We start from the raw sequence: 55,860 nt of genomic DNA, 5'->3' as shown, positions 1-55,860 counted from the left end.
AAGACGCTCGATGCCATGGGCGATCTGGCGCTGGCCGGCGCGCGCTTCATCGGCTGCTTCCGTTCCTACCGCGGCGGCCACCGGATGAATGCCTCGGCGTTGCGCCGGCTGCTTTCCGACCGGACGGCCTTCGAGATCGTCGAGACGAGGCGGCGCGAGCGCGGCCGCGTCGCCGAGATGATCGCCGTCAGCGGGCCGGTCTACGCGCCCTGGGTTATCTGAAGCGGTTTCGCCTCAGGTCCTGCGCCTGATCTCGTCGTCGGCATGCTCGGCGCCGGACTCCAAGCCTTGCAACATGTAACGGTTCCTTTGCCACCTTGTGGCAGGGTTCCGCACGATGTCGAAAGGCGCAGCCGCCGGGTTTGATGTGGGGCGGGGCTCTGTGGTAATAATACATCACCGGGGCACCAAATCGCGCCCAGATCGCGGCGTCCGGCAGCCGCCACAAAAATGTGCGATTGGCCGGACATAGCGTTGCCGGGCAAGGGGATAATGGTTTATGGCTTCGGCCCGGACCGAAACGACGCCGAAGGGGCGGAATCCAAACATGTTTTTTTCGCGAGTTGGTCAATCGGTAGCGCCGCGTCGGGGTATTCTGCTGGCGCTGTCGGTGGTTGCTCCCGCACTCGTTCTGTCGGCCTGCATGTCCTCCGAGAAGGACGTCAACCTGTCGACCTACGTCGATCAGACCGAACCGGCCGACGTTCTCTACAACCAGGGTCTGGCCAACATGAATGCCGGCCGTCTCGATGAGGCGAGCAAGAAGTTCGACGCTGTCGACCGCCAGCATCCCTATTCGGAATTCGCCCGCAAATCGATGGTGATGGGCGCTTTCGCCGATTATCGCGCCGGCAATTATGACGAGGCGATCGGCACCGCGAAGCGCTATCTGACGCTTTATCCGTCGACCGACGAGGCCGCCTACGCGCAATACATCATCGGCCTGAGCTATTACCGCCAGATCAAGGACGTCACCCAGGACCAGAAGGAAGCGCGCCAGACCATCCAGACCATGCAGGATCTGGTGACGCGCTGGCCGACCTCCGAATATGTCGGCGACGCCAAGGACAAGATCCGCTTTGCCAACGACCAGCTCGCCGGCAAGGAAATGCAGATCGGCCGCTACTATCTCGAGCGCCGCGACTACATCGCCGCCGTGAAGCGCTTCCGCACCGTGGTGGAAAACTATTCCAACACCCGCCATGTCGAGGAGGCGCTCGCGCGCCTGACCGAGTCCTATTATGCCATGGGCCTGACCTCGGAAGCGCAGACGGCCGCCGCGGTGCTCGGCAACAATTATCCCGACAGCCAGTGGTACAAGGATTCCTACAAGCTCCTGCAGAGCAATGGGCTTGCGCCGCGCGAGAATGCCGGATCGTGGATCTCCAAGGCCGGGAAGCTGATCACCGGCGCTTGAAGCTCCCATGCTGTCCAGACTGTCGATCCGCGATATCGTCCTGATCGAGAAGCTGGACATCGACTTCCTGCTTGGGCTTTCGGTGCTGACCGGCGAGACCGGCGCCGGCAAATCCATCCTGCTCGACGCGCTGTCTCTGGCGCTCGGCGCGCGCGGCGATGCCTCGCTGGTTCGCCACGGCGCTGCGCAAGGCCAGGTTATCGCGGTTTTCGACGTGCCGCGAAACCATCCTGCACGCGCGCTGCTCGCCGGAAACGACATCGAGGATGATGGCGATATCATCCTGCGGCGCGTGCAGACGGCCGACGGCCGCACGCGCGTCTTCGTCAACGACCAGCCCTCCAGCGTCACCCTGATGCGCGACGTCGGTCGCGCGCTGGTCGAAATCCATGGCCAGCATGACGAGCGCGCGCTGGTCGATCCGGGCGCGCATCGTGAGTTGCTGGACAGTTTCGGCGGGCATCTGGGCGCGGTGCGCGGCACGGGCGAGGCCTGGCGCTACTGGCGAAACTGCGAGCACGAGCTTTCCCGACATCGCGCCAAGGTCGAGGCGGCGGCGCGCGAGGCCGACTATCTGCGCGCTTCCGTCGCCGAGCTCACAAAACTCGATCCGCAGCCGGGTGAGGAAACGGAACTTGCGGAATTGCGTGCGCAGATGATGCGTGTCGAAAAGATCGCCGCCGAAATCCATGATGCACAGGATGTGCTGTCGGGGCCGTCCTCGCCCTTGCCGCAGCTCGCCAGCCTGTTGCGCCGGCTGCAGCGCAAGGCGGGCGAAGCGCCGGGCCTGCTCGACGAGGTGGTGAAGTCGCTGGACGAGGCGATGATCTCGCTCGACGCGGTGCAGTCCGGCGTCGAAGCAGCCCTTCGGGCCACCGAATATGATCCGCAGCGCCTGGAAAAGGCGGAGGAGCGGCTGTTTGCGCTGCGCGCTGCTTCGCGCAAGCACAATGTCGCCGTCGACGATCTGGCCCAGCTGCGCGACACGATGGTGGCCGACCTTGCCGATCTCGATGCCGGCGAGGAGCGGCTGCATACGCTGGAGAAGCAGGCCGGCGCCGGGCGCGAGGCCTATGATATTTCCGCGGCGCAGCTTTCGTCGCTGCGCCACGCGGCGGCGGCGGGACTGACCAAGGCAGTAATGGCGGAACTGCCGGCGCTCAAGCTCGAACGGGCCGAGTTCATTGTCGAGATGACAAGCAATGCCGAAAGCCGCATGGAAGAAGGCATCGACGAGGTAGAATTCTGGGTGCGGACCAATCCCGGCACCAGGCCGGGGCCGATGATGAAGGTCGCCTCAGGCGGCGAGCTCTCGCGCTTTCTCCTGGCATTGAAGGTGGCGCTTGCCGATCGCGGCTCGGCGCCGACCCTTGTGTTCGATGAAATCGATACCGGCGTCGGCGGCGCGGTGGCCGACGCCATCGGCCAGCGGCTGGCGCGGCTGTCGAAACGGGTGCAAGTGCTTTCCGTCACGCACGCACCGCAAGTGGCTGCGCGCGCCGCAACGCATTTCCTGATTTCCAAATCCGGCGGCAGTGACCGTGTCGCCACCGGCATTGCCGAAATGGACCGCGCCGCGCGCCAGGAAGAAATCGCCCGCATGCTGGCCGGCGCCACCATCACCGACGAGGCCCGCGCGGCAGCGGACCGGCTGTTGCGCGAGAATACGGCCGCAGCGTAGCAACCAGCTTCAGCGCTCCGGGGGTGAGTCAGGATATGGCTCCATGCTGCTGTTCAGGAATGATTTTCCCAAAATCATGATCTATGGTGGCGCGCCAGTTTTCAGGGAAGCGCTGCATGTCGGAAAAACCCGTCGATTCGTTGAGTGAAAGCGAAGCCACGGAGGAACTGAAGCGGTTGGCAATGGAGATTGCCGAGCACGACCGCCGCTACCACGCCGAGGACGCGCCGACGATCACCGATGCCGAGTACGACGCGCTGCGCCGGCGCAACCTCGCCATCGAAGAGCATTTCCCCGATCTCGTGCGAGACGATTCGCCGTCGCGGCGGGTCGGCGCGCCGCTTGCCGAAGGCTTTACCAAGATACGGCACGCGGTGCCGATGCTCAGCCTCGCCAAGGCTTATACCGACCAGGACGTCGCCGATTTCATCGAGCGCGGCCGGCGTTTCTTCGACCGCGACAAGGACCTCGACATCGCCTTCACCGCCGAGCCGAAGATCGACGGGCTGTCGGCTTCGCTGCGCTATGAGAACGGCGTGTTCGTGCAGGGCGCGACGCGCGGCGACGGCGCCGTCGGCGAGGACATCACCGCGAATCTCAAGACCATTGCCGATATCCCGAAGACGCTGAATGGCTCGGGTTGGCCGCAGACGATCGAAATCCGCGGCGAGGTCTATATGACTTATGCCGAATTCGAGGCGCTGAAGCAGCGCTCGGCCGCCGCCGGCGGCCAGGATTATGTCAATCCGCGCAACACCGCGGCCGGGTCGCTCCGCCAGAAGGATCCGTCGGTCACCGCCAGCCGCAATCTGAAATTCTTCGCCTATGCCTGGGGTTACACGACAGCGGACCCGGCGCCGACGCAGTACGATTGCGTGCGGAAGTTCAAGGAGTGGGGATTCAAGGTCAGTCCGCTGATGGTGCGGGCGAAGTCGATCCACGAGCTCATCGAGCACTACCATCGGATCGAGGAGCAGCGCTCGTCGCTTGGCTACGATATCGACGGTGTCGTCTACAAGGTCGACCAGCTCGAGCTGCAGCGCCGCTGGGGTTTTGTCACCGGCGAGCCGCGCTGGGCGGTCGCCCATAAATTCCCAGCCGAGCAGGCAATGACGACGGTCGAGAAGATCGACATCCAGGTCGGCCGCACCGGCACGCTGGCGCCGGTTGCGCGGCTGGCGCCGGTCACGGTCGGCGGCGTGGTGGTCGAGAACGTCACGCTGCACAACGAAGACTATATCAAGGGCTTCGACAGCAATGGCCTGCCGATCCGCGACGGCATCGACGTGCGCATCGGCGACACCGTGGTCATCCAGCGGGCGGGGGATGTCATCCCGCAGATCGTCAGCGTCGTCATCGACAAGCGACCGGCCGGCGCGGTGCCTTACGAATTCCCGCATACCTGCCCGGTTTGCGGCTCGCCGGCGACGCGCGAGATCAACGAGAAGACGGGCAAGGAGGATTCGCGGCGCCGCTGCACCGGCGAGCTGATTTGCGCTGCCCAGGCCGTGGAAAGGCTGCGCCATTTCGTGTCGCGCGGCGCGCTCGATATCGAAGGGCTGGGCGCGGAGAACATCGACCTGTTCTTCAACTCCGGGCTGGTGAAGACCACCGCCGATATCTTCACCCTGAAGGATCGGCGCCCGGCCGTCACCAAGGCGCTGGCCGAGCGGCGCGAGGAGCAGGCAAGGCTGCGCGAGGAAGCATCGGGCAAGACGCGCAAGAATGTGCGCAGCGTCGAGGAGCGCAACTACGAAGGCCTCGACAAGCTGTTTTCGGCCATCGACGCGCGCCGCGAGCCAGAGCTCGACCGTTTCATCTTCGCGCTCGGCATCCGCCATATCGGCGAGACGACGGCCGCCGTGCTTGCCCGCCAGTTCTCGACGATCGAGGAACTGATCCGCATCGGCAAGGAAACGGCAAAGGCCGAAGATCCGCACACGGTGTTCCCGTCGATCAACGGCATCGGCGACACGGTGATCAACGCGTTGCGTGACTTCTTCGGCAATGAGCGCAACGACGACGTGCTCGACGCGCTGCTCGCACAGGTCCATCCAAAGCCCTATGTCGTCGAAATCTCGGCCGGCAGCGAGGTCTCCGGCAAGACAGTGGTGTTCACCGGCACGCTAGAGAAGATGACGCGGTCGGAGGCCAAGGCTATGGCCGAACGTCTCGGCGCCAAGGTCGCGGGCTCGGTTTCGGCCAAGACCGACCTGGTGGTGGCGGGTCCGGGCGCTGGCTCCAAGCTCAAGACCGCAAGCGACCTCGGCATCGAGGTGATCGACGAGGATACCTGGCTGCAGCGCATCGGCAGGGGCGGCTGATGGCCGGCGCGTTCAAGGGTTTTGGGCAGAAGGCCATTCCTTTCTTCAAGGCGCTCGACTTCCACCAGAGCCGCGAGTGGTTCCAGCAGAACCGCGACCTCTTCGACAGCGAGTTGCATGAACCGTTCTGCGATCTGGTCGAGACGCTCAGCGAGCGTTTCGACGCGGCCAAGCTCGGCTTGCGCGGCGACCGCAAGAAATCGCTGTTCCGCATCAACCGCGACGTGCGCTTCGCAAAGGACAAGCGACCCTACAACCGGCATCTCTCGGCAATCCTGTCGCCGGACGGCAGCAAGATGTCGCAGGGCGTCTTCTATGTGCATATCGGGCTGGAGCGCTGCTTCGCCGGTGTCGCCTGGTGGCAGCCGGCGCCCCAACTGCTGCAGGCGATGCGCAAGGCGATCGTGGCCAAGCCGGCCGCGTTTCGTGCCATGGTCTCGTCGCTCAAGAAGGCTGGCCTGGAACTCGATCCGGAAGACCGCTTGAAGCGCGCGCCGCGCGGCTTCGAGGATATCGGCGAAGACGATCTCGCCCAGGCTGTGCGCAACCGGCATTTCGTGGTCCGGCACGACATCGACCCGGCGACGATCCATTCGCCGACGCTGGTCGACGACCTCGTCGGCTTCACCTTGCATGCCAAGCCGCTGCTCGACTGGGGCAGGGCGATCCAGGGCACGGCCGTCGCGGCCTGACGCCGTCGTCGCGGGTCAGGCCGGCAGCCTTACATCCGCATCAGCAGGCCGCCGTCGACGGCGAGTTCGATGCCGGTGATGTAACTTGCGGCATCCGAGAGCAGGAACAGTGCGGCATTGGCCATGTCCTGCGGCGTGCCGATGCGGCCGAGCGGTGTGTAATTCGCCACGGCGGCACGCTTCTCCTCGGTGTCCCAGCGGGCCTGCAGCGGCGTGAGCGCCATGCCGGGGCAGATGGCATTCGAGCGGATGCGCTCGCCGGCAAGCTGCATGGCCAGCGACTTGGACAGCGCGCAAACGCCGGCCTTCGACGCCTGGTAGGCGTCCTGCGGTTTCGGGTCGCCGCGATACCACTGGATGGTCGAGAAATGCACCATGGCGCCGCCGCGGCCGCCGGCGCGCATTCGGGGGACGACCGCGCGTGCGGTATGCACGAAGGATTTCAAATTGATGTTGAAGACCTGGTCCCAGACGTCGAGATCCATCTCCAGAGCCGACTTGTCGCGGCCGAACCAGAGCACACCGGCGACGTTGGCGAGGTAATCGATGCCGCCACGTTCGCGGCCGGCGGCGCCGATGGTTTGCTCGACGAAAGCGGCATCAGTCAGATCACCTTGCGCGAAGGTCAGCCTGTCGTCATAGGCGGCAAGCGAGGCCGGGCGGGGCTTCACGTCGATGGCGGTGACCGAGGCACCGGCCTCGAGCAGCGCCAGCGCGATCGCTTCGCCCATGCCGCCGCCGGCTCCGGTGACGACCGCATGCCTACCGGTAAAATCAAAGACGACCATTTGTCCCTCTCTCGTTGGCGCCAGAGTCGCGTTTTGCGCCAAGGCGCGATGGCGGGACAATAGGGGTGCACGGAAAATCCAGCAAACGCTTCCATCGAAGCCTTCGCCGAGTCCGACTTCTGCGCTGAAGCGTACGGCGAAGCATTCCGCGACAAATATGACGAAAGCCTCCGCACCGCACTTCCGACGCTTCACAAGCCTCCGATCAGTTCCACTGATCGTCGGGTCAAGCGAATTCGTGTGACAAGCAAGGCGACGCTCCCTAAATGAGGCCGCTCAAGGAGCGGCTTGATGGCGGCGGAAGCAATCTCTGAGGGCAGGACCGGCGGCGATTTCTGGGATGGCGTGCGGCTGTCGATGCCGGTCGTCGTCGCCTCGGCGCCGTTTGCGGTGCTGTTCGGCGCACTTGCGGTCGACAATGGGTTTTCCGTTCTCGAAGCCTTCCTGATGAGCGCCATGATCTATGGCGGCGCCAGCCAGATGGTCGGCATCGAACTGTTCGGCCAGCATGTCGCGCCGTGGCTGGTCGTGCTGTCGATCTTCGCGGTGAATTTCCGCCATGTGCTCTATTCGGCCGGCATCGGCAGGCGGATCGCGCACTGGCCGGTGCTGCAGCAGGCGCTCGGCTACTTCATCCTGACCGATCCGCAATATGCCATCGCCGAGGCAAGGGCGGAGTCCGGCCGTCCCGTCGGTTTCGTCTGGTATCTGGGGCTCGGCCTGCCAGTCTATGTGTTCTGGGTGATTGAAAGCGGGCTTGGCGCGGTGTTCGGCAAGATGATCCCGGATACGCATGCGCTGGGCATCGATTTCCTGCTGCCTATCTACTTTCTCGGCCTGGTGCTTGGCTTCCGCAAGCGGCCGCTTTGGGCGCCCGTCGTCGTCGCCAGCGCCGTCGCCTCGATCATTGCCTATAGAACCGTCGGCTCGCCCTGGCATATTTCGATCGGCGCGGTCGCCGGTATTCTCCTGGCGGTGATACTGCCGCCGCATCACAGCGGCGTGGGCAAGCGGCCATGAGCACAACCCTCTGGATCATCCTTGCAGGCGCTATCGCCACCTATCTGACCCGCGTCGGCGGCCACCTCGTCATCTCGCGCTTCGAGACCATCCATCCGCGCGTCGAGGCCGGCCTCAACGCCGTGCCGGCCGCTGTGCTGACGACGCTGGTCGCGCCGGAGCTGCTGCATGCCGGACCGGCCGAATGGGCGGCGCTGGTCGTCACCGTGCTGGTATCGCTGCGCGGTGGGTTGATGGCGATGTTTTTGGCCGGAGCTGCGGTGCTGATAATCGCGCGCCAGTTTATGGGGTAGAGACCCTGCCGGCGCGATCGTTTGGGATTGTCGGCGCTGCCCTCATTGCCCTGCCGGGCATTTCTCCCCGTAAACGGGGAGAAAGAAGCTCACCTCAAATCTTGGCGTCGTGCGGCAGCGGCGCGGTCGCTTTTTCCAGCCAGGCCAGCGTCTCGCCGTCGACCATCGGGCCGATCTCGGCCAGCACCCGGGCGTGGTAGCGGTCGAGCCACTGCAGCTCATCGCGATGCAGCAGGTCGGTGCGGATAAGCCGCTTGTCGATAGGCGCCAGCGTCAGCGTCTCGAGACCATGCATGGCGATGTCGCCGCCTTCGATCTGTTCGGCGGGTGTGACCAGGATCAGGTTCTCGATGCGGATGCCGTAGGCGCCTTCCTTGTAGTAGCCCGGTTCATTCGACAGCATCATCCCGGCAAGCAGTTTTTCGGTGCCGGTGCGGGCGATGCGCTGCGGCCCTTCATGCACGGCAAGGTAAGAGCCGACGCCGTGGCCGGTGCCGTGGGCGAAGTCGCAGCCATGCTTCCACAGTGCGGTGCGGGCAATGGCATCGATTTCCGACCCCCGGGTGCCGGCGGGAAAACGCAGCGTCGAGATGCCGATCATGCCCTTCAGCACCAGCGTGAAGCGCTCGCGCATCTCTTCGGTCGGTTGGCCGATCGGCACGGTGCGGGTGATGTCGGTGGTGCCATCCTGGTACTGGCCGCCGGAATCGAGCAGGAACAGCTCGCCGCTCTGCAGCTTGCGGCTGGTGGCGCGCGAGACGCGATAGTGCATGATGGCGCCGTTCGGGCCGGCGCCGGAAATCGTGTCGAAGGAGACGTCGCGCAGCGGCATCTGCGTTTCCTCGCCGGTCTGCCGGCGCACGTCTTCGAGCTTGGTGACGACCGCAATCTCGTCAAGCGAGCCGGGCTCCTGGCGGTCGAGCCAGCAAAGCAGCTTGGCGATTGCGGCGCCGTCGCGGCGATGGGCGGCCCGGCTGCCGGCGATCTCGGCCTGGTTCTTGGTCGCGCGGGGGATACGCGCCGGGTCAGCCGCCAAGACGACGGTGCCGCCATTGTCCTCGGCCAGCATTCGAAGTTTTTCCGCCGCCAGCACCGGATCGAGCGCGATCTTGGCGCCGGTCCTGGCTAGCGCGACAATGGCGGCTTCGAATTCGTCAGGATCATGCAGATCGGCAAGCTGCGTGAGATAGGCCGCAACCTGGCGCGGGAATTTGCGCTGGTCCATGAACAGCTGATGCTTGCCGTCGGCGGCGAGGATGGCGAAGCCGAGCGCCAGCGGCGTGTGCGGCACGTCGCCGCCACGGATGTTGAAGGCCCAGGCAATCGAGGAGGGATCGGTCAGCACCGCGTGGGTGGCGCCGTCCTTCTCGATCGCGCCCGCCAGCCGCGCCAGCTTGTCCTTGGCGAGTTCGCCGGCAAGGTTGAGCGGGTGGATCTCGACGGGCGCGCGCGGCGGTTCCGGCTGGTCCTTCCAGATGATGTCGATGGGGTTCTTGTCGAGCGGCACCAATGTCGCGCCGGACTGCTCGGCCGAGGCCCTCAGCGCCTTGACCTCGCCGACCGTATGCAGCCAGGGGTCGAAGCCGAGCCTTGCGCCCTTGCCGAGATTGTCCTTGATCCAACTGGCCGGCGGATTGTCGATGAGGCTTTCGACAGTGAAGATCGACAGGTCGACCTCGGCCCGCACCTGCAGCGTGTAGCGTCCGTCGACAAAGATGAAGGCGCGGTCGCGCAGGATGATGGCGACGCCGGCCGAACCGGAAAAGCCGGTCAGCCATTTCAGCCGCGCCGAGCGGTCGGCGACATATTCGCCCTGGTGCTCGTCCGCGCGGGGGACAAAGAAGCCATCCAAGCCGTTCTCCGCCAGCCATTGCCGCAACAGCGCCACGCGCGGCTTGCCGACGGCCGGATCACCAGCGGAATCAAAGGTCTGGAACATTTCTGGCTCCCTCGAAAATGGCTCGCCGCGACCGTAGCGTATCCCCTTGGAAACCGGAATCGATTTCGGCAGGGCCAGACCGGCCGGATTTTGCCGGTCTCAGCGCTTGAGGTGGATGGTCACCCAGCCCTCGCGATGCAGCGTGCGGACGTGGCGGAAGCTCTGGCCGACATAGGCCGAGATCACCGCGTCGCGCTGCCGGTCGAGAATACCGGAAAGCACCAGCGAACCGCCGAGCCTGATGTGCTTGGCCATTTCGGGCGCCAGCCGCATCAAGGGCCGCGCCAGGATGTTGGCGACGATGAGGTCGAAGGGAGCGCGCCTGCCGAAGATCGGGTTATGGAAGCCGGGCGCCGTCACCGTCTCGACCAGCGCCTTCACATGGTTGAGGCGGGCATTGGCGGCCGCGACACGGACGGCGACCGGATCGATGTCGGTCGCCAGCACCGGGATATGCGCAAGCTTGGCGAGCGCGATCGCGAGCACGGCACTGCCGGTGCCGAGATCGAGCGCGTTACGCGGCCGCTCGCGCAGCACCACCTGCTCCAGCATTTCGAGGCAGCCGGCGGTGGTGCCGTGATGGCCGGTGCCGAAGGCAAGGCCCGCCTCGATCTCGATGGCGAGATCGCCGGCGTGGCGCTTGGCCCGGTCGTGCGAACCATGGACCAGGAAGCGGCCGGCGCGGACCGGCTTCAAACCTTCCAGCGATCGCGACACCCAATCCACGTCGGGAACGACCTCGCGCTCGACGGGTTTGGGAAGGCCGAGACCAGCGAGGATATCCTTGACCCGCGCTTCGATGGGATCGATGTCGCCGTCGGCATAGAGCGAGACCTCGTGGATATCTTTTTCCTCGTCGACCTCCAGCACGGCGATCGGTAGGCCGTCGTCCTCGAAGGCGGCATCGAGCGCCGCAAAGATGCGGTCGGCTTCAATTTTGCCCGCGGTGAGATGGAACCTGGTCTGCGCCATCAGCGCAATCTTTGTTCAAACATGATTTTTTCCGAACCGAAGGTCAGCGAAGCAAAAACCGGTTTCCACTTTTCGGGATCATGTTTGGCCGCCGCCAGCCAGGCGCTTCAGCTTGGCAACGGCGGTGTCGGCACTCTCGCCATAAGCGATGGTGCCGGCGAAATCGCCGTTGGCATTGAGCAACAGCACCGAAGCCGTATGGTCCATCGTGTAGTCGCCGTCGCCGGTGTCGACTTTCTTCCAGTAGATGCCGAAGGCCTTGGCCATGGCGTGCACCTTGTCCGGATCGCCTGTAATGCCGGTGATGCGGTCGGAGAAGTTGCTGACATAGGTGTTCATCGTCTGCGGCGTGTCGCGTTCCGGATCGACGGTGACGAAATAGGCATTGAGATTCTTGCCGCTGTCACCCATCGTCTTCAGCCAGCCGGCCAGCTCGAACAGGGTCGTCGGGCAGACCTCCGGGCAATGGGTGAAGCCGAAGAAGACGACACTCGGGTGCCCTCTGAAGGCCGCCTCGGTGATCGGCGCGCCTTTCTGGTCGACCAGGGTGAAGGGTGCGCCGAAGGGCTCGCCGCCATAGTGGCCGCGGTACCAGTCGAATGTCAGCCAACCGATGCCCGCCGCCATCAGGACCAGAATGCCGACCAGAATTGAACGCATCATCAGAAAATGTCCGTCGCGATTGCTTTGGCGCAAGCCAGGTTCGGCGACAGTCTTAGCGGGTTGAAGCCGGACGCGCAAAGATGTCGCGTTGCCGCAAGTCACGGTCCGCTCAGCCGCGTGGCGAGACCGCCATCGATCGGCTTGCAAAAGCCACGGTTCTGTCCCACCTGACATCGCAAACGCGAACCGAGGAGGCTTCCTTGCGAAAACTGACCGGCTTATTCGCCGCATGTCTTGCCCTCAGCGCCGGCGCGGCCATGGCCGACGAGGTGGGCAAAGTGGGTGTCGACTGGGTCGGCAACGACATCATGATCGATGCCATCAAGGACCCGAAAGTCGATGGCGTCACCTGCCATGTCGCCTATTTCGACCGCAGCGTCGTCGACCGGTTGCACAAGGGCAACTGGTTCGAGGATCCGTCCGATTCCTCGATCTCCTGCCGCCAGACCGGGCCGATCACCATCGGCGACATCGACATGAGCGAGGGCGGCGAGGAGGTGTTCAAGCAGGGTCTCAGCCTGATCTGGAAGAATCAAGTGGTGAACCGCATCTACGATAAGAAGAACGAGACGCTGATCTATCTGTCGCATTCGCGCCAGGTGCAGAACGGCTCGGCGAAGATGTCGGTCACGACGGTGTCGCTCTACGGCCAGAGCGTGGTGTGGACGAAGAGCAAGCCGCAATAGGCTTAAGCGCGTCGCGATCTTTCAGGTTCGCTCCATGCGCTTTAGGTTTTTGACTTTGAGCATGTCTTTGTCCCGAAACCGGTTCCCACTTTCGGGAGACGTGCTTTGAGCGGACGACCGGGTCCCGCTTGCGGGACCGATCGCTCGGGCGTAATGCCGCGCCATGGACCGCCCTGAAAACCTCGTTCTCAAGGACCCCGAGCCGCGCATCCATCCGACAGCGGAGCTGAAGGCATGCAAGCTCGGCCGCTATGCCTCGATCGGCGAGCGGGTGGTCCTGCGCGAGGTGACGGTCGGCGACTTCTCCTATTTCGAGCGCCATTCGGAGGCGATCTACACGACGATCGGCAAGTTCTGCTCGATCGCCGCCAACAGCCGCATCAACGCGCTCGAGCATCCGATCGAGCGGCTGACGCAGCACAAGGTCAGCTACCGGCCGAACGAGTATTTCCGCTGGCTGAAAGTCGACACGGAATTCCGCGCGCGGCGGCAGGCAAAATCGGTCAGTGTCGGCCACGATGTCTGGATCGGCCATGGCGCGGTCATCATGCCGGGTGTCGTGATCGGCAACGGTGCCGTTATCGGCGCCAATGCCGTGGTCACGCATGACATTGCGCCCTACACGATCGTCGCCGGCGTTCCGGCAAAGCCGTTGCGCCAACGGTTCTCCGCCGCCGTGGCAGTGCGCATCGAGGCTCTTTCGTGGTGGGACTGGGCGCCCGAGAAGCTGGCCAGGGCTATCCCCGACATGCAGGCCATGCCGATCGAAGCCTTCCTCGATCGCTGGGAAGACGATACCCGCTGATTGGTCGATCTTCGGATGGAACGCTGTCGGCTCCGCTGGCTCGGCCGCCGCCGGGCGGGAAGTGCCCCTTCCGCCATACGGGGGTGGCGCGGCGGAAGGGGCTGGAGGTAAACCGTCGTGAAGCGGAAGGAACAGGTTTTCTGGCCTGCATCGGCACTATGGCAACAAACAGATAAGGTCGTTTTTCAAATCCTTGCGCCTATCGCGTGTATCGGATTGCGGACGCGCGCGAGCATGAAAATCCAATCGCTTGGAACCGGAGGCGGCGGCAGCTTGTTTCTTCGCAAATGCCCGCGCATCCACGGTTTTCGAGGATTTGCATGATCGAGAGGGTTTTTACCGGGATAGCCAATCGGGTGGCGCATCTGGCGGGCCTGCCGCCGACCTTTGCCATCTGCTTGCTGATCGTGGTTGCATGGGCAGCAAGCGGTCCGATTTTCGGCTTCTCGGACACCTGGCAGTTGGTCATCAACACCGGCACGACCGTCATCACCTTCCTGATGGTGTTCCTGATCCAGAACACGCAGAATCGCGATGGCGCGGCGATCCAGGCCAAGCTGGACGAACTGATCAGGGTCAGCCGAGCCCACAATCATTTCATCGGCATCGAGCACCTGACGGAATCCGAGGTCGAGGAAATCCGTGCCAAATGCGAGGCGGCGGCGAAACGGCATGACCGCAAGATCGCCGAAGCGGCCAAGAAGGCCGTGGCGGGCAAGGGCAGTTCCAAGAAGAAGGCAGCTGCTTAAGCGAGGCGTCAGCGGTCCATGAAGGCCGCGAATGCGTCCTTGTGATCGGGATGCCAGCGCGACAGGGCAGGGCGGTTTTCGATGATGTCGCCGATCGCCCAGGCCATGCGCTTTTCGTCCATCGGTCGCGCGACGTCGTTGTCGGGGCACAGGATGTAGAAATCGTCGTCCATCAGCGATGCCAGCATGAATTCGATCACCTGTTCGCCGGTCCAGGCGCCGGCGGGCTTTTGCGTCGCGCCTTCGGTCAGGCCGGTATAGGTGAAGCCTGGGATCAGCAAATGCGCCGACACCTTCGCTCCAGGCTCGTTGCGCAACGCATGCGCCAAGCCCTCGGTAAACGTCTTCACGCCGGCCTTGGAGACGTTGTAGGCGAGATTGCCGGGCGGCGTCGTGATGCCCTGCTTGGAGCCGGTGTTGACGATCAGGCCCGGCTTTCCGGCGGCGAGCATGCGCGGCGCGAAGGCCTCGACGCCATGCACGACGCCCCAGAAATTGATGTCCAGCAGCCGCTTCCACGCATCGCGATTCTCCCAGGGCTTGCCCGGATTATTGCCGATGCCGGCATTGTTCATCAGCACCGAGACCGCGCCGAAAGCATCGTAGGCGAGGTCCGCCAACCGGTCGACCTCTTCCGCCTTGGAGACGTCGGTCGGGATCGGGAGGACGGCATCCTCGCCGGCGATCGCCGCGACGGCCTGCTTTGCCTGGTCGAGGCGCACGCCGCCAATATCGGCCAGCACCGTCTTCATGCCCATCGCCGCGAACCGTTTTGCAGCGGCAAGGCCGATACCGCTGGCGCCGCCTGTGATGACGGCGACATTGCCGGAGGCGAAAGCGGGCAGGGCGGTCTGGATTTCGGCGTCGCTGGTCATGATTTCCATCCTTGTTCGGGCCGGGCCGAACTTAACGCCGGGCGCCGCCGAAGCAAGGCCGGGTCGCCGCAACGGGTTGACCGCAAGAGCGGCAATGGGTTGACCGCGGGAGCGCCCGCCGCGCATGTTGTCCTGAAAAAGGAGTTCGACATTTGACCGACTGGATCGGAATCCTGAAGGAGCAGACCGCCAACGGCGACCAGATGGGTCGCGAGGTGCCGAAGATGCTCGCCAATCCCGACATCGACGAAGCGCAGGTGAAAACGCTGTTTGCGGCGCTGGAAGAGCAGGCCGATTTCGCCGAGAAGCTGCGGCTTGCGCTGGAGAAGTTTGGCCACGACTTTCCGGTCATCAAGGAGGCCGAGCGGCTGGAAGAGCGCTACGCCGACCTCGCCGCCTCGGCAGCCGAGAAGCTGAAGGGGATGCGCAGCTAGTTAGTTCTCTCGATCATCCGCTCGAAGCGCTTGTCCGGCACGAACCAGATGGCCGCCACCAGGACATAGATAGCGACGCTGATCCACTGGCTGAGCAACGTCAGCAGGACGGCGACAATGTAGAGAGCCAGAGAAATCTTGCCTTTTTTGTCGTGGCCGACAGCCTTGGCAAACGTCGTGTCCGCGCCGTGCAGATGGCGCAGCTTGATGACCAGGATGGTATAGGCGACGGCGCACAGCGCGAGGTCGATGCCATAGACGGCGACCGGCACGGGCGCGAAATGGTTCTCTCCCATGAACGCCGTCGTCACCGGCATCAGCGACAGCCAGAACAGCAGGTTTAGGTTGGCCCACAGCACGCGCCCGTCGACGCGTTGCACGGTGTGGAACATATCGTGCAGATTGTTCCAGTAGATGCCGACATTGATGAAGGACAGCACATAGCAGAAGAAGATCGGCCACAGCGGCACAAGAGCTGAGAAATCCTCGCCATGCGGCACTTTCAGCTCCAACACCATGATGGTGATGATGATGGCGACAACGCCATCGGTGAATGCCTCGACCCGTCCCTTGCCCATGGTTCCTCTCTTGTCGGTCGACAGACGTTACGGGAGGATTTCGCGCAAGACCATACTGCCAGAATTGTCAGGAGGGCGTTCGGCGAGCGGAACAGCGCCATTATGTAGGCGTTGGGCTTGCAACCAGCGGAGGTCGCCATGACCAGCTACGCTCAAACCATAACGCGTGACAATGAACTTGGCGGCGGCGCCGCGATGGCTGCCGCTGCCGCCCTGATCGCCGTGCTTTTTGCCGGCAGCACCGCCCTGACGCCGCTTTACGTGATCTACAAACAGGCCTTCGGCTTCTCGCAGATCACGCTGACGCTGGTCTATGCCGTCTACGTGGTCGGCAATCTGGCGGCGCTATTGTTTTTCGGCCGGGTGTCGGATGTTGTCGGCCGCCGTCCCACCGCACTCGCCGCGATGGCGGTTGCCGTGGTCAGCGCGCTGTTTTTCCTCTTCGCCGAAAACCTCGCCTGGCTCGATATTGCCCGCATTCTCAGCGGTCTTGGCATCGGTGTCGGCGTGGGGGCAGGCACCGCCTGGCTTGCCGAACTGATCGAAGGCAAGGACAAGTCGCGCGCCGCCGTCATCGCCACCAGCACCAACTTCATCGGTCTTGGAGCCGGTGCGCTCATATCGGGTTTGCTCGCCCAATATGCGCCCTGGCCGCTCAGGCTGACATTTGGCGTCTATCTCGTCCTGCTGGTGCTGGTCACCCTGTTGATCTGGCGCACGCAGGAAACTGTCTCCAGTCCTGGACGGTTCTCGGATGTCTCGCTGCGACCGCGGCTTTCGGTGCCCGATAATATCCGCGCGCAATTCGTGGCGCCGGCGGTGACCGGCTTCGGCGCAATGGCGCTGGTCGGTTTCTACGCGGCGCTGGCGCCGAGCATCCTGGCGCAGCAGCTCCATGCAACCAATCACGCCGAGGCCGGCGGGCTGTTCTTCGAATTGTCGATCGTGGCGGCGGCGACCATTGTCGGCACCATCTGGCTCTCCAGCCGCTCCACCATGCTCGCGGCACTGGTCCTGATGATCCCGGCCGTGGCGCTGGTCGTCGCTGCACAGGTCTATGCTTCGATGGCACTCATGATCGCGGCAACGGCGGTCTGCGGCGCGGCGGCGGCGCTCGGTTATCGCGGCGGCCTGCAAGTGGTCAACCAGATCGCCCCGGCCGACCGCCGCGCCGAGGTGGTGTCGGCCTTCTTCATCTGCTGCTTCTGCGGCAACGCTTTGCCGGTGATCGGCATCGGCATCCTGTCGAGCCTGGCGAACCCAATCATGGCAAGCATGGCCTTTGCCGGCATGATCATCGTCTTCTCGCTGGTTGCGCTTGGCTTCGGCGCCAAATACGCGCGCTGACGCAACTTCAGCCATTCGGCGTCTCCGGCAGGAGCTGCGCGCGCTGGCGTGGCACGCCGAGGCCGGTGTCCGGCGGCTCGCCAGCGGCCGGCCGGTTCTCGATCATGTGCATGGTGCGCCAATGGCCGAAGCGATAATAGGCGGCGGCCAGCATCAGCGAGGTGATCGAGCCGGCCGGAAAGCTCCACCACAACGCTTCCTGGCCGATCCAGCTCCTGAAGAAATAGGCAAAGCCGGTGCGCACAATCAGCACCGAGATGATCAGGATGATCAGCGGCGGCATGACGGCGCCGGTGGCGCGCACCGTGGCGAACAAGACGATGGTGATGCCGAACAGGATGAACGACCAGGACGCCACCTTGTTGATGTGGGCGGCGATGTCGATCGCGGTGCTGTCGCCGATGAGGAAAAGGCTGAGCACGGCGCGGTCAAAGACGAACAGCAGCGCCACCAGCGCGCCGGTCAGCACCAGGTTGAAGCCGACGCCTGAGGCCGCGACCCTGCCGATGCGGTCCCAGCGCCCGGCGCCGACATTCTGCGCCGCCATCGAGGAGACGGCGGCGCCGATCGCAAGAGCCGGCATCTGGATATAGGTCCAGAGCTGCGCGGCGATGCCGTAGGCGGCCGCGACCTGCGAGCCGTAGGAATTGACGATACCCATCACGGTGAGCGCGGCGGCCGAGATGACGATCATCTGCAGGCCCATCGGAATGCCCTTGAAGACGACGATGCGCAGCAGCGCCGGGTGAGGCTTGAGCAAAGCGAGATCGGTGCCTGCCAGTCTCAGCGGGTGCTTGCGGACGTAAAGCACGATCAGGATGGCGATCACGCTCACCGTCTGGCCTATAAGCGTCGAGGTGGCCGAGCCGGCGATGCCGAGCGCGGGGAAGGGGCCGATGCCGCGGATCAGCAGTGGATTGAGCACAACGTCGAGAACGACTGCCAGCGCCATGAAGAAGAACGGGGTGCGCGAGTCGCCGGCGCCGCGCAGCACGGTCATGACGAAGGACAGGAGGTTCATCATCGGCACGGCGACGAAGATGATGCGCAGGTAAGCGCGCGCCAGCGGCAGGGCGTCCGCCGGCGTGCCGAGCCCGGTGAGGATGGCATCGACCCAGATCCAGCCGCAGACCGCGAACACCACCGAGACGAGGAAGAAGAAGGTGGCGCTGGTGCCGACGATACGCTTCGCCTCGGGCAGGTCGCGGGCGCCGACCGATTGCGCCACCAGGATGGTCGCCGCCATGCCGATGCCGAAGACGGTGCCGAGGATGAGGAACAGCACGAGGTTGGCGTTGGAGGTGGCAGTCAGCGCCGCTTCGCCGAGGAAGCGACCGACCCAGACGGCATTGATGGAGCCATTGAGCGACTGCAGCACGTTCGAACCCAGCACCGGCAACGCAAACAAAAGCAGAGTGCGCGGGATAGGGCCGCTGGTCAGATCGCCGACGCGCCGGCGAGTGGGCTTGCTGTCTTCCATGGCGGGCACCGAAAATGAATCAGGCCCGCGATGCTATCGCAGGCCTGACGCTCATGCATCCCATTACGGTTGGGACGGCTGCCGCAGCGGCCGCCCGCATTCCATTACTGGGTGGTGGTTCCGGAAAGGCCGGGCAGGGTGACCTGGTAGACCAGGAAGGTGGTATCGACGTCGGCGCCATCCTCGGCCTTGTAGGGCGCGCCGACCTGGAAGCCGTCCTGGGTGAGAAAGTCGTTGTCGTTGGCGACGAACAGGAAATAGTCGTCGGGCAGCGTCGGATCGAGCACCGAAGCCAGCGACATCGCCTCCCACTTTTCCGAAAGGTTGTTCTTGTCGTTCGGCGCGCCATTGTGCAGGCCGAAGCGGCCGAGTTCGCCCTTGTCGTTGATGTCGATGAACGGCGTCAGCTTGGCAGCGGTCACCGACGGGTCGAGCACGCCCTTCGGCGCGACCGGCTTGTCGGCGGCGTCGAACGGGCCGTTGGCGATATCGGTAGCAGCGGAGAGGTCGACGATCTCGATCTTGCGGTAAACTGACTCGTCGCCCTTCACGCCCTGGCCGTTGCCGCTGTCGCGCGCGATCATCAGGAAGCTCTTGTCGGTGAGCGCCAAAATCTCGCTCTGCGCGGCGACCTTGGTCTTGCCCTTGGCATCCTTGAACACCGGCAGCGGCACGACATATTCGTGCGCCAGCTTGAGATGGGCGAGATCGGAAGCGTCATAGACGAGCGCGCGCGTATTCTGACGCGTCGCGCCGGAATCGCCGCCATCCTGGCGAGGCGCCGATTGCAGCACGGCGATCAGGTACTTTCCGTCCGGGGTCATCGACATGCCTTCGAGACCCTGGTTGTTCTGACGACCGGTCTCGGGATCCTTCGGATCGGGCTCGGCCGCACCCGGGCCCGGATTGTCGGAAGCGAAGTTCGGCTTGCCGTGGCGCATCGGCACCAGAGCCGCAGCCGGCTGCGTCGCCGACATCAGGCGGCCGTCGGCCGAGAAGCGGTAGATGTTGGGGCCATACTCGTCGGAGATGAACATGGTGCCGTCGGGCAGGCGCACGATCGCCTCGTCGTCCAGCGCCAGCTTGCCGTTGTCGGCCTGCGGCAGCATCGGCATGTCGCCGGCGGCCGGTCGCACGCCGTTCAGCGGATCGAGGCCGGTGGTGTCGGCGCCCTTGTCGTCGGTCAGAAGTATGGTGTCGGCAAGCGTCGCTTTGACGCCCGTCTGTTCCTGACCGGCGGCGGGCGCGGCGCCCGGCGCGGTCGGGGTCAGCTCGATGGCGATCGTGTTGACGCGCGCGCGATAATCGGTGGTGCCGACGACGTTGTAGCCGCGATCCGGCAGCAGCCAGAGCGAACCCTTGTAGCCGGCGCCGTCGCGTGACCAGCCCCTGGTATCGATCGCCATGCCGGAACCCGAACCGAAAGTCTCGCCGAATTTGTCCTTCTGGCTGGCCGGAATGCGGCCGACGCCGACGAGCCCCTTGTTGACATAGGCAACGCCATCGGCGAGCGCCGGGGTCAGGGCGGTGAACAGGGCAAGTGCCGCGCCGAGCGCGACGGTTCGGTTGAGATGCTTCATGGATATCCCCTTCTTGACGAGCAAAGCGGCCATTGGCTGAAAGGGCGCGGCATCGACGATGCGGCCAGCCCTTGCCGTTGAGCGGTCTAGGACTTGAACGTGATGGTTGCGTGACAGGAGGGGTGCACTCTCCCTTCTCCCCTTGTGGGAGAGGCGCTCAATCGCTCTCCCGCGCGATCAACTCGAGCGGCCAGACTTCGCGCGTGATTCGTGTGCCTTCGGGGCCGGCGAAGGCGGGAAGGGAGGCCAGAAGCATCTCGGCCAGCCGCCGGCCCATAGCCTCGAGTGCTGGACGGAAGGCAGTCAGCGTCGGCGAGAAGTAGCGGCAGAGTGGCGTGTCGACGATGACGATCACGGCCATGTCATGGCCCGGCTTGATACCCATCTCGGCCAGCGCCTTGCAGCCGCCAAGCGCCATCGCGTCATTGTTGAAGATGATCGCCGTCGGGGGGTCCTTGGAGCGCATGACTTGCGGCGTCACCTGGTAGCCGCCGGTCTCGTTGATGAAGCCATCGGCGATCAGGTCGGGGTCGACCTCGATGCCGTGCCGCTTCAGCGCCTTGCGGTAGCCGTCGAGGAACAGGTAGCCGAAGTTGAGATCAAGCGAAGGGCGGATGGCGGCAATGCGGCGGTGGCCGCGCGCGACCAGCCGCTCGACGGCTTCATCACCCGCCCTCTCGAAATCGATATCGAGTGAAGGATACGTGTCGCCGCCGGACTGACTTCGGCCAAGCGTGGCGAAGGGAAAGCCGGCCTTGCTAAGATAGTCGATCCGATCGTCTTCCCTTCGCGTATTGGCCAACACGACCGCGTCGGCCCGGCGAGTCTCGACCACGCGGCGCAACCGCTCCTGCTGATATTGGCCTGGCTCACCCATGACGACCATCAGATCCAGGTCATGCTCGGCAAGCCGCGCCTGCAACCCGGTCAGGAACGGAATGAAGAAAGGCTCGCCATATTGCTGGTCGCCCGGATGCGGCTGCAGCATGAAGGCGATGGAATGGGTGGCGCCCTGCCTGAGGCTGCGGCCGGACTGGTTCGGCGAATAGTTCAGCTCCCTGGCCGCCTCCAGCACGCGCCGGCGCGTGTCGGCATTCACGTCGGCACGGCCGTTCAGCGCGCGCGATACGGTGCCGATCGAGATGTTCAGGTGACGCGCAAGATCGTGGATGCTGGACGCCAAGGACGGTTCTCCCCCTGCCTTGGCTAGCACTGGCTGCCGCTCAGGCCAAGGCTTGAGGACGATTTTCGAGAAGCAGCCGGTTGACATTCTATGCCATCGGGTGTGTTCTCGTAAACGTTTACGGAAAACGTTCGCGGTGATGCCGTCAATGCCGTGACACTCGGCCTGGAGGGGCCGAAGGGAGGAGCGCTGGATGATGAAGGTCGTCCTGGTCGGGTGCGGAGCGATGAGCAAACGCTGGCTCGACGCCGCAAGGCAGATCGACGGGCTGGCCGTTGTCGGCCTCGTCGATCTCGATGTCGAACGGGCGCAGGCAAGGGCACGCGAATACGGGCTTGCCAGCGCCGTCATCGGCACCAGCCTCGATGCCGTTCTCGATCAGACCAAGCCCGACGCCGTGTTCGATGTCGTGGTCCCCGCCGCCCGGCGCGAAGTCGCGCTTTCGGCCTTTGCCCATCACTGCCACCTGCTCACCGAAAAGCCGCTGGCCGACAGCCCCGACAATGCTCGGGTCATTATCGCGGCGGCGCGCCGCGCCGGTCGCATCCATGCCGTGGTCCAGAACCGGCGATATGTGGGCAATGTCAGGCGGATCAGGCGCTTCCTCGACTCCGGTGCCATCGGCAAGCCGACCAGCATCCACGCCGACTTCTTCGTCGCGCCGCATTTCGGCGGCTTTCGCGAGGAGATGGCGCATGTACTGCTGCTCGACATGGCGATCCACACTTTCGATGCCGCCCGCTATATGGTCGCCGGCGAGCCGGTCAGCGTCTATTGCCAGGAATGGGAGCCGGCCAATTCCTGGTACCGGCAGGGATCGTCGGCCAGCGCTGTCTTCGATCTCGGTGGCGGCAAGGTCTTCACCTATGCCGGCTCCTGGTGCGCCGACGGTTTCCGCACGAGCTGGGAGGGAAGCTGGCGCATTGTCGCCGAGCGCGGCAGCGTGTTGTGGGACGGCCATGACGGGTTGAAGGCGGAGGTGGTTGCGTCCGGCCGCGACGGTATAGTCGACAAGACCGCGCCGATCGACGTGCCGCTGCTCGATCCCGCCGACCGCGTCGACGGCCATCTCGGCATCATCCAGGATTTCATGCACGCGATCGAGACCGGCACCGAGCCGGAGACGCGCGGCACCGACAACATCAACAGCCTGGCCATGGTCTTCGGCGCGATCGAAAGCGCCGAGACCGGACGGCGCGTGGCGATCGCACAGGAAACGCAATGATGCCGAACCCGCTTCTCGACATCAGGATCGGCACCATGGTGCGGGCCAATCTCGACGATCCGGCCGCCTATGTCAGGCAGATCCTGCCGCTCGGCTTCGAGAGCATCCAGCCCTTCTTCTGGCAGACGCTGGGCGGCAAGGATCTAAAGCGCCTGGCGGGCGAAATCCGCGAAGCGATCGGCGACGCCGACGTGGTCGTGTCGTCGATCGGGGTATTCGGCAATCCGCTGGAGAGCGGCGAGGTCGACCGAGGCGTGCTCGCGGCCTGGGAGACCGTCATCGACCACGCGCATCTGTTCGGCACTTCCATGGTCTGCGGCTTCACCGGCCGCATCCGCGGCAAGAAGCTGACCGATAGCCTGCCGCGTTTCCGCGAGGTCTGGGGGCCGCTGGCCAAACGCGCCGCCGACAAAGGCGTGCGGATCGCCTTCGAGAATTGCGCCATGGACGGCAACTGGGCGAGTGGTGACTGGAACATCGCCCACAATCCCGATGCCTGGGAGCTGATGTTCAACGAACTGCCCAACGACAATCTCGGGCTGGAATGGGAGCCCTGCCACCAGCTCGTCTACCTCATCGATCCGATGCCGCAGATCCGCAAATGGGCGCCGCGCATCTTCCACGTCCACGGCAAGGACGCGACGGTGCGCTGGGACGTGATCCGTGAGCATGGCGTGTTCGGGCGCCTGCCATTCGTGCAAATGCGCACGCCCGGCTTCGGCGACAGCGACTGGACGCGGGTGATCAGCGAGTTGCGGCTCGCCGGTTACAAGGGCGCCATCGACATCGAGGGCTGGCACGACCCGGTCTATCGCGGCGACCTCGAGATCACCGGCCAGGCGCGCGCGCTCGACTATCTGAAGCAATGCAGGGGAGGGGCCAGCTACCTGCCCAATCCGACTTGAGTACCGGCCGGCGGGAGGAGCCGGCCAGGAACTGCGGCGCTACGCCGATCCATGTCGAAAACCCTCCGTTTGGGGGGATCAAAAAGGGAGGAACGTGCATGAGCATGACGACCAGAAGGACTGTTCTGCGCTCGACCGTCGTGGCGGCTGCCGCGGCGCTCTGCGCCTCGATCTCGACCTTGCAGGCGCAGGCGCTCGACGCGCAATGGTGCAAGGACGTCCACATCCGCTTTTTCGTCGGCGGCGCCGAGGGCGATGCCTTCGGCACCATCGTCTACAACGGCGCCAAGCAGGCGGCGGCCGATCTCGGGCCGAAGGTCGACTACATCTTCTCCCAATGGGACGCGGAGAAGATGGTGCAGCAATTGCGCGAAGCGGTCGCGGTCAAGCCCCAGGGTATCGCCATGATGGGCCATCCAGGCGACGCCGCGATCATGCCTTTAGCCGAAGAGGCGCATAAGGACGGCATCAAGATGATGTACCAGAACGTCCCGGTGCCAAAGGTGACTGCCGCGTTCGGTGGCGGCTATGTCGGCGCGCAGCAGGAACAGCAGGGCCGCGCGCTCGGCGCCGAAGCGTTCAAGCTCGGCAAGCTCAAGGCCGGCGACAAGGCAATCATGATCGGCCCGTTCGAGAACGAGAACCGCGGCGCGCGCGAGCGCGGCACGGTGGCGGCGTTGAAGGAAGCGGGGGTCGAGGTCATCCAGCTGTCCTCGCCGCCGAGCGGCGAATGGGCTTCCGACCCCAACCTCGCCATTCCGGTGATCACGGCGGCGCTCCTCAATCACCCGGATATCAAGGCGGTCGGCTATCCCGGCGGCCAGATGCTCGGCAATGTCGCAACCTACATGCAGGCGGCGGGACGCAAGCCCGGCGATATCTTCAATTTCGGCTTCGACACCAGTCCGCAGATCGTCGAGGGCTTCAAGGGCGGCTGGGTGCAGCTGACGGCCGACCAGCAGCCGTTCCTGCAGGGCTATCTGCCGATCCTCAGCCTCTGCCAGCAAGTGGTGCTGGGCCTTGCGCCGATGAACGTCGACACCGGCGCCGGCTTCGTCACGCCGCAGAATTACGAGATCGTCGCCGAGCTGGCAAAGCAGGCGCTGCGCTGACCTCCCAAGCCGCCGGCCGGGATTATTGCCCGGCCGGCGAGACGACCGCCAGACAGACAATGCAAGCGAGGATCGCATGAGCGAACGCATCATCGAACTGCGCGACATCAAGAAATCCTATGGCCAGGTCTATGCGCTGGGCGGGGTCAACCTCAGCGTCGATCGCGGCGAGGTGGTCGGCCTGATCGGCGACAACGGCGCCGGCAAGTCGACGCTGATCAAGATCCTGTCCGGCGTGGTCAAGCCGACCAGCGGCGATATTCTTGTGCGCGGCAGGCCGGTCACCGGATGGAGCGCGGCACGCTCGCGCGACGCCGGCATCGAGACGGTGTTCCAGGACCGGGCTCTGGCTGTGCAGCAGACCATCGTGCGCAACATCTTCATGGGCCGCGAGCTCACCGGCTTCCTCGGCTGGCTGAAGGTCAACAAGGAGATCGAGGAGGCGAGCCGGCTGATGCGCGAGATCGGCTTCACGTCGAAAGTGTTCACGCCGCACTCGATCGTCGGCCAGCTCTCGGGCGGCGAGCGCCAGGGCGTGGCGATCGCGCGGGCCATCTACAAGCAGGCCGAGCTGATCATCCTCGACGAGCCGACGACGGCGCTGTCGCTGACCGAGACCGCCAAGGTCTTCCATTTCGTGCGCCAGGTCCGGGCGAGCGGCCGGTCGATCCTGTTCATCGGCCACAATATCCACCACGTTTTCGACATCGCCGACCGTTTCCTCGTGCTCGACCGCGGCAAGATGGCGCTGACGGCCGACCGCAGCGAGATCAAGTCGGCCGAGGACCTGATCAACTTCATGGAAGACGTGGCGCATCCGGGCGGGTTGCCGGGCCTGCACGAAGGCGGAGAAGCGGAGCAGAGAGCGTGATGAGCAAGGCCATGGAACCCGATCTGCAAACTCCTCTGGGAAGAACAAGCGGCCAGGCAGGCAAGGAATGGAGCCATCCCTCCGAGCACTGGCTGCGCGGCTTCGTCCTCGACAACCGCGCGTCGCTTGGCACGCTCGCCGTGTTCATCATCATGATGGCGGTCTTCATGATCGCCAACCCGACGGTCTTCACAACCTGGTATCTCTACAGCGCCGTGCTCACCACGCTTCCCGTGGCGCTGTTCGTGGTCGTGCCGCTGGTCTTCGTCGTTACCTGCGGCGAGATCGACCTGTCGTTTCCCGCGACGATGGGTTTTGCCTCCTGGGTCTTCGCGCTGGTGGTGCAGGCCGGCTACGATCCGTTCCTCGGCATTGCGGCGGCGCTGGTCACCGGCACGCTGCTCGGCTTCCTCGTCGGGTCGCTGGTGGTCTATGGCGGGCTGTCGTCGCTGATCGCTACGCTCGGCATGAATTTCCTGCTGCGCGGCCTGATCCAGATCATCAATGAGGGCAGATCGACTTCGCTGACCAGCCTTGCCGACAGCTGGGCCTACACGATCCTCTCCAGCCAGATCTGGGGCATTCCGGTGCAGATTTTCTGGGCGATCGCCTTCGTCGTCTTTTCGGCGCTGCTCTACAACCGCCACCGCTTCGGCGCGCAGGTCAAGGTCGTCGGCGACAATCCCGACAGCGCCAAGCAGATGGGCATCGACGTCAAGCTTGTGCGGGTGAAGGTGTTCGTCTTCACCGGCATCGGCGCGGCGATCGCCGGCACCTTCTCGGTGATGATCAACTTCACCTGGTGGCCGACGGCGGGCGACGGCTATCTCTTGCCGGTGCTGGCCTCGGTGTTCGTCGGCGGCACGCCGACCTGGGGCGGTATCGGCACGGTGGCCGGCGGCGCCATCGGCGCTGTCACGGTGTCGTTCATCCAGACCGGCGTGGTGGCGGCGGGCCTGAGCGGCTTCTACGTACAGTTCTTCAACGGGCTGATCATCATCCTGTCGCTGCTCGGCCACAAATGGAACCAGGCGCGATATCGATAGGACGGGAGATTTCGGCCTCGGTCCGTCGTGACCGTCAGACCCCGACCACAAACCCGTCCAGCACGCGTTTCTGGCCGGCCTTGTCGAAGTCGATGGTGAGCTTGTTGCCGTCGATGGCCGCGATGTTGCCGTTGCCGAATTTCTGGTGGAAGACGCGGTCGCCGACGTTGAAGGCCGACGGCGTGTCGGCGACGGATTTGGCGACCAGCTCGCCATCTATGGTGCGGCCCTTCACCGAGGTGCGGCCGGCGCCGTAGCCCGAGTCGGTCTCGCCATAGCCGATGCGCTCGACCTGGTGTCCGGAGCGCGTGCCCCAGTTGCGGTCGGTCGCCTCGGTGCGGTTGGCCTGCGCGCGCTGCCAGCCGGGCGTCGCATAGGTGTTGGAAAAGCTGCCCTGATCCTTGGCGCCGATATTGTCGAAGCGCGAGGCGCCATAGGGATTTTGCCGGCCGCCACCGCGCCCTGAAGCGAAGGCGCCGCCGCCATAGGGATTGCCGTAGCCGCCATAGCTATTGCCGCCCTCGGCGACATCGACATGGGTTTCCGGCAATTCGTTGACGAAGCGCGACGGGATCGTCGATTGCCACAGGCCGTGAATCTGGCGGTTGGAGACGAACCAGATATGCAGGTTCTTCTTGGCGCGCGTCAGCCCGACATAGGCGAGCCGGCGCTCTTCCTCCAGGCCGGAGCGGCCGCCTTCGTCCAGCGCGCGCTGGTGCGGAAACAGGCCTTCCTCCCAGCCGGGGAGAAAGACGGTCTCGAATTCGAGACCCTTGGCCGAATGCAGCGTCATGATGCTGACGGCATCCTGCGACTCACCCTGCTCAGCCTCCATGACCAGCGCCACATGCTCGAGGAAGGCGCGCAGCGACTCGTACTCCTCCATGGAGCGGATCAATTCCTTGAGGTTTTCCAACCGCCCGGGCGCTTCCGCCGAGCGGTCGTTCTTCCACATGTCGGTGTAGCCGCTCTCTTCCAGGATGGTCTCGGCGAGCTCGATGTGCGGCGAGGTCTCCAGCGCGTTGCGCCAGCGCTCGAAATTGGCGGCGACCTCGCGCAATGCGGCCCGCGGCTTCGGCTTCAACTCATCGCTTTCGGCGAGCGAGGCCGCCGCCTCGAGCATCGGGACGCGCAGGGCGCGCGCGGTGTCGTGGATCTGGCGGATGGTGGCTTCGCCCAGCCCGCGCTTCGGGGTGTTGACGATACGCTCGAAGGCGAGGTCGTCGCCGCCGTTGGCGACGACGCGGAAGAAGGCCAATGCATCGCGGATTTCCAAGCGCTCGTAAAAGCGCGGGCCGCCGATGACGCGATAGTTCAAGCCGAGCGTGATGAAGCGGTCTTCGAAGGCGCGCATCTGGAAGGAGGCGCGCACCAGGATCGCCATGTCGTTGAGCTTGTGCCGATTGCCTTGTCTATCGGGGCGCTGATAGGCCTCGATGACGTCGCCGATGGCTCTAGCCTCCTCCTCCGAGTCCCAGGCGGCATGGACATGCACCTTGTCGTCGTCTGGATCGTTGCGATCGGTAAACAGCGTCTTGCCGAAGCGGCCCTCATTGTGGGCGATGAGATGCGAGGCGGCACCCAGGATATGCGCGGTCGAGCGGTAGTTGCGCTCCAGCCGGATGATGGTGGCGCCCGGAAAATCCTTGTCGAAGCGCAGGATGTTGTCGACCTCGGCGCCGCGCCAGCCATAGATCGACTGGTCGTCGTCGCCGACGCAGCAGATATTTACTTTGTTTTCGCTCACGGCCGCGCGCTCGCTCCGCTCGCTGGCCCCCGCGGGGGCGGCCTGGCCGGCCGACGCCCGGTCGGGCTTGCGGCCTTCGGCCGATGCACTGCGCCCAACATTGGGCCGCTGCGCCAGGAGCCGCAGCCACATGTATTGTGCGGTGTTGGTGTCCTGGTACTCGTCGACCAGTATGTATTTGAACTTGCGGTGATATTCCTTCAGCACGTCCGGATTGGCGCGGAAGATGCGGATCGGATGGTAGAGCAGGTCGCCGAAGTCGCAGGAGTTCAGCGTCTGCAGCCGTTCCTGATACGCCTTGTAGAGCTGGCGGCCCTTGCCGTTGCCGAAACTGCGCGCATCGCCTTCTGCAATCTCGTCGGGGCCGAGGCCCTTGTTCTTCCAGTTGTCGAGCATCTGGGCGAAGGTCTTGGCCGGCCAACGTTTGTCGTCCAGCCCTTCGGCCTGGATCAGCTGCTTGATCAGCCGCACCACGTCGTCGGTGTCGAGGATGGTGAAGCCCGATTTCAACCCGGCAAGCTCGGCGTGTCTGCGTAGCAGCTTCACTCCAATCGAGTGGAAGGTGCCGAGCCACGGCATGCCCTCGACATTTTCCTCGCCGATCAGCAGGCCGATTCGCTGCTTCATCTCGCGCGCGGCCTTGTTGGTGAAGGTGACGGCAAGAATTTCCGACGGCCAGGCCTTTCTGGTGTTGAGGATATGGGCGATGCGGGTGGTGAGCACCCGCGTCTTACCGGTGCCGGCGCCGGCCAGCACCAGAACCGGGCCTTCGGTCGTTTCGACAGCGAGCCGCTGCTCCGGGTTCAGGCCCTTCAGATAATCCGGCGCGCTGTTCTGGCCGCTGCGCGCCGCCATGGCGCGCGCGGCTATGCCGGACGGGGCCGCGGGCCGCGCATTCGGTTCATCGAAAAAAGGCATGTCCTCGGAAAAGCCCGACATCTCCCCCGAATGTAGTGATTCGGGGGCGAAAGACCAGAACTGTCTACGTTTGGTAGTGTCTCAGTTTGAAATTTGGGTGCGCTCTTTTACAGCCCTTTGAAAGCTGCTCCGCATTTCCCGAATTTCCTCCCGGAGCAGATTTCGTCCTATCGCCGATCCGCAGATTGGAAGCAGCTTCCTGTCGATGTCGGGTGGGACACCACGCGCCGTCTCCCAATAGGCTTCAATGCCCTTTATGTCTGTCTCGACAAGCTTTTCTACAAACGCTTTCACTGCTCCCTCAATCATCGTTGAGGGGGCATCTGCCTGTTGAGGTGCGGGGGCTGGCGACTTGACGACCGTAACCACCTCCTCAATATGAATGATGGTTTCGCGAACTGACAAAAAGGTCGCGATCGTTCTGTCGTCCCATTCGCTTGTCGTATCGGCCTCTTGCAAAAGCTGCTGAGACTGAGAAGCCCTGCTTGGTGCTATCCCAAGCAAATGCACGCGCACGCCATAGTTTTGGGCTATCTGCACCCCAACGCGCACGTCTTCATCACCTGACAGCAATAAGGCATCACTGATAGATTTGAGGCGAGCAAGCTCGATCAAATCAGTGACGATAAGTGAATCCACGCCCTTTTGTTGACCGTGGCTATTTATGAAGCCCAACCTGAGTTTTACGTCATCCAGGTTCGCCACAAGCGCCTGATCGGACGTTGGACGCGAACCGCCGATGGCACCGTCGTACCAATATACTCGTAGAATTCGGCAGTCTGGCGCTTTCGCGTACGCAAGCGCGATTAGCTCATCGATGACGGTTGGAGCATCCAAAAGTAACTCAGAGCGAGGCTTTTTACTGCCTGTGAGAGCGACACTCCCTTGCGCGAATAGATAGCCTGCATCAACAAAAACGGCGCAACGATCCATGCCCAAGCCCACAAATAGCAAGGGCTCCCGCAGGAGCCCTTTTTATGCCGACACGACCTCGTTTATGTAGCGGGACGCGGCGGAGTAAGCATTCTTTGACACGAGTTTACGGGTTTGGCAAGCACCTTATAGGCCTAGCTCGCGAGCCTCATATAATCATCCAAATGTGTTTACAAAGGGTTTGTTCCTTAAAAAGTTATGCGTTCTCCATGCGTTTTTTATAGGACCCACGCTTGCCCGGCTTCGGCGCAACGGCGTCCATCTTCTCGCAAAGGTCTTCCATCGACCAGAGCGTCTTGGACACACCAGCGGCCATTGCCGGCGTCATTTTCAGCGTCTTGTGCATTTTGATGAAGTTGTACCAGACGGTGTAAATCGCGACCATGTGGACGTGGTTGTCGAACTTCTTTGAGAAGGCATTGGTCAAGCGCGTGAAGCGACGGTTCGCCATGCGCATGGTGAGATTTGCGCGCTCGATATGCGACGTGCTGATATGCTCCGGGTCGGGATTGCCTTCGACGCGCGTCTTGACGGCACCAGTGCAGACGGCCGGGCTGTAGCGGCGCTCTGGCGACTTGTTGCTTTCCGGCTCGCCGTACTGCTTCACAAGCATGGCGTAATCGATGTCGGCCCCAAAGGCTTCCTCGACCGCATTGAGGTAGGCGCGGTGGCCGTCCGTGGTGAGCTGGACGCGGTTGGCGAGACGGTCCTTCACGTCGTCCATGAACGCAAGCGCATATTCGCCGTCGCGACCGCCGACCAGCCACGACACGATAAGCTTGCTGTCACTATCCAGAGCTGTCCAGGTCCACACGTCGCCAGCGCCCACGACGGGCTGCTTCATGGTCGAAACGTTCTTCGCCTTCGCGCCGACAAACGACCAAATCTCGTCGCACTGGATACGCTTGGACGTGACGTTGCGAACTTCGCGGTCATGCAGATCGGCGCAGAATTTGCCGGCATCGACCAGCAGCTTCGAAACGGTGTTGATTGACACGTCGGCAACGCGGGAGATCGAACGCATCGAGCTACCCTCGCAAAGCATCGAGAGGATTTGGACGCGGGTTTGGAGGGACAGCTTGTTCATGCCCCTAATATGTGAACTTTTATGCTTAGTGTCAAGCATTAAAGTTCACATTAAATTAGGCGCAAACTAGCGCGGCTATCGTCCCGATCTGGTCGGACGACTGGTCCAGCCAATCCCCAAATCAGCCCTTCAAGCTCATCTGGCGGGAGATGTAGAAGGCCAGCTATTTCGTGCTTTGTCACTTTCTCGCTCCAGAGGTGAGCGAGAATTTTCCTCCAAACCGCTGATGTCTCGCGCTCGATGCCGTTGGGCTCGCCACTCCGATAGCCTCGGCGGCCTAGCTCAATGCAGGCAGACTTGTATTGCCACTCGCTAAGCAAATTTAACGTATGAAGCCTGTAGGCCATCGCCATCGCCGATACCCGCCAACGGGCCTTTGCGCGAATAATAAGATCGACAGTGATGAACCGTGGCATACGTGAACGCACATCGTTTTCCGGCATCAAAAATGCCGAAGCGAATTGGTTGGCCTCGCGCTCGGCCGTTCGCGACAGCTGAGAGCCGGCGTGCCTGTGCATCACCAAATGGCATAGCTCATGGGCAGCATCAAAAATGCTGTGTTCCGAAGTTTTGTAGTTATTCAAAAAAACAAATGGTCGTTCATCACGCCAGAACGAGAAGGCGTCCACCGAGCTAGTTGCTTCCGAAAGAGAGAACACCCTGACCCCTTGAACTTCCAAAAGACCAAGCATGTTGCCAATAGGCTTTTCTCCTAGGCTCCAATAGGCGCGCAGAGTGCGCGCGGCTGCTTCTGGGTCTGTTTCGTAGCTGAGATCCACCAGGTTGGCGTCAGGCAGACTAAACTGCCCCTCAAGCCAATCGCTCAATTGCAGACCAAGCCGGCCGGCGTTGATGGCGGCATCGCGTTCCTTTGAACTCATTTTCGAGAGGCTTCGAAAACTGACAGCCGTAGTATCGAGTTCGTCAGGGTCATCGAGATAGAAAAAGGTCGTCGGATAGGCGAGCGTTTCCGCGAATCTATCCACTGTAGCCTCGTCGGGCTCATTCTCACCATTCTCGACGCGGGACACCGTGATCGGCGACAAGCCGGCCGCCTCAGCGAGTCCCTTGCCGGTCATCCTCCGCCGTTTCCGGGCGAGGATGAGTCTCTTCGGATTGAATGCCATGACGCTTTACTTCTTACGGGCAACCTGCGGATCGAAATCATCGGCGGCGTCATCTTCGTCAAGCGACAACTTCGGCTCTTTGTCGAGGTCGCTACCGTCAGACAGATACAGGCGCTCCACAAAGTGCTGGAAAGTGCCGTTCTTGAGCAGCGGGCAACTGAGTTCCACCGCCCCGTTGGGAGCCACCATCAGATAGTAGACGGTCCAACCGGCCTCGGCGACAGCGGGGGCATAGTGCGGGAGCCCGCCGAACAGATCGTTGCCGACGCACAAACGCTCGGCGCCGGCTCCTTTGGTCGAACGCGGCTTAGGCGGGTGGTCGTCATTGCAAGCAATGTCCACATTGGCGAAGACGACTTTGATGCGCTTGGCCTCGTTCTTAATGGTCTCGACCCCGTTCGTGCGATCAAGCACCCAGACCTTGCCGACAAACTCATTCCTGAGCGCGAAAGTGCCGAAGTGATAGGACAGAGTGCCGGCCGCGTTCGCAGGGTGGTAAGGCGTGCTGTCGGCCGCCGCGCCGACAGCTGTAGCGCGGATGTTCAAGAGCTTGGCCTTCTCAAGCTGAAGCTCTTCAAGGCGGGGCAGAACTTGCCAGTCTTCCCGGAGGATACGGGTCGGGACCATTTGGGGCATTTCAGGCACAACGGTTCTCCGTGTTAACGAATCTTCCCATACCGTATGGGCGAAATTCTTAACACGCAAGCACTATTCGGCTTTTCCCCATCGTTTCGCCGCCGCCTTCTTCGCGATCTCTGAGCGCCGCTCCGGTGACATGTTGGCGGCGCGCTTCTTTCCGCCCTTCGAACCAAGCTCTTTGGCAGCAGCGTTCTTGCCGTCGTCCTGCACCTCGTCGGCTTCCTCGCCTGTGGCAATGCGCATGACGCGGACGGCGTTGCCGATCACATCAGCGGGGCGCTTCTGGCCTTTAGGTCCGGTTGGCATCGCTATCACCCCTGCATCCGGTCATGGCGTTTACACCATGAACGAACGCCAATAGAATTTGATCATCTGGCAGGTCGTTGAAGACCGGGAAGTCAGTCGGATTGCCGCCGGTCTGACCCGGCCTGTTGCACCGAACTACGTTGAGGTAGCGGCCGGTTCCGGCCCAATCCTTCTCGCCGGTCTTGCGCTGAACCCAAGCCCGCTTGTACCAGCCATTCGCCTGATGCCATTCAATGTAATGACTGCCGTTGCCGTCGATTTGGATTTCCATACCTATCAACCCCCCTTCATGCTTTCCGCTAAGCATATAGGCGGTTCGGCCTATGGGAGCAAACGCGTCGAGGCGATTTCGCCTACGCGTCAAATTTCAAACTGAGACACTACCCTACGTTTTGTTCTATTTTCGCGTGTCCCGGACCAACTTGACAGCCGGAGCGGGCAAGGGAAAGCTGGCGACAGGGCAGGGACGGCACGCCGTCGCCTGAAAGCCGGTCTGGAGCGGTTCATCGTTTCACGGAAACGCCGAGCCGCTCCATCTCTTTGTTTCGACGCAATTCCGGACGGAAAACCGCTTCACACTTTTCCCGGAATTGCTTGAAAGCGCGCAACAGTCGAAGGAGCACCGTCTTGGCTGTCACCATCACCTCCCTCGTCCTCTTCCTCATCGGTCTGGTCCTCGGCGGCGGCGGCATCTGGCTCGCCGTGCTGGGCGGCAGTTGGTACTACCTGATCGCCGGCCTGGTCTTCCTGGTCACCGCGTGGCTGCTTTTCAGGCGCAGGTCGACCTCGCTCTGGTTCTATTCGCTGTTTGTGCTTGCCACGCTGTGCTGGGCGGTCTGGGAGATCGGCTTCGACTGGTGGCAGCTCGGTCCGCGCGGCGGCGTCATCGTGCTGATCGCGCTGTGGCTGCTGACGCCATGGGCAAGGCGAGGCTTGCGGGGGCCGGACGGGCGCGCGCCGCTGATCCTGGCCGTGCTCGCCTCGCTTGCGGTCGCCTTCTATTCGATGACCGCCGATCCGAAGGATATCGGCGGCACGCTGGGCACCGAGAAAGTGGCGACGGCGGCCAATCTCGGCGGCGACATGCCGGCCGGCGAGTGGCACTTCTACGGCCGCACGCCGTTCGGCCAGCGCTATTCCCCGCTCGACCAGATCACGCCTGACAATGTCGCCAAGTTGCAGCCGGCATGGACCTATCGCACCGGCGACGTGAAAGGCCCCGACGATATCGGCGAGACGACCTACCAGGTGACACCACTCAAGATCGGTGACGCGCTCTTCATCTGCACGCCGCACAATTTCGCCATCGCCATCGACGCCGCGAGCGGCAAGGAGAAATGGCGCTACGACCCGAAGATCAAGCTCGACCCGGAGCGCCAGCACCAAACCTGCCGCGGCGTGTCCTATTACGCCGACGCCAAGATCGCCGCCGGCCAGCCTTGCGCCCTGCGCGTCTATCTGCCTACGTCCGACGCCAGGCTGATCGCGCTCGACGCCGCGAACGGGCAGCTGTGTCCGTCCTTCGCCGAGGGCGGCACGCTGAACCTGATGGCCAACATGCCCTATCCGAAGTCGGGCTATTACTACTCGACATCGGCGCCGCTGATCATCGGCGGCAAGATCATCATCGGCGGCGCGGTCAACGACAATTATTCGACCGAAGAGCCGTCGGGTGTCATCCGCGCCTATGACGCAGGCACGGGCGCGCTGTTGTGGAACTGGGATTCAGGCAATCCCGACCAGACGGCGCCGCTGCCGACGGGGCAGAACTACACCAACAACTCGCCCAACATGTGGTCGACCGCCAGCGCCGACGAGAAGCTCGGGCTGCTCTATCTGCCGCTCGGCAACCAGACGCCGGACCAGCTCGGCATGGGCCGCAGCGCCAATGTCGAGAAATTCTCGTCCTCGATCACCGCGCTCGACCTCAACACCGGCCAATTGCGCTGGGTGCGGCAGACCGTCCATCACGATCTGTGGGACATGGACGTGCCGGCGCAGCCGACGCTGGTCGACATCACCACGGCGAGCGGCGTGGTGCCGGCGTTGGTCGGGCCGACCAAGCAGGGCGATCTCTACGTGCTCGACCGGCGAACCGGCGAGCCGATCATCCCGGTGAAGGAAGTGCCCGCACCTGGCGGCGCGATCGAGGGCGATCATGCCGCGCCGACGCAGCCGGCCTCGGACCTGTCCTTCAATCCGAAGCCGCTGACCGGCGCCGACATGTGGGGCATCACCATGTTCGACCAGCTGGCGTGCCGGATCGAGCTGAAGAAACTGCGCTACGAGGGACGTTACACGCCGCCCTCGCTGCAGGGCTCGCTGATCTATCCCGGCAATTTCGGCGTCTTCAACTGGGGCGGCGTCGCGGTCGATCCGGTGCGGCAGGTGATGTTCGGCATGCCGACCTACCTCGCCTTCACCTCGAAGCTCATCCCGCGCGCGGACGTGCCGGCGCCGGGCGACAACACCAAGGGCAGCGAGCAGGGGCTGAACCGCAACGAGGGCGCGCCCTACGCGGTGGTGATGGGACCGTTCCTGTCGCCGCTCGGCGTTCCCTGCCAGGCGCCGCCCTGGGGCTATGTCGCCGGCGTCGACCTCAAGACCGGAAACATCGCCTACAAGCACCGCAACGGCACCGTCTATGACATGACGCCGCTGCCGCTGCCGCTCAAGGTCGGTGTTCCGGGCATTGGCGGGCCGATGATCACGGGAGGCGGTGTCGCCTTCCTGGGCGCCGCGGTCGACGATTATCTGCGCGCCTATGACCTCACCACCGGCAGGCAGCTATGGCGGGCGAGGCTGCCGGCGGGCGGACAGTCGACACCGATGAGCTATACGGTGGCCGACGGCCGCCAGTTCGTCGTCATCGTCGCCGGCGGCCACGGCTCGGTCGGCACCAAGCCGGGCGACTATGTGATGGCCTACACGCTGCCCAAGTAGATGCGCCAGGACTGACCTGTAATCCCGGCGCGCTATCGCCTACGCAACGGCCTGGCGGATCGGTTGCGGGACTTCGGCGAGCTCGGCTTCGCCGCGATGGCCCAGCGCGAGGATCTCGCCGAAAGGCGCCGGGCGGCCGAGCAGAAAACCTTGCGCCTCGTTGCAGCCTTCGGCACGCAGGATCGACAATTGGCTGTGCGTCTCGACGCCTTCGGCCAGCACCGGGATGTCGAGGCTCTGGCCGAGCGCCAGCACGGCGCGGATGATGGCCTTGGCCTGCGGGCTGGTTTCAACCTCGGACATGAAGGAGCGATCGAGCTTGATCTTATCGAACGGGAAGGCGCGAAGCGTCTCCAGCGACGAATAGCCGGTGCCGAAATCGTCGATGGCGATGGTGACGCCCAGCGCCTTGATCCTCCGCAGGATGTTCAAGGTGCGGATCTTGTCGGCGATGATGGTGGTTTCGGTGATCTCGAGCTCCAGCCGGTTCGGCCGCAGCCCGGTATCGAGCAGGATTTCGTGGACGAGCTTCGGCAGGTCGGCATGGGCGAACTGGACCGGAGAGAGATTGACCGCGACCTTGTATGGATGATCCCATGAGGCGGCCTTGGCGCAAGCTGTGCGCAACACCCACTCGCCGAGTGGCAGAATGAGGCCGTTTTCCTCGGCCAGCGGAATGAACTCGGCCGGCGAAATATTGCCCCTGGTTGGATGCTTCCAGCGCAACAGCGCCTCGTAGCCGCGAATGTCGCCGGTCGAGACCGAAGTCTGAACCTGATAGTGCAGGTCGAGCTGACCGTTCTCGACGGCGTCGCGCAGATCGTTGGCCAGTGTGCGGTTGGCGCGGACGGCTTCGTCCATGGCCTGCTCATAGAAGCAGACGTTCTGGGTTATGTTCGCCTTGGCGCGATACATGGCGAGGTCTGCATTGTTGACCAGCGTTTCGCGATCGTGCGCGTCGCTAGGGTAAATGGCGACGCCGAGGCTGGCGCCGGTGGCGGTTTCGACATCGCCGAACCTGACCGGCGCGAAGAGTGCCGCTTCGAGGCGCGAAATGAAATCGACAAGGTCCGACTGGCTCTTCATGCGTTTGACGCCGGCGAACTCATCGCCGCCGAGGCGGGCAACGAACTCGCCCTCCTGCAGCAGCGCGCTCATGCGTTCGGCCAGGTTCTTCAACGTCTGGTCGCCGGCGCCGTGTCCCCAGATATCATTGATCTCCTTGAACCGGTCGAGATCGATGCCGACGATCGCCACCTTGCCGCCGAGTTCGCGGGCGCGGTCGATCTCGCGGTCGAGATGATCGTTGAAGTTCACCCGGTTGGGCAGGCCAGTCAGCGTGTCGTTCATCGCCAGGTGATGCAGGCGTTGAAAGGCTTCCGAGCGCGTCCGGTCATCAATCAGATAGCTGGCAAGGCCGGTGCCGATAATGATCAGCCCGGCGACGGCGACTCCGAGCGCCATGGCGTGCAGCGCCAGGGAATCGGTGCTGGCGCCGCGCGTTGCCAGCGGTGTCACCTGGACTGCCGCCATCGCGGTGAAATGCAGGCTGACGATGGCCAGCACCAGAACGGCCGCGCCCCAATAGTTGCGGCCGGACAGCCGTTCGTTCAGTGCGACGCTGACGGCAAGGCAGGCAAACACCACGGAAAGCAGGACAGAGGCGGCGATATAGGTCGTGTTCCATTCAACGATGCCGTCGACATGATAGGCGGCCATGCCTGTGTAGTGCATGCCAGAGATCGCGAGGCCGACGATGACGCCTCCGACGATCGGGGCAACGCGCGGCGCGTGGGTCGTCGCCGCGATGAAGCCGGCGGCGGTGCCGGTGATGGCGATAAACAGCGAGGCGATCGTCAGCACCGGATCGAAGGCAATCGGGGCGCCGGGATCGTAAGCCAGCATGGCGATGAAATGCGTGCACCAGATCGACGATCCCGCACAGACCGAGGTCAGGAAATGCCAACCGACCTGCTGCAAGCCCTTGGCTTCGTGGGCACGCAGGAAAAGCCGGATGGTCGCCCAGGAGCCCGCGCCGCAGACCAGCGCCGCGACCAGGACGAGCCACAAATTGTGGTCGACAGTCACGCAGGAGATGACGCGCATCATGGCCGGATAGCCCTTTTCGATCGGAGGTGCCGGACCTTCCGCCTTGTCAAGTCATCGCCCGGTGTCCATTGGCGGACATCTGTTCGTTGCGGCGAGGGGCATGACACAGGCGTTGGCAGCCGCCCCCAATGCGGATACCGATAATTCCGTCCGCAACCTGATGCGCAACTTCTAATAGGTGGTTAATTGCATGAAGGCGCGCCAGGGGTGTTCAGGGGATGGTTTCCAAAATGTGTATGATAATGTAGTGATGGTGCATAATATCGATATTTCTTCACAAAAAGCGGAAATCAGCCCCACTGCCGGATGACTGATCCGCTCAAGATCGTCCGGAACGCTTCAAAGCCCGAGATGGCCTCTCAGGCTCGGCACCTGGTCCAGCACCTGGTTGGTCAGATCCGGTCCAGCGGCGGCTTCCGCCTGCTGGATCAGCGTCGTGCCGGCCTTCTGGATCTGCGCCATGTCGAGGCCGGAAGCCTTGAGGGCGGCGATTCCGTTGATCAGCGCACCGGCCTTTTCGCCGAGCACGCCGCCAAGCGCGCCCTGCAGCGACGATAATAGGCCGCCACCCGAACCGGCTGCCGCGCCGGCGGCCATCACGTCATATTTCTGCGCCAGCGCGTCGGCGCCGGGGATCTGGGCGAAGAAAGACGAAACGCTGGTGCCTTCGGCCTCGTGATCGAGCACGGAAAAGATGGTGCCGACGACCTTCTCGGTGGTGGGCTCATCAAGTCCTGCCTTTTGCGAGACGGTGTTGACGATGTCCTGGACATTCATGGCATTCCCCTTTTCGTCGTTTGGATCAAAGCTGCACTCGCAGCTTTGCTTCCTAATGTGACAGCACCATCAAGCCTTTCGGAAATGACCAATATGTGATGGGCGATCCGCGGTTCTCCGGATCGTCATCACGCGTGACTGGTCCGTGCAAATCTCGACCCTATCTTGCGGATCGACCTGCCAATCGTCCCAATCGCCGTCGAGGAGAGCCATGACCAAACCCGTTGCCAAGCCCGTCATCACGCAGCCTGCCATCACTCAGCCTGTCATCACTCAGGCGATGATCGATGCCTATGACGAATATACGCATCTGACGCTCGACCGGCGCCGCTTCGTGGAGCAACTGACGAAACTGGCGGGCTCAGGCGCCGCGGCGGCCGCGATCGCGCCGATGCTGGCGGCGAATTCCGCCCAGGCGGCGATCGTCGCCGAGGACGACAGCCGGGTGAAGGGCGAGAACATCACCTATCGCGGCAGCAGCGGCGAGATGAAGGGCTATCTGGTCAAGCCGGCCGGTCAGTCCGGCAAGCTCGGCGCCGTCGTCGTCATCCACGAAAACAGGGGCCTCAACCCGCATATCCGCGATGTCGCCCGGCGCGTGGCGCTGGAGGGGTTCGTCGCCTTGGCGCCGGACTTCCTGTCGCCGCTCGGCGGCACGCCGTCCGACGAGGATAAGGCGCGCGACATGTTCACCAAGCTCGACGCCACCCAGGTCGCGGCCGATGGCGTGGCGACAGTCGCTTACCTCAAGAGCCTCAAGGAGGGCAACGGCAAGGTCGGCGCGGTCGGCTTCTGCTGGGGCGGCGGGGCGGTGAACCAGCTTGCCGTCCATGCGCCCGACCTCGCCGCCGGCGTCGCCTATTATGGCATGCAGCCCAAGGCCGAGGATGCCGCGAAGATCAAGGCGGCGCTGCTTTTGCACTATGCCGGCCTCGACAGCAGGACCAATGCCGGCATCGATGCCTACAAGAAAGCGCTCGATACGGCGCATGTCGAATACACGGTCTATGTCTATGACGGCGCCAACCACGCCTTCAACAACGACACCTCGGCCGCCCGCTATGACAAGAAGGCCGCCGATCTCGCATGGGGGAGGACGATCGCTTTCCTGAAGGAGAAGCTGGCATAGTCGAGCAGTTTAGGTGTTGGCCGCGGGCTTGTGGAAGGCGACGCCGGCGATCACCAGCGCGATCCCCAGGCAATCGGTGAAGCCCGGCATCTGACGCAGCACGATGACGCCGATGAGCGTTGCCGTGAGCGGCAGGAGCGACAGCATCAGCGCGAAGCTCGCGCGCGGCAGCCTCGCCATGGCGAGTTGGTCGCAGATGTAGGGGATGACCGAGGAGCAGACGCCGACGCCGATCGCGGCGATCAACAGCTGCGGCGTGGAGAAGGCCGGCACTGCCTCGCTGAAGCCGATGGGCAAAACGATGAGGAACGCGATCGCCATGGCGGTGCCGAGGCCGGCAATGCCGACGCCGGCCTGGGCGACGCGGTGGCCGATGACGATATAGCCGACGAACAGGGCGCCATTCAAAAACGCCCAGAACAGGCCGACCGGGTCGCTCGACCATTTCACGTCGATGAGCAGCAGCGTGCCGAGAACGGCAACGGCCAGCGCCGCGACGTTGCGCCGGCTGCGCAGGCCAACGAGCGCCACTGCGATCGTGCCGACGAATTCGATCGCCGCCACCAGCGAGATCGGCAGGCGGTCGAGCGCCAGATAGAACGAGCAGTTCATCACCGCCAGGCAGACGCCGAAGGCCAGCAGCAGCAGTCGCCGACCGCGATCGGCGCGGGCGAAAACGCGCCAGGGTTTGGTCAAGGGGGCGAAGATGAGGGCGGCGGTGGCGATGCGCAGCCAAGCCATGCCGAGCACGCCGACCTGATCGAAAAGCAGCACCGCGAAGGCCGGTCCCAGATAATGGAACACCGCGCTGACGCAGAACCAGACATGCGGCGGCAACGCGGTGGCCAATCCGGAAAGGGCAGGGCGCGGGGCCTCGCCGGCAGCTTCGTTTGCAGTTGGAGTTTGCGTTTGAGCTTTCATGCGAGCATTATCGCAGGCGAAACTCGCAAATTACATATATGATGAACGGCCTACTCGCCATTTCGCTTTCTTATAGAAGAGGTTGAGCTTGAAAAACCTTCGAAATGAAAATTCAGATCTGGACGCCGTGGATTTAAAGATCCTGCGACTGCTGGAAAAGGATGCGCGCATCAGCACGGCCGAGCTGGCGCGCGCGGTCGGGCTGTCGGCGCCGAGCGTGGCGGAGCGCATCCGCAAGCTGCAGGAGAACGGCGTGATCGAGGCCTATACGGTCAGAATCAACCCGGCGGCGCTCGGGCTGAAACTGTCGGCATGGCTTAGAATCAGGCCGGTGCCGGGACAGCTTTCGGTGGTGGCGGAAATCATTCGCGAACTGCCGGAAATCGCGCAATGCGACCGGGTGACCGGCGAGGACTGCTTCATCGCGCTCGCCCATGTCGGCTCGGTGACCGAACTCGAGCGCGTGATCGACCGGATCATTCCCTATGCGATGACCAACACCGGCATCATCCAGTCATCGCCGATCGAGCCGCGTTCCCCCCCTCAGCGGTTTCAAGCAGAAGTGATGGGGCAGCGATAGCGGATCAAGCGGGGCCGCGCCTCATGCGCGCCTGCTGCAGGATCGCACGCCAGCGGATCATGTCGAAGGGGATCGGTTCGTTGTTGTTGGCGATGTGGAAGATCTCATTGTTGACGTTCTTCAGCGATCGCCAGAAATCATAGTCGGTGATGCGCGAGTCGGCCGCCAGCCGCTCCACCTCGACCTTGATGTCGGTTTTCATGCACTGTCCTCGCACCGCATTCCGCCCGCCGCCCGCGCGCAAACCCGGTAACGGCGGTTTTCGAACGCGCCACTGAGTCGTTCAATGGGACTCAAGTGGCTTGTTCACGTTAAAACCTTGGTAAGGTTAACGCGGGCGACGGGGGGCTTTCAAGCGCTCTTGCGCTTGATGCCGATCGAACGGCCGGCGCGCTCCGGCATCGGCAGCGACGCATGGGCGGCGCGCATGGCTTCAATCCTGGCAAGCACATCGGCGGGGAAGGGAGCGACCTTGGGTCCTTCCATGTCGACATGCAGCGACAGCGTTTCGGATGTGGCGGCGAGCCAGCCGTCGACATGGCGGATTTCCTGATAGGTTCTCAACCGCTTGTCGTCATGGTCGATGAGCTGGAGCGAGACCTTGACCGTGTCGTGAAGATGCAGCTCACGCACGTAGCAGACATGAACTTCCGCGGTGTAGATGCTGAGACGGCGCTCCCTGGCATAGCTCGAACCAACACCCATCACTTCGAACGCTTCGTCGGAGCCGTGGTCGAACAGCACGTTGTAATAGGCCATGTTGAGATGGCCGTTATAGTCGATCCAGTCCTTCTCGATCGCCAACGGGGCGGAAATGATCGGTGCGGGGATCGTCATTTGGTTTTCCTTGATCGTCGCTGGATAGGGCGTGGCTGGTGAGGTTCTCGTAATTCCCGACGGAAAACCGTTTCACACTTTTCCTGGAATTGCTTTAGGCATCATCCATAGCTGCTTAACAAGGGCGACCGCTGGCCCATTCGCGGAGGAATTCATGGCTTTGAGCGACCTCAACCCCGTCGAACGCAACGAGGAAGGCATCGCCGCGGTGCTCGGCATCCTCAAGCAGCGCTTTGGCGAACGGTTTCAGACCGGCGAATCGATCCGCAGCCAGCACGCGCATACCACCACCTATATCCCGACCCAGGCGCCGGACGGCGTCGCCTTCGTCGAGACGGCGGCGGAAGTGCAGGAGATCGTGCGTGCCTGCGCCGTCCACCGCGTGCCGGTCATCGCCTTCGGCGTCGGCTCCTCGCTCGAAGGCCATACCAATGCGCCGGGTGGCGGCATTTCCATCGATACCTCGCGCATGAACCGCATCCTTTCGGTCAATCCGCAGGACCTGGACTGCACCATTGAGCCCGGGGTGACGCGCGAGGACCTCAACCGGCACCTGCGCGACACCGGCCTGTTCTTTCCGATCGATCCGGGCGCCAATGCCTCGCTCGGCGGTATGGCGGCGACGCGTGCCTCAGGCACGAACGCCGTGCGTTACGGCACCATGCGCGAGAACGTGCTGTCGCTGACCGCCGTCATGGCCGACGGCGAGGCGGTGACGACGGGCAAACGGGCGAAGAAAAGCTCGGCCGGCTATGACCTGACGCGGCTTTTGGTCGGCTCCGAAGGTACGCTCGGCATCATCACCTCGCTGACGCTCAGGCTGCAGGGCATTCCGCAGGCGATCTCCGGCGGCGTCTGCCCGTTTCCCAGCCTGGAGGCGGCCTGCAACACGGTGATCGCGACCATCCAGATGGGCATACCGGTGGCGCGCATCGAACTGGTCAATGCGCTGCAGATGCGGGCGATGAAGAATTATTCCAAGCTCGACTATCCGGAAAGCCCGTGCCTGTTCGTCGAGTTCCACGGCAGCGACGCCGGCGTGGCCGAGCAGGCCGAAACTTTTGGCATGATCGCCGAGGAGCAGGGTGGCGGGCCGTTCCTGTGGACCAGCGTCGCCGAGGAGCGCACCAAGCTCTGGAAGGCGCGTCATGACGCCTACTGGTCGTCGCTGACACTGCGCCCCGGCGCCAAGGGGCTGTCGACCGACGTCTGCGTGCCGATCTCGCGGCTTGCCGAATGCGTCACCGAAACCGAGGCCGACATTGCCGAGATGGGGCTGGTGGCACCGATCGTCGGCCATGCCGGCGACGGCAATTTCCATGTGCTGGTGCTGATGGATGTCGACAACCCGCAAGAGATCGCGCTTGCCGAGAAATTCGTCGCCAGGCTCAACATGCGCGCCATCGCCATGGAAGGCACCTGCACCGGCGAGCACGGCATCGGCCAGGGCAAGGTCGGTTTCCTGCGCCACGAACTCGGTCATGGCGTCGATGTCATGCGCACGATCAAGCAGGCGCTCGATCCGCACAACATCTTGAACCCGGGCAAGATCTTGCCGGGGCCCGGTCGTTAGGTCATGCCCGCCACCGAAAGCCTGGCGCCGGTCGACCTGCCGCTATCGTCGGCAGGCGCCCCGTTGCCACATGTCTTCGCGGATGAACGGCGGCTGTTGATCGCCTATCTTGTCAACGTCCCGGACCCGACATTCGACGGCACGAATCCCCGCGCGGTTTCGCCCGCGACCGATGACCAGTCCGTCGCGATCCTGACGGCGGAGCCATATCTCTCTGTTCAATTCGGCCCGCCTAACGACGAAGCCATCGCCGGGCATCGGCTCTACGGATTGGGCCTACGATCCTATTCCGCATTCGAAGTTCGAAATTCTTCGTGGATAGCGTCCTTCGAGAAAGCAAACCGGGTTCATCCGTCCCACTTTCCCGGGCTGTTTTCAGGCTATCGGCATTTTATCCTGACGTTTCACGATTCGACGGTCGAATTCATCGCCAGGGATTTCTCGGTAAGCGTGCGCCAAGGCGCAGTCTTCGCCGCATTGATTCAAGCGATAGGACATTAGGATACGGCGGCCGGGGACATGACCGTTCGGGCAGGGATGGTCGGGAAAGAGATATCGCGGCCGCGAGCAATCGCGCAACAGCGGACATTGCCCTGGACTGCTGGCCGTTGCTAATGGAATTGCCTCTTTATCGACACGCGGATGCGGGTAGAGTGCGGCTGACTTTCAACCCGGGAAACAGATGCTCGCCCGCCTGTTCGTGATCTTCGGTGGCCTGTTCGTGCTGGTGCTGTGCGCAGCGCTGGTGGTGCCGTATTTCATCGACTGGACGGGATACCGGGCCGACTTCGAGCGCGAGGCGAGCGCTATCCTCGGCCGCAAGGTGACGGTGAAGGGCGATGCGACGGCGCGGCTGTTGCCGTTTCCGTCGGTGACTTTCTCGAATGTCGAGGTGGCGGGCGGCCCGGCAGGCCAGCCGGCAATGGCGGTCGAGACATTCTCCATGGATGCGGAGCTTGCGCCTTTCCTGCGCGGCGAGGTGCTGATCTTCGACATGCGGCTGGTGCATCCCAAGGCGATCATCGATGTCGCAGGGGACGGCACGGTCGACTGGGCGATCCGGCCCTCGACGCGGCTCGATCCCGGGCAGATCGCGATCGAGAAGCTGACCATAACGGAGGGGCAGATCGAGCTGCGCCACGCCGCCGGCGGGCGCAGCCACCTGATCTCCGAGATCAACTCGACGATTTCCGCCAAAGCGCTCATCGGCCCCTGGCGGATGGACGGGACGCTGCGCTTCGACGGCATGCGCACAGACGTGTCGGCTTCGACCGGCAAGGTGGAACCCGACGGCCAAATACGGCTCAGGCTGAAGGCGGATCCCGATGCCTATCCGCTGATCATCGAGACCGACGGCAATGCCAGCATCGTCAAGGGCGCCGCGGTCTATTCCGGCCAGTTGAAGATTTCCGGTGACGACAGAAATTCGACCGAGCTGCGCGGCAGCGATGGCGAGCCGGTCAAGATCAGCACCGGCAAGCCCGATCCGGGTTTCCGACTGAACGGCAAGTTCGCGCTCGATCACCAGAAGCTCAATGTCGACGAGTTCCGCTTCGAGACCGGGCCGCTCGACAGTCCTTATACCGCCGATGGCAAGGCCTCGGTCGATCTCGGCCTGAAGCCGCATTTCTCGGTCGAAGCCAGCGGCGCGCAGGTCCAGTTCGACGAGGCTGTCGGCGGGGCCGCCGGAGCCGGCTTTACGCTCGACCAACGCATCGCGGCATTCGAGCAGACGCTGCAGCACATGCCGAAGCCAACCATACCGGGCACGCTCGAGGTCCGGCTGCCGGCGGTGGTGGCGGGCGATACGACGGTGCGCGACGTACGGCTGTCGGCCGAGCCGGTCGATGGCGGCTGGTCGGTCAAGTCGCTTGCCGCGACGCTGCCGGGCCGCACGACGCTCGAAGCCGACGGCATGCTGAGCGTCGAGGACCATTTCGGCTTCACCGGCTCGTTGTTGTTGGCCGTCGGACAGCCTTCCGGCTTTGCCGCCTGGTTGTCGAAGGATGTCGACGAGGCCATCCGCCGGCTGCCCGCGGCAGGCTTCAAGGCCAAGGTCGATCTCAACGAGAACCGGCAGTCGTTCAGCGATCTCGAACTCATCCTCGGCAAGGCGAAATTTTCGGGCAGTATCGATTCCAGCCAGCCCGACGGCGCCAAGCCATCGGTGCTGATGCGGCTGACGGGTGGCGAAATGGACCTGGACGGGCTGGCGGCCTTCGCCTCGATCTTCATCAGCGACAAGGGTGCCAACCGCTTTTCCGATCGCGATCTCGATTTCCAGATCAAGGCGGGGCCGGTCAGCGCCGGCGGGCTCAGCGCCGACAGCGTCGATACGGCGCTGCGGCTGCGCGAGGGCCTGCTCGAGATCGATCGGCTTTCGATCGGCGGTCTCGCCGGCGCCTCGATCAGCGCAACGGGCCGGGTCAAGGATTTTCCGCAGAGCCCGACAGGCAAGCTCAACGCCTCCGTGGTGGCGGTGGACCTCAAGCCGCTGATCGATGTCGCGGCCCAGCATTATCCCGACAATGCAGTGCTCAAGGGCCTGGCCGGCCGGGCGGCGGCCTATCCCGAACTGTTCCAGGATGCGCGCATCGATCTGTTGACCAGCGCCGCCGACAACGGCGACGGCAGCACCGGGCTCGCGCTCTCAGCCCAGGGCAAAGCCGGCGGTTCGGCCTTCTCGGCTTCGCTTTCCGGCAAAGGAACCGTGGACAAACTGCTCGATGCGCCGGTATCGATCACCTTCAACGCCCGCAACGACAACGCCACCACGCTGCTCGCGCTTTACGGCCTGCCGGCGCTGCCGCTCGGCATGCTCGGCCATGCCAGCACCGACATCTCGGCGAAAGGCTCGGCTGCCGGCGGTCTCGCGACCAGCTTCAACCTGACGGCCGACGACTTCAAGGCGAGTTTCGACGGAACCGTGGCCGAGACGGCGCAAGGCGCCACCGCGAAAGGCAAGGTCAATCTTGACGCCGCCGATATCGAGCCGTGGCTGATGACGACCGGTGTCGGCCTGCCCGGCATGGGGACCGGGACCTCGACGTTGCTGGCGGCCGATGCCGATTTCGGCAACGGGCTTCTGGTGCTGAGTGGTCTCGTCGGTTCGATCAACAAGGCAGCGGTGTCCGGCGACGTCAACATCGATGCCAAGGATGGCCTGCCGCACCTTGCGGGGGCGCTGGCGCTCGACGAACTCGACCTCGATCCGCTGGCTGTCTCGCTGTTCGGCGACCAGTCCTTCGCTGCCGCCAAGGGCGGATGGCCGACGACGCCGTTCAGTCAGAAGTCTACCCTGCCGTTCAACGCCGACCTCGATCTCAACACATCGGCGCTCGCCGTCGGGCCATTCGCCACGGCGCATGACGCGGCCTTCTCGCTGAAGCTCGATCGCGAAGGCATTCATGTCTCAGACCTCAAGGCGAAGCTTTACGGCGGCGATTTGACCGGGCTGTTCGACCTGAAGAACACGGAGGGCACCGGCCTGTTCTCCGGCCAGATGAGGCTCGCCGGCAGCGATCTTTCCGCTGTCCTGCCCGATGCCGGCATCGGCGGCAGCGGCGACCTATCAGCGGTGCTGTCGACCAGCGGCAAATCGGTCGATGCCATGATTGCCGCCCTGTCCGGGTCCGGTACCGCGGCGCTGAAGCGTTTGAAAGTGGACGGCATCAATCCGGACGGCTTTGCCGCCATCGTCGCCAAGGCCGACGCGATCGGACGCGATATCGATACGGCCAGGACGGCGGACTTCGCGCCGCAGATCGCCGGGGAGGGCAGCTTCGTCGCCGGCGATACGGATATGGCCTTCTCCGTCGCCAACGGCACGCTGCGGGCGCCGCCGATCAGCCTCGACAATCCGGGGGCGACGTTGTCCGCCGACGTGACCGCCGATCTCAACACAAGCACCGTCACGGCAAAGGGGGCGCTGACCTACCGTCCCGGCGACGAGGCGCTGGTCGGCTCCGAACCGGCCGTCAATTTCAGCCTGGCCGGCCCGCTCGGGGCGACCGCGCCCCAGTTCGACAGCGGTCCGCTGGCGCAGTTCCTGACGCAACGCGCTCTGGAGAAAGAACAGCAGCGGGTCGAGGCGATGCAGGCGGCGCTCCTGGAAAAGCAGCGGCTGCGGCGCGAAGCGCGCTACTATGCGTCGCTTCAGACCGAGCGCGACAACGCAGCCGAAGAATTGCGCCGGCAAGAGGAAGAGGCACGGCAGAAGGCCGAGGCCGAAGCCAAGGCGAAAGCCGAAGCGGAGGCGCAGGCAAAGGCTGAAGCCGACGCGAAGGCCAAGGCGGACGAAGAGGCGAGAGCCAAAGCGGAAGCCGACGCCAAGGCTCAGGCCGAGGCGGACGCCAAGATCAAGGCCGATGCACAGGCGAAGGCCGAGGCAGAGCAGCGGGCCGCGGACGAAGCGACCAAGGCGCAGGCCGAGGCCGGTCGCAAGAAGGCCGAGCAGACGAAGCTGGAGGCCGAGCGCAAGGCTGCCGAGCAAGCGCCAAAGGTCGACCGGTCGCTCCCCGGGGTCAATGACGGCTCGGCTTCAGCGCCGGCGAAGCCGAAAGCCAATCCGTTCACGATCGACAATCTTTTGAAATCGCTCGACGGCGGTTGAGTGTCATCCGTCAAGCGAAACGCCGCCGCGACGCTCAGGACTCTCCCCGGCGCGGGAGCAAACGCTGCAGCATAGGCTCGATACGCGAAAGCTCGTCGAGATGCGCGGCCGACAAGTCGGCCAGGTGGTCGTCGGCCAAAGGGGTGAGCTGCAGCAAGACACGGCGGTGATCGCTCTTGTCCTGGTCGCGAATGACCAGGCCTGCCTCGGCAAGGCGGTTCACCAGTTCCACCGCGCTGTGGTGGCGGATGCGCAGGCGCTCGGCGAGATCGCCCACCGCCACCGGTCCGCCACCGGGAAATCCCTTGATCGCCAGCAGCGCCTGGTGCTGGCGCGGCGTGAGGCCCGCCTCATTCGCCTGGATCTGGCTGAATTCGAGAAAACGGCGGATCAGATAACGAAACTGGGATAGCCGCTGGTAGTCGGCCTGGCTGATGGCGGGGCGTGGTTTCGATGGCGTCATTGCCCGACTTATGGCTCTTTCCCGTCAAAGCTCAAACTCTTTTCAAAAGTCGGGGCCCGACGCGATCCTTGTCCAAAATGACGCGGATCGATGATCGAAAACGGCCTTGAAGCATTATATCGTATTACGATATGAACCGCCGAAGACAGGGCGGCCTTTACGCCGCCAGAAAGTTCAGGCTCTCACATGAAATCCGCTCACGCCGGCAACGGCCATCTTCGCGACTTCACGACCGATCCGCGCGTGCTGCTCATCGCAGCCATCGCCGTGGTGGTGGCGACGGCCGGGCTCTTTGCCGGCATCGTGCTCTTGAAGCTCATCCGGCTTGCCACCAACATCGCCTATTTCGGCCAGTTCTCGCTGACCGAACTGAGGCTCGAGGACACGCCGCTTGGGCTTGCCGCCGTGATCGTGCCGGTGATCGGCGCGCTGATCATCGGACTGATGGCGCGCTTCGGCAGCGAGAAGATCCGCGGCCACGGCATTCCCGAAGCCATCGAGGCGATCCTGCTCGGACGCTCGCGGCTCGACGCCAAGGTCGCGGTGCTGAAGCCGCTGTCGTCGGCGATCTCGATCGGCTCGGGCGGACCGTTCGGCGCCGAGGGCCCGATCATCATGACCGGCGGGGCCATCGGCTCGCTGATCGCGCAGATGCTGCCGGTCAGCGACAATGAGCGCAAGACGCTGCTGGTGGCGGGCGCGGCGGCCGGCATGACGACCGTGTTCGGCACGCCGATCGCCGCCATCATGCTCGCCGTCGAGCTGCTCCTGTTCGAATGGACGCCGCGCAGCTTCATTCCGGTCGCCGTCGCCGCGATCGTTGCGGAAGTCGAACGCACCTTGCTGCACCTGCCGGGTCCGATCTTTCCGTTCTCGGGCAGCATGGACGCATCGGTCACCGGGTTGGGCGGCTGGGTGCTGATCGGCATTGCCTCGGGACTTCTTTCTGGCCTGCTGACGCAATTGGTCTATGCCTGCGAGGATGCCTTCCTGAAGCTGCCGATACACTGGATGTGGTGGCCGATGATCGGCGGCCTGGTGGTCGGCATCGGCGGCCTGATCGAGCCGCACGCGCTTGGCGTCGGCTACGACAACATCGCCAACATGCTCGACGGCCGCACGGTGGCGACCGCCGCGCTGCTGCTTCTGGTGGTGAAGGCCGTCATCTGGTCCGTTGCGTTGGGCTCCGGGACCTCTGGAGGCGTGCTGGCGCCGCTGCTCATCATGGGCGGAGCGATGGGAGCGGTGCTGTCGGGCATCCTGCCCGAAGCGAGCCCCGGCTTCTGGCCGCTGCTGGCGATGGCCGCGACCATGGGCGGCACCATGCGCGCGCCGCTCACCGCGACCTTCTTCGCCACCGAGCTAACCGGCAACACGCATGTTCTGGTGCCGCTGATCGCGGCCTGCGCCACCGCTCATGCGGTCACCGTGCTGTTGATGAAGCGCTCTATCCTGACCGAGAAGGTGGCGCGGCGTGGGCACCATCTCGTTCGCGAATATCGCGTCGATCCTTTCGCCTTGACCAGGGTCAATGAAGTGATGACGACCAAGGTCGAGAGCGTGCCGGCGACGATGACGCTGCACGGCGCGGCAGCTTTCCTGACCGCTCCGGATACGCGGCATCCGAGTTTTCCGGTGATCAACGAGGCGGGACATGTGCTCGGCGTCATCGATCCGCCAGCGATCCTGCGCTGGCGGCGGGCCGGCATGCACCGTAAGGCGACGCTCGGCGAATTGCTCGCCGGCAGCAAGGTCACGCTGGCACATCCGGACGAATATCTGGAAGGGCTTTCGGACAAGCTCTTGCTTGCCAATGTCTCTCATCTGCCGGTCGTCTCGCGCGAGGATGCGCGGCTTGTCGGCTATGTCGGATGGAAGGATTTGATGCGCGTGCGCTCGAAGAAGCTGGCGGAGGAGCGCGACCGTTCGGCGCTGCTCAGTTTCGGCGCCAGGCGCAAGGCTGAGCAAAGCGTCAGCGATTCGGCTTAGATATCATCCTCGGTATTTCGCGCCTCCGCGTTTTGCCCAGGCCAGCACGTAGAGCCTCAGCGCGGACGACAAGTTGGCGTCCCGGGTGCGCGTCTCATCGATCTCGGCGACCAAAGCAGCGAGCGACAGCGAGCGCTCCGCGGCGATGGCGATAAGATCGTCATAGAAGGGCTGTTCCAGGGAAAAGCTGGTGCGGTGACCGCGGATCGTTACCGAACGTTTTTCGACCGCAGCCATTGCAGGACTCAGCGCTCGCCGGGGTCGTCGGGCTTTTCGCGGCGGTGGCCGGCCACGAATTTTTCGGCCTTTTCGGATGTCAGCCGGTCACGCTCGCGTTCCGTCTTCGAGCGGCCATGCAGCGCCCGGTTCTCGCCTGCCTGGCGTTCTTTCTCGATGCGCGCTTTCTGCTTGCGGGCCTGGCGGAGACTGACGACCTCGCCCATAGCGCCGGGCTACTTCTTGCGGAAGGCGTCGAGCGAAACCACGTCGGCGCCCTTGCCGTCGGTCTCGGCGACCGCCGGCTTCTTCTCGACCTCGGCAGCCTTCTTCTTCGTTTCGGCCTTCTTCTCGGGGACGACGGCGATCGGTTCGGCAGCCGGAGCGGCGGCCTCGTCTTCAACACTCTCCGTCTTGACGTCGAATTCGAGCTCGAAATTGACCGACGGGTCATAGAAGCCGCGCACGGCGGAGAAGGGGATTTCGAGTTTTTCCGGGACGTCGGAGAAGGAGAGCCCGACCTCGAAGCCGGCATCCGTCACCTTCAGGTCCCAGTACTGGAACTGGATGACGATGGTCATCTGCTCCGGATAGCGCTCGCGCAGCCTGGACGAAATGCGCACGCCCGGCGCCCCGGTCAGGAAGGTGATGAAGAAATGATGATTGCCCGGAAGGCCGGTGCGCGCGACCTCGGCCAGGACCTTGCGCATGACGCCGCGCAGAGCCTCCTGGGCCAGAATGTCGTAGCGGATGTGGTCGTCGGCCATCTGATGGTCGGATTCCGTTGAATCGTCCGTATAGCTGTAATCAAGCTTGGGCGCGGCGTAAACCGCATATAGGCGCAAAGCCGTGAGGCCAAGAGGGGTGTCGGCGATTTGATCGTTCAGGCGTGAACGAGCACTGCCTGTTTGCCGGCTGGCAATTTCTTCTTGGCGAAGGCGCTGAGAAAGGTCCGCACGCCGTTTGTGGCGGAGCGCAGCACCTCTTCCTCGGTCGGTGCACCGCCCAGCATAAAGGTGATCTGAAGCTCGGCATTGACGAGGGCGAGGAACTGGCGCGCCGCGACGTCGGGATCACCGATCGACAGGTGGCCGGCGAAGGCAAGCCGGGCGAAGCGAGCGGCAAGCGCCGACCAGGTGCGGCCCGGGCCTTGTTCGCGCCATTCGGCAAACAGCTCCGGATAACGCTCGCCTTCGGCCTGGATCAGCTTGCGCAGGAAACGGCCATCGCGGTTGCAGATGCAATTGCGGTTCATGCGCACGGCAAAGGCGATCAGATCGGCTTCGAGATATGCGGGCTGGTCGGGGAAGCTGGCGATGGTGGCGAAGATGCCGGCATTGCAGCGCTCCGTCAGGTCGCGCACGACGGCTACGAAGAGCTTTTCCTTGTCGCCATGATGGTTGTAGACGGTCTGCCGTGAAACGCCGGCCTCGGCCGCGATCAGGTCGATATTGGCGCCGGCATAACCTTCGCGGCAGAAAACCGAAGCGGCCGCATCGACCACCGACACACGCTTGGCCTCATGGCTGCGTGGCGGGAAAGTGTCAGGAGAAACGGCCAGCTTCATAAAAACCTATATAGCGGTGATTGACGAATTGGACAAGCCTGTCTAAATTTGTGGACACAACGATGGGAAATCCGCGCTGGCGAGACGAATAAATTCGCTCTCAGGCGTAGGATTTCCGCAGGATGGAACGTCCTGGGTTCAGACGCCGATATTTCGCGGCGGCAACCAGATCCGAAAAGAGCCTTATCATGAGTCCCAAATTCCTCCGCATCGCGGTCGTGCTCGGCTTGTTGTCCGCAATCGGCCCGTTCGCAATCGATATGTATCTTCCCGCGCTGCCTTCGATCGGCGAGGACCTGCATGCCGGCACCGCCGCCGTGCAGATGAGCCTGCTGATCTTCTTCCTGTCGATGGGCTTCGGCCAGATCGTCGTCGGTCCGATCTCCGACATGGTCGGGCGCAAGGTGCCGCTTTACGCGGGCTTGGCGCTGTTCATGGTCGGCGGCGTCGGCTCGGCGATGGCACCGACCATCGAGTGGCTGATCGCCTTCCGCTTCCTGCAAGGGCTCGGCGCCAGCGCCGGCATGGCGGTGCCGCGGGCGATCGTGCGCGACCTGCACACCGGCAACGAGGCCGCCAAGTTGATGTCGCTCCTGATGCTGGTGTTCTCGGTGTCGCCGATCCTGGCGCCGCTCACCGGCAGCCAGATCATCGAGAGCTTCGGCTGGCGCGCCGTGTTCTGGACGGTGACAGGTGCGGCGGCCTTAGCCACCATCCTGCTTGCCACCTCACTCAAGGAAACCCGCTCGGCGGAGGAACGCGCCAACTCGTCCTTCGGAACGGCGCTGGCCGGCTACCGCTACCTGATGGGCGACCGCAACTTCCTCGGCCTGACGGCGATCGCAGGCTTCGGCATTGCGAGCTTCTTCGTCTATCTGTCGAGCTCGTCCTTCATCCTGATCGACCATTACGGCCTGTCGCCGTCGGTCTACAGCGTGTTCTTCTCGATCAATGCGGTCGCCTTCATCGGCATGTCGCAGCTGACCGGGCTGCTGGCCGATCGTTTTGGGCTGAAGCGCATCGTCTGGGTGGCGGTCACCGGCTATGCCACGGTGATGGTGGCGCTGTTCGCGATCATGGCCTCCGGCGTCGACCGGCTCGACGTGATGGCTGCCCTGCTGTTCGTCGGCTACGGCTTCCTTGGCCTCGTCATCCCGACCACCTCGGTGCTGGCGATGGAAGAGCATGGCGAGATCGCCGGCACGGCCTCGGCGCTGATGGGTACGCTACATTTCGCCATCGGCGCGCTCGCCATGGGCGTCGCCGGCATCTTCTTCGACGGCACGCCGCTGCCGATGGTCGCCGGCATCACGCTCTGCGCGGTGATCTCCTTCACGCTGGCCAAGCTGACACTCGGCCGCGCGCGAGAGGCGGTCGAAGCGCCGGCGGAATAGGGATACTCAAGACAACGAAAAGGCCGGGTTTGCCCGGCCTTTTTCATGTCCGTCGCAAGCCTGCTTGATCGAGGATCAAGCCTGCTTGATCGAGGACGAAGCGCACCCGTTCCTCGACCGGCACAAGCGGCAACGGGACCAGTTCATAGCCGAGTTCGGCATAGACGCCGGTCACCGAGCGGAATGTGCGCTTTCATCCTGGGCAAAGATCTCCGGCCATGGCGGCGCGACAAAGACACTGCGCGCGTAGCCGCGTAGGCACGTCGGACGAGCCTGGGCCGTTCGGTTGGTCTGGAAAGAAGTCAAGAGGGGGAGAAGTGGAGGTTTCTGTTGCCAGGTACCTCCGAACCCCGCCTAGAAGTGCGAACCCCTAGGGCTTGATTTGAAGCGTTCGCGCCGCATTAAGCAGCGAGACGAGCTTCCGCATAGTTGTCGTTGGCAACTATAAGTTTAGCCCGATAACGGTGGTACAATGCCGGGCAAAAGTACGATCTTTACACCTTCGTCGATCCTATTTCGCCCCCAGCAAAAGCCGCTCCGTCAGCCAGAGCGGTTTTTGGTGGAGGCGCCGGGTACCGCCCCCGGGTCCGAACGGCTTATTTCATCGCCTGTTTATCGCCATAGTCGGTCAAGCCGACGCAACAGATATAGGGACCGATAACGGAAAAAGAAAGGCCAAACCGGCGCTTATCCGGCTATGCCAAACTGCACAGCCAAGGGTTGACTTGCGCGCCTACTCAATCAAATCTCGCTCGCGGTGAGGAGTCTCTGACCTAGCGCACAGGTTGCGCGGCGCGCCACAAGCCTCATCGACCGGATCCGTGGCGCCGACGAGGGGAAGTTTGATGGCCGACTATCTTGCGGATGTGAAGAAATATGATGCCGGCGCCAGCGCCGACGTGGTCGATAAAATCGTCAAGCATCTGGGCATTGCGCTCAGGAACCGCGATTCCTCGCTGGTGTCCTGCACGGACCCGAAGGAGCTCGACCGGGTGCGGGAGAACTGGATCGGCAAGAAGCTCGGCATCGCGGATGCCGCAAAGGCCAATGCGTCGATCGAGAAGACCTGCAAGGCGATGCACGCCGACAACAGCAAAAACCGTGTGACCTTCTACTACCTGGTCGCGAAGGACCTCGGCAAACTCGGCTCGCTCTAAGGCCTTTTGATAATTCTACTCTGGCGACCGACTAGCGCGGCTCTCTGCGCTTCCGGTGCTCATATGTGGACGGCCCCCTGCTTGCAAGGCTTTGGCTGGAGATGATTTGATCGGATCGCTTGCGCTCATATGTCCGGCCTTTTGCGCGCGGATATGTGAGCGCTGGCCTAG

Annotated in this window: 53 protein-coding genes and 1 other RNA gene (1 of these 54 only partly in view); 26 read left to right on the top strand and 28 right to left on the bottom strand. The window is 63.5% G+C overall.

The features are described from left to right. The 5 genes from lpxC to RFM68_RS02650 all read left to right on the top strand — a co-directional run. Positions 1–222 carry the final stretch of a UDP-3-O-acyl-N-acetylglucosamine deacetylase gene (gene lpxC, locus RFM68_RS02670; protein ID WP_320231106.1) on the top strand. It extends 726 nt beyond the left edge of the window, so the window shows 222 of its 948 coding nt (coding positions 727–948); its start codon lies off the left edge, out of view; its stop codon occupies positions 220–222. Between the two features lie 325 nt (positions 223–547). Further along, positions 548–1,417, top strand: coding sequence for an outer membrane protein assembly factor BamD (locus RFM68_RS02665; protein WP_320231105.1), 870 nt, complete (start codon positions 548–550; stop codon positions 1,415–1,417). A gap of 7 nt (positions 1,418–1,424) precedes the next feature. Continuing rightward, positions 1,425–3,098, top strand: coding sequence for a DNA repair protein RecN (gene recN, locus RFM68_RS02660; RefSeq protein ID WP_320231104.1), 1,674 nt, complete (start codon positions 1,425–1,427; stop codon positions 3,096–3,098). A gap of 116 nt (positions 3,099–3,214) precedes the next feature. Further along, positions 3,215–5,422 (top strand): NAD-dependent DNA ligase LigA, encoded by a 2,208-nt coding sequence (ligA, locus tag RFM68_RS02655; protein WP_320231103.1) that lies wholly within the window; start codon positions 3,215–3,217, stop codon positions 5,420–5,422. Further along, positions 5,422–6,114, top strand: a complete 693-nt coding sequence (locus tag RFM68_RS02650; RefSeq protein ID WP_320231102.1) for a DUF2461 domain-containing protein — start codon at positions 5,422–5,424, stop codon at positions 6,112–6,114. The genes ligA and RFM68_RS02650 overlap by 1 nt, the downstream gene beginning before the upstream one ends. A gap of 29 nt (positions 6,115–6,143) precedes the next feature. On the opposite strand, the gene RFM68_RS02645 is transcribed toward RFM68_RS02650, so the two are convergent. Next, positions 6,144–6,902, bottom strand: a complete 759-nt coding sequence (locus RFM68_RS02645) for an SDR family NAD(P)-dependent oxidoreductase (RefSeq protein ID WP_320231101.1) — start codon at positions 6,900–6,902, stop codon at positions 6,144–6,146. 291 nt (positions 6,903–7,193) lie between these two features. Between RFM68_RS02645 and RFM68_RS02640 the strand changes: the two genes are divergently transcribed. Both RFM68_RS02640 and RFM68_RS02635 read left to right on the top strand, forming a co-directional pair. Then, positions 7,194–7,922 carry an AzlC family ABC transporter permease gene (locus RFM68_RS02640; protein ID WP_320231100.1) on the top strand — a complete coding sequence of 243 codons (729 nt, stop codon included), beginning with the start codon at positions 7,194–7,196 and terminating at the stop codon, positions 7,920–7,922. Then, positions 7,919–8,215, top strand: a complete 297-nt coding sequence (locus RFM68_RS02635) for an AzlD family protein (RefSeq protein ID WP_320231099.1) — start codon at positions 7,919–7,921, stop codon at positions 8,213–8,215. Before RFM68_RS02640 ends, RFM68_RS02635 begins: the two co-directional genes overlap by 4 nt. 94 nt (positions 8,216–8,309) lie before the next feature. Here the strand turns inward: RFM68_RS02635 and RFM68_RS02630 are convergent, their stop codons facing one another. The 3 genes from RFM68_RS02630 to RFM68_RS02620 form a co-directional block, all read right to left on the bottom strand. Next, positions 8,310–10,154, bottom strand: a complete 1,845-nt coding sequence (locus tag RFM68_RS02630) for an aminopeptidase P family protein (RefSeq protein ID WP_320231098.1) — start codon at positions 10,152–10,154, stop codon at positions 8,310–8,312. 99 nt (positions 10,155–10,253) lie between these two features. After that, positions 10,254–11,126 (bottom strand): 50S ribosomal protein L11 methyltransferase, encoded by an 873-nt coding sequence (locus RFM68_RS02625; protein ID WP_320231097.1) that lies wholly within the window; start codon positions 11,124–11,126, stop codon positions 10,254–10,256. 78 nt (positions 11,127–11,204) lie between these two features. Further along, complete coding sequence (locus tag RFM68_RS02620) at positions 11,205–11,789, bottom strand: SCO family protein (RefSeq protein WP_320231096.1); 585 nt, start codon at positions 11,787–11,789, stop codon at positions 11,205–11,207. A 257-nt stretch (positions 11,790–12,046) separates the two neighbouring features. Between RFM68_RS02620 and RFM68_RS02615 the strand changes: the two genes are divergently transcribed. The 3 genes from RFM68_RS02615 (at position 12,047) to RFM68_RS02605 (ending at position 14,029) form a co-directional block, all read left to right on the top strand. Next, complete coding sequence (locus RFM68_RS02615; protein ID WP_320231458.1) at positions 12,047–12,475, top strand: CreA family protein; 429 nt, start codon at positions 12,047–12,049, stop codon at positions 12,473–12,475. Positions 12,476–12,638: 163 nt separating this feature from the next. Further along, positions 12,639–13,280, top strand: a complete 642-nt coding sequence (locus tag RFM68_RS02610) for a DapH/DapD/GlmU-related protein (RefSeq protein ID WP_320231095.1) — start codon at positions 12,639–12,641, stop codon at positions 13,278–13,280. 320 nt (positions 13,281–13,600) lie between these two features. Beyond that, positions 13,601–14,029, top strand: coding sequence for a low affinity iron permease family protein (locus tag RFM68_RS02605; protein WP_320231094.1), 429 nt, complete (start codon positions 13,601–13,603; stop codon positions 14,027–14,029). An 8-nt stretch (positions 14,030–14,037) separates the two neighbouring features. Here RFM68_RS02605 and RFM68_RS02600 read toward each other — a convergent pair whose 3' ends face one another. Beyond that, positions 14,038–14,904, bottom strand: coding sequence for an SDR family NAD(P)-dependent oxidoreductase (locus RFM68_RS02600; protein WP_320231093.1), 867 nt, complete (start codon positions 14,902–14,904; stop codon positions 14,038–14,040). Positions 14,905–15,056: 152 nt separating this feature from the next. Between RFM68_RS02600 and RFM68_RS02595 the strand changes: the two genes are divergently transcribed. Further along, positions 15,057–15,338 (top strand): hypothetical protein, encoded by a 282-nt coding sequence (locus tag RFM68_RS02595; RefSeq protein WP_320231092.1) that lies wholly within the window; start codon positions 15,057–15,059, stop codon positions 15,336–15,338. Here the strand turns inward: RFM68_RS02595 and RFM68_RS02590 are convergent. Then, positions 15,335–15,916, bottom strand: a complete 582-nt coding sequence (locus tag RFM68_RS02590) for a TMEM175 family protein (RefSeq protein WP_320231091.1) — start codon at positions 15,914–15,916, stop codon at positions 15,335–15,337. The two genes, RFM68_RS02595 and RFM68_RS02590, sit on opposite strands and share 4 nt — an antisense overlap. A 138-nt stretch (positions 15,917–16,054) precedes the next feature. On the opposite strand from RFM68_RS02590, the gene RFM68_RS02585 reads away from it, so the two are divergent. Further along, on the top strand, positions 16,055–17,263 hold the full coding sequence (locus RFM68_RS02585) for an MFS transporter (protein WP_320231090.1): 1,209 nt from the start codon (positions 16,055–16,057) through the stop codon (positions 17,261–17,263). Positions 17,264–17,270: 7 nt separating this feature from the next. Here the strand turns inward: RFM68_RS02585 and RFM68_RS02580 are convergent, their stop codons facing one another. From RFM68_RS02580 to RFM68_RS02570, 3 genes are all read right to left on the bottom strand, one after another. After that, positions 17,271–18,743 (bottom strand): MATE family efflux transporter, encoded by a 1,473-nt coding sequence (locus RFM68_RS02580; RefSeq protein ID WP_320231089.1) that lies wholly within the window; start codon positions 18,741–18,743, stop codon positions 17,271–17,273. A 104-nt stretch (positions 18,744–18,847) separates the two neighbouring features. Next, positions 18,848–20,323, bottom strand: a complete 1,476-nt coding sequence (locus RFM68_RS02575) for an esterase-like activity of phytase family protein (protein ID WP_320231088.1) — start codon at positions 20,321–20,323, stop codon at positions 18,848–18,850. A gap of 157 nt (positions 20,324–20,480) precedes the next feature. After that, complete coding sequence (locus tag RFM68_RS02570; protein ID WP_320231087.1) at positions 20,481–21,506, bottom strand: LacI family DNA-binding transcriptional regulator; 1,026 nt, start codon at positions 21,504–21,506, stop codon at positions 20,481–20,483. A 193-nt stretch (positions 21,507–21,699) separates the two neighbouring features. On the opposite strand from RFM68_RS02570, the gene RFM68_RS02565 reads away from it, so the two are divergent. The 5 genes from RFM68_RS02565 to RFM68_RS02545 all read left to right on the top strand — a co-directional run bounded on the left by RFM68_RS02565 (position 21,700) and on the right by RFM68_RS02545 (position 26,665). Next, complete coding sequence (locus RFM68_RS02565; RefSeq protein WP_320231086.1) at positions 21,700–22,731, top strand: Gfo/Idh/MocA family protein; 1,032 nt, start codon at positions 21,700–21,702, stop codon at positions 22,729–22,731. Beyond that, a complete protein-coding gene (locus tag RFM68_RS02560) occupies positions 22,728–23,636 on the top strand; it encodes a sugar phosphate isomerase/epimerase family protein (RefSeq protein WP_320231085.1) in 909 nt (302 codons plus the stop codon). Before RFM68_RS02565 ends, RFM68_RS02560 begins: the two co-directional genes overlap by 4 nt. 98 nt (positions 23,637–23,734) lie before the next feature. Then, the gene (locus tag RFM68_RS02555; protein WP_320231084.1) at positions 23,735–24,748 is read left to right on the top strand and encodes a substrate-binding domain-containing protein; all 1,014 of its coding nucleotides are present in this window, start codon (positions 23,735–23,737) and stop codon (positions 24,746–24,748) included. Between the two features lie 76 nt (positions 24,749–24,824). After that, a complete protein-coding gene (locus RFM68_RS02550) occupies positions 24,825–25,619 on the top strand; it encodes an ATP-binding cassette domain-containing protein (RefSeq protein ID WP_320231083.1) in 795 nt (264 codons plus the stop codon). Beyond that, complete coding sequence (locus RFM68_RS02545) at positions 25,619–26,665, top strand: ABC transporter permease (RefSeq protein ID WP_320231082.1); 1,047 nt, start codon at positions 25,619–25,621, stop codon at positions 26,663–26,665. Before RFM68_RS02550 ends, RFM68_RS02545 begins: the two co-directional genes overlap by 1 nt. A gap of 34 nt (positions 26,666–26,699) precedes the next feature. Here RFM68_RS02545 and RFM68_RS02540 read toward each other — a convergent pair whose 3' ends face one another. The 7 genes from RFM68_RS02540 to RFM68_RS02510 all read right to left on the bottom strand — a co-directional run bounded on the left by RFM68_RS02540 (position 26,700) and on the right by RFM68_RS02510 (position 33,693). Beyond that, positions 26,700–29,351 (bottom strand): ATP-dependent helicase, encoded by a 2,652-nt coding sequence (locus tag RFM68_RS02540; protein WP_320231081.1) that lies wholly within the window; start codon positions 29,349–29,351, stop codon positions 26,700–26,702. 60 nt (positions 29,352–29,411) lie between these two features. Then, on the bottom strand, positions 29,412–30,263 hold the full coding sequence (locus RFM68_RS02535; RefSeq protein WP_320231080.1) for an NYN domain-containing protein: 852 nt from the start codon (positions 30,261–30,263) through the stop codon (positions 29,412–29,414). Between the two features lie 196 nt (positions 30,264–30,459). Next, on the bottom strand, positions 30,460–31,350 hold the full coding sequence (locus RFM68_RS02530; protein ID WP_320231079.1) for an IS1 family transposase: 891 nt from the start codon (positions 31,348–31,350) through the stop codon (positions 30,460–30,462). Between the two features lie 50 nt (positions 31,351–31,400). After that, a complete protein-coding gene (locus tag RFM68_RS02525) occupies positions 31,401–32,477 on the bottom strand; it encodes a helix-turn-helix domain-containing protein (protein ID WP_320231078.1) in 1,077 nt (358 codons plus the stop codon). 6 nt (positions 32,478–32,483) lie between these two features. Next, a complete protein-coding gene (locus tag RFM68_RS02520) occupies positions 32,484–33,113 on the bottom strand; it encodes a hypothetical protein (RefSeq protein WP_320231457.1) in 630 nt (209 codons plus the stop codon). Positions 33,114–33,185: 72 nt separating this feature from the next. Further along, the gene (locus RFM68_RS02515; protein WP_320231077.1) at positions 33,186–33,383 is read right to left on the bottom strand and encodes an RNA-binding protein; all 198 of its coding nucleotides are present in this window, start codon (positions 33,381–33,383) and stop codon (positions 33,186–33,188) included. Positions 33,384–33,405: 22 nt separating this feature from the next. Next, complete coding sequence (locus tag RFM68_RS02510; protein ID WP_320231076.1) at positions 33,406–33,693, bottom strand: hypothetical protein; 288 nt, start codon at positions 33,691–33,693, stop codon at positions 33,406–33,408. 356 nt (positions 33,694–34,049) lie between these two features. On the opposite strand from RFM68_RS02510, the gene RFM68_RS02505 reads away from it, so the two are divergent. Next, positions 34,050–36,365, top strand: coding sequence for a glucose/quinate/shikimate family membrane-bound PQQ-dependent dehydrogenase (locus RFM68_RS02505; protein ID WP_320231075.1), 2,316 nt, complete (start codon positions 34,050–34,052; stop codon positions 36,363–36,365). 39 nt (positions 36,366–36,404) lie between these two features. On the opposite strand, the gene RFM68_RS02500 is transcribed toward RFM68_RS02505, so the two are convergent. Together RFM68_RS02500 and RFM68_RS02495 are read right to left on the bottom strand one after the other, a co-directional pair. Next, on the bottom strand, positions 36,405–38,474 hold the full coding sequence (locus RFM68_RS02500; RefSeq protein WP_430694812.1) for a putative bifunctional diguanylate cyclase/phosphodiesterase: 2,070 nt from the start codon (positions 38,472–38,474) through the stop codon (positions 36,405–36,407). Positions 38,475–38,813: 339 nt separating this feature from the next. After that, positions 38,814–39,251: a hypothetical protein gene (locus tag RFM68_RS02495; protein WP_320231074.1), complete on the bottom strand. Its 438-nt coding sequence runs from the start codon at positions 39,249–39,251 to the stop codon at positions 38,814–38,816. A 211-nt stretch (positions 39,252–39,462) separates the two neighbouring features. Here RFM68_RS02495 and RFM68_RS02490 point away from each other — a divergent pair, with 211 nt between their 5' ends. Then, positions 39,463–40,380, top strand: a complete 918-nt coding sequence (locus tag RFM68_RS02490) for a dienelactone hydrolase family protein (protein ID WP_320231073.1) — start codon at positions 39,463–39,465, stop codon at positions 40,378–40,380. Between the two features lie 9 nt (positions 40,381–40,389). On the opposite strand, the gene RFM68_RS02485 is transcribed toward RFM68_RS02490, so the two are convergent. Beyond that, positions 40,390–41,301 (bottom strand): EamA family transporter, encoded by a 912-nt coding sequence (locus tag RFM68_RS02485; RefSeq protein WP_320231072.1) that lies wholly within the window; start codon positions 41,299–41,301, stop codon positions 40,390–40,392. A gap of 88 nt (positions 41,302–41,389) precedes the next feature. Here RFM68_RS02485 and RFM68_RS02480 point away from each other — a divergent pair, with 88 nt between their 5' ends. Beyond that, positions 41,390–41,881, top strand: a complete 492-nt coding sequence (locus RFM68_RS02480; protein ID WP_320231455.1) for an Lrp/AsnC family transcriptional regulator — start codon at positions 41,390–41,392, stop codon at positions 41,879–41,881. 4 nt (positions 41,882–41,885) lie between these two features. On the opposite strand, the gene RFM68_RS02475 is transcribed toward RFM68_RS02480, so the two are convergent. After that, complete coding sequence (locus RFM68_RS02475) at positions 41,886–42,083, bottom strand: hypothetical protein (protein ID WP_320231071.1); 198 nt, start codon at positions 42,081–42,083, stop codon at positions 41,886–41,888. 149 nt (positions 42,084–42,232) lie between these two features. Then, positions 42,233–42,718, bottom strand: coding sequence for a thioesterase family protein (locus tag RFM68_RS02470; protein ID WP_320231070.1), 486 nt, complete (start codon positions 42,716–42,718; stop codon positions 42,233–42,235). Between the two features lie 154 nt (positions 42,719–42,872). On the opposite strand from RFM68_RS02470, the gene RFM68_RS02465 reads away from it, so the two are divergent. The 3 genes from RFM68_RS02465 to RFM68_RS02455 all read left to right on the top strand — a co-directional run bounded on the left by RFM68_RS02465 (position 42,873) and on the right by RFM68_RS02455 (position 48,903). Next, positions 42,873–44,291: an FAD-binding oxidoreductase gene (locus RFM68_RS02465; protein ID WP_320231069.1), complete on the top strand. Its 1,419-nt coding sequence runs from the start codon at positions 42,873–42,875 to the stop codon at positions 44,289–44,291. Positions 44,292–44,294: 3 nt separating this feature from the next. After that, on the top strand, positions 44,295–44,792 hold the full coding sequence (locus RFM68_RS02460; protein WP_320231068.1) for a hypothetical protein: 498 nt from the start codon (positions 44,295–44,297) through the stop codon (positions 44,790–44,792). Positions 44,793–44,973: 181 nt separating this feature from the next. Next, positions 44,974–48,903: an AsmA family protein gene (locus RFM68_RS02455; RefSeq protein WP_320231067.1), complete on the top strand. Its 3,930-nt coding sequence runs from the start codon at positions 44,974–44,976 to the stop codon at positions 48,901–48,903. Between the two features lie 34 nt (positions 48,904–48,937). On the opposite strand, the gene RFM68_RS02450 is transcribed toward RFM68_RS02455, so the two are convergent. Next, positions 48,938–49,366 carry a MarR family winged helix-turn-helix transcriptional regulator gene (locus tag RFM68_RS02450; protein WP_320231066.1) on the bottom strand — a complete coding sequence of 143 codons (429 nt, stop codon included), beginning with the start codon at positions 49,364–49,366 and terminating at the stop codon, positions 48,938–48,940. Positions 49,367–49,552: 186 nt separating this feature from the next. Between RFM68_RS02450 and RFM68_RS02445 the strand changes: the two genes are divergently transcribed. Next, complete coding sequence (locus tag RFM68_RS02445; protein ID WP_320231065.1) at positions 49,553–51,355, top strand: chloride channel protein; 1,803 nt, start codon at positions 49,553–49,555, stop codon at positions 51,353–51,355. 3 nt (positions 51,356–51,358) lie between these two features. Here the strand turns inward: RFM68_RS02445 and RFM68_RS02440 are convergent, their stop codons facing one another. The 4 genes from RFM68_RS02440 to RFM68_RS02425 all read right to left on the bottom strand — a co-directional run bounded on the left by RFM68_RS02440 (position 51,359) and on the right by RFM68_RS02425 (position 53,138). Continuing rightward, the gene (locus RFM68_RS02440) at positions 51,359–51,592 is read right to left on the bottom strand and encodes a ribbon-helix-helix domain-containing protein (RefSeq protein ID WP_320231064.1); all 234 of its coding nucleotides are present in this window, start codon (positions 51,590–51,592) and stop codon (positions 51,359–51,361) included. 8 nt (positions 51,593–51,600) lie between these two features. Next, positions 51,601–51,798, bottom strand: coding sequence for a DUF4169 family protein (locus RFM68_RS02435; RefSeq protein WP_320231063.1), 198 nt, complete (start codon positions 51,796–51,798; stop codon positions 51,601–51,603). Between the two features lie 9 nt (positions 51,799–51,807). Beyond that, positions 51,808–52,338, bottom strand: a complete 531-nt coding sequence (locus tag RFM68_RS02430) for an SspB family protein (RefSeq protein WP_320231062.1) — start codon at positions 52,336–52,338, stop codon at positions 51,808–51,810. 116 nt (positions 52,339–52,454) lie between these two features. Continuing rightward, positions 52,455–53,138: a TetR/AcrR family transcriptional regulator gene (locus RFM68_RS02425; RefSeq protein WP_320231061.1), complete on the bottom strand. Its 684-nt coding sequence runs from the start codon at positions 53,136–53,138 to the stop codon at positions 52,455–52,457. A gap of 188 nt (positions 53,139–53,326) precedes the next feature. Between RFM68_RS02425 and RFM68_RS02420 the strand changes: the two genes are divergently transcribed. After that, on the top strand, positions 53,327–54,532 hold the full coding sequence (locus tag RFM68_RS02420; RefSeq protein WP_320231060.1) for a multidrug effflux MFS transporter: 1,206 nt from the start codon (positions 53,327–53,329) through the stop codon (positions 54,530–54,532). A gap of 43 nt (positions 54,533–54,575) precedes the next feature. Here the strand turns inward: RFM68_RS02420 and RFM68_RS02415 are convergent, their stop codons facing one another. Both RFM68_RS02415 and ssrA read right to left on the bottom strand, forming a co-directional pair. Further along, on the bottom strand, positions 54,576–54,707 hold the full coding sequence (locus RFM68_RS02415) for a hypothetical protein (protein ID WP_320231059.1): 132 nt from the start codon (positions 54,705–54,707) through the stop codon (positions 54,576–54,578). 141 nt (positions 54,708–54,848) lie between these two features. Further along, positions 54,849–55,209, bottom strand: a transfer-messenger RNA (tmRNA) gene (gene ssrA, locus RFM68_RS02410). Between the two features lie 168 nt (positions 55,210–55,377). Here ssrA and RFM68_RS02405 point away from each other — a divergent pair. Next, positions 55,378–55,689, top strand: coding sequence for a DUF2853 family protein (locus RFM68_RS02405; protein ID WP_320231058.1), 312 nt, complete (start codon positions 55,378–55,380; stop codon positions 55,687–55,689). Positions 55,690–55,860: the final 171 nt, after the last annotated feature.

This window comes from Mesorhizobium montanum, assembly GCF_033977145.1.
In the GTDB taxonomy this organism is placed as follows: Bacteria; Pseudomonadota; Alphaproteobacteria; order Rhizobiales; family Rhizobiaceae; genus Mesorhizobium; species Mesorhizobium montanum.
The sequence above is the reverse complement of the archived record's forward strand: the minus strand, read 5'-3'. Positions and strand labels throughout refer to the sequence as shown.

Excerpts from the sequence above, each read along its gene's own strand:
- RFM68_RS02600 (WP_320231093.1), bottom strand. The coding sequence starts at position 14,904 with ATGACCAGCGACGCCGAAATCCAGACCGCCCTGCCCGCTTTCGCCTCC.
- RFM68_RS02585 (WP_320231090.1), top strand. The coding sequence starts at position 16,055 with ATGACCAGCTACGCTCAAACCATAACGCGTGACAATGAACTTGGCGGC.
- RFM68_RS02435 (WP_320231063.1), bottom strand. The coding sequence starts at position 51,798 with ATGGGCGAGGTCGTCAGTCTCCGCCAGGCCCGCAAGCAGAAAGCGCGC.
- RFM68_RS02590 (WP_320231091.1), bottom strand. The coding sequence starts at position 15,916 with ATGGGCAAGGGACGGGTCGAGGCATTCACCGATGGCGTTGTCGCCATC.
- RFM68_RS02575 (WP_320231088.1), bottom strand. The coding sequence starts at position 20,323 with ATGAAGCATCTCAACCGAACCGTCGCGCTCGGCGCGGCACTTGCCCTG.
- RFM68_RS02485 (WP_320231072.1), bottom strand. The coding sequence starts at position 41,301 with ATGAAAGCTCAAACGCAAACTCCAACTGCAAACGAAGCTGCCGGCGAG.
- RFM68_RS02440 (WP_320231064.1), bottom strand. The coding sequence starts at position 51,592 with ATGGCTGCGGTCGAAAAACGTTCGGTAACGATCCGCGGTCACCGCACC.
- RFM68_RS02550 (WP_320231083.1), top strand. The coding sequence starts at position 24,825 with ATGAGCGAACGCATCATCGAACTGCGCGACATCAAGAAATCCTATGGC.
- RFM68_RS02495 (WP_320231074.1), bottom strand. The coding sequence starts at position 39,251 with ATGAATGTCCAGGACATCGTCAACACCGTCTCGCAAAAGGCAGGACTT.
- RFM68_RS02520 (WP_320231457.1), bottom strand. The coding sequence starts at position 33,113 with ATGCCCCAAATGGTCCCGACCCGTATCCTCCGGGAAGACTGGCAAGTT.
- ligA (WP_320231103.1), top strand. The coding sequence starts at position 3,215 with ATGTCGGAAAAACCCGTCGATTCGTTGAGTGAAAGCGAAGCCACGGAG.
- RFM68_RS02420 (WP_320231060.1), top strand. The coding sequence starts at position 53,327 with ATGAGTCCCAAATTCCTCCGCATCGCGGTCGTGCTCGGCTTGTTGTCC.
- RFM68_RS02425 (WP_320231061.1), bottom strand. The coding sequence starts at position 53,138 with ATGAAGCTGGCCGTTTCTCCTGACACTTTCCCGCCACGCAGCCATGAG.
- RFM68_RS02605 (WP_320231094.1), top strand. The coding sequence starts at position 13,601 with ATGATCGAGAGGGTTTTTACCGGGATAGCCAATCGGGTGGCGCATCTG.
- RFM68_RS02650 (WP_320231102.1), top strand. The coding sequence starts at position 5,422 with ATGGCCGGCGCGTTCAAGGGTTTTGGGCAGAAGGCCATTCCTTTCTTC.
- RFM68_RS02625 (WP_320231097.1), bottom strand. The coding sequence starts at position 11,126 with ATGGCGCAGACCAGGTTCCATCTCACCGCGGGCAAAATTGAAGCCGAC.
- RFM68_RS02460 (WP_320231068.1), top strand. The coding sequence starts at position 44,295 with ATGCCCGCCACCGAAAGCCTGGCGCCGGTCGACCTGCCGCTATCGTCG.
- RFM68_RS02540 (WP_320231081.1), bottom strand. The coding sequence starts at position 29,351 with ATGTCGGGCTTTTCCGAGGACATGCCTTTTTTCGATGAACCGAATGCG.
- RFM68_RS02535 (WP_320231080.1), bottom strand. The coding sequence starts at position 30,263 with ATGGATCGTTGCGCCGTTTTTGTTGATGCAGGCTATCTATTCGCGCAA.
- RFM68_RS02430 (WP_320231062.1), bottom strand. The coding sequence starts at position 52,338 with ATGGCCGACGACCACATCCGCTACGACATTCTGGCCCAGGAGGCTCTG.
- RFM68_RS02490 (WP_320231073.1), top strand. The coding sequence starts at position 39,463 with ATGACCAAACCCGTTGCCAAGCCCGTCATCACGCAGCCTGCCATCACT.
- RFM68_RS02645 (WP_320231101.1), bottom strand. The coding sequence starts at position 6,902 with ATGGTCGTCTTTGATTTTACCGGTAGGCATGCGGTCGTCACCGGAGCC.
- RFM68_RS02470 (WP_320231070.1), bottom strand. The coding sequence starts at position 42,718 with ATGACGATCCCCGCACCGATCATTTCCGCCCCGTTGGCGATCGAGAAG.
- RFM68_RS02405 (WP_320231058.1), top strand. The coding sequence starts at position 55,378 with ATGGCCGACTATCTTGCGGATGTGAAGAAATATGATGCCGGCGCCAGC.
- RFM68_RS02560 (WP_320231085.1), top strand. The coding sequence starts at position 22,728 with ATGATGCCGAACCCGCTTCTCGACATCAGGATCGGCACCATGGTGCGG.
- RFM68_RS02610 (WP_320231095.1), top strand. The coding sequence starts at position 12,639 with ATGGACCGCCCTGAAAACCTCGTTCTCAAGGACCCCGAGCCGCGCATC.
- RFM68_RS02500 (WP_430694812.1), bottom strand. The coding sequence starts at position 38,474 with ATGATGCGCGTCATCTCCTGCGTGACTGTCGACCACAATTTGTGGCTC.
- RFM68_RS02525 (WP_320231078.1), bottom strand. The coding sequence starts at position 32,477 with ATGGCATTCAATCCGAAGAGACTCATCCTCGCCCGGAAACGGCGGAGG.
- RFM68_RS02620 (WP_320231096.1), bottom strand. The coding sequence starts at position 11,789 with ATGATGCGTTCAATTCTGGTCGGCATTCTGGTCCTGATGGCGGCGGGC.
- RFM68_RS02510 (WP_320231076.1), bottom strand. The coding sequence starts at position 33,693 with ATGGAAATCCAAATCGACGGCAACGGCAGTCATTACATTGAATGGCAT.
- RFM68_RS02475 (WP_320231071.1), bottom strand. The coding sequence starts at position 42,083 with ATGAAAACCGACATCAAGGTCGAGGTGGAGCGGCTGGCGGCCGACTCG.
- RFM68_RS02565 (WP_320231086.1), top strand. The coding sequence starts at position 21,700 with ATGATGAAGGTCGTCCTGGTCGGGTGCGGAGCGATGAGCAAACGCTGG.
- RFM68_RS02545 (WP_320231082.1), top strand. The coding sequence starts at position 25,619 with ATGAGCAAGGCCATGGAACCCGATCTGCAAACTCCTCTGGGAAGAACA.
- recN (WP_320231104.1), top strand. The coding sequence starts at position 1,425 with ATGCTGTCCAGACTGTCGATCCGCGATATCGTCCTGATCGAGAAGCTG.
- RFM68_RS02615 (WP_320231458.1), top strand. The coding sequence starts at position 12,047 with ATGGCCGACGAGGTGGGCAAAGTGGGTGTCGACTGGGTCGGCAACGAC.
- RFM68_RS02450 (WP_320231066.1), bottom strand. The coding sequence starts at position 49,366 with ATGACGCCATCGAAACCACGCCCCGCCATCAGCCAGGCCGACTACCAG.
- RFM68_RS02555 (WP_320231084.1), top strand. The coding sequence starts at position 23,735 with ATGAGCATGACGACCAGAAGGACTGTTCTGCGCTCGACCGTCGTGGCG.
- RFM68_RS02465 (WP_320231069.1), top strand. The coding sequence starts at position 42,873 with ATGGCTTTGAGCGACCTCAACCCCGTCGAACGCAACGAGGAAGGCATC.
- RFM68_RS02580 (WP_320231089.1), bottom strand. The coding sequence starts at position 18,743 with ATGGAAGACAGCAAGCCCACTCGCCGGCGCGTCGGCGATCTGACCAGC.
- RFM68_RS02445 (WP_320231065.1), top strand. The coding sequence starts at position 49,553 with ATGAAATCCGCTCACGCCGGCAACGGCCATCTTCGCGACTTCACGACC.
- RFM68_RS02640 (WP_320231100.1), top strand. The coding sequence starts at position 7,194 with ATGGCGGCGGAAGCAATCTCTGAGGGCAGGACCGGCGGCGATTTCTGG.
- RFM68_RS02530 (WP_320231079.1), bottom strand. The coding sequence starts at position 31,350 with ATGAACAAGCTGTCCCTCCAAACCCGCGTCCAAATCCTCTCGATGCTT.
- RFM68_RS02630 (WP_320231098.1), bottom strand. The coding sequence starts at position 10,154 with ATGTTCCAGACCTTTGATTCCGCTGGTGATCCGGCCGTCGGCAAGCCG.
- RFM68_RS02665 (WP_320231105.1), top strand. The coding sequence starts at position 548 with ATGTTTTTTTCGCGAGTTGGTCAATCGGTAGCGCCGCGTCGGGGTATT.
- RFM68_RS02635 (WP_320231099.1), top strand. The coding sequence starts at position 7,919 with ATGAGCACAACCCTCTGGATCATCCTTGCAGGCGCTATCGCCACCTAT.
- RFM68_RS02455 (WP_320231067.1), top strand. The coding sequence starts at position 44,974 with ATGCTCGCCCGCCTGTTCGTGATCTTCGGTGGCCTGTTCGTGCTGGTG.